This is a genomic window from Kitasatospora brasiliensis, from assembly GCF_032654805.1.
GTDB lineage: Bacteria > Actinomycetota > Actinomycetes > Streptomycetales > Streptomycetaceae > Kitasatospora > Kitasatospora brasiliensis.
Map to the genome: position 1 here is coordinate 961,083 of NZ_JAUOOW010000002.1, position 57,671 is coordinate 1,018,753.

General features: G+C 73.3%; 44 protein-coding genes. 27 read left to right on the forward strand and 17 right to left on the reverse strand.

What is annotated here, in order from left to right:
* The first annotated feature begins 715 nt into the window (after window positions 1-715).
* Together guaA and QWJ13_RS12275 are read left to right on the forward strand one after the other, a co-directional pair.
* Entirely contained in the window at window positions 716-2,311 is a 1,596-nt protein-coding gene (gene guaA / locus QWJ13_RS12270; RefSeq protein WP_316523690.1) for a glutamine-hydrolyzing GMP synthase, read from the forward strand.
* A gap of 214 nt (window positions 2,312-2,525) precedes the next feature.
* On the forward strand, window positions 2,526-3,572 hold the full coding sequence (locus tag QWJ13_RS12275) for a Rieske 2Fe-2S domain-containing protein (protein WP_316523692.1): 1,047 nt from the start codon (window positions 2,526-2,528) through the stop codon (window positions 3,570-3,572).
* A gap of 18 nt (window positions 3,573-3,590) precedes the next feature.
* Here QWJ13_RS12275 and QWJ13_RS12280 read toward each other — a convergent pair whose 3' ends face one another.
* Entirely contained in the window at window positions 3,591-3,800 is a 210-nt protein-coding gene (locus QWJ13_RS12280) for a hypothetical protein (protein ID WP_316523694.1), read from the reverse strand.
* Complete coding sequence (locus tag QWJ13_RS12285) at window positions 3,797-5,236, reverse strand: PspC domain-containing protein (RefSeq protein WP_316523697.1); 1,440 nt, start codon at window positions 5,234-5,236, stop codon at window positions 3,797-3,799. The genes QWJ13_RS12280 and QWJ13_RS12285 overlap by 4 nt, the downstream gene beginning before the upstream one ends.
* A gap of 262 nt (window positions 5,237-5,498) precedes the next feature.
* Here QWJ13_RS12285 and QWJ13_RS12290 point away from each other — a divergent pair, with 262 nt between their 5' ends.
* The 3 genes from QWJ13_RS12290 (at window position 5,499) to pcrA (ending at window position 10,214) form a co-directional block, all read left to right on the forward strand.
* Window positions 5,499-6,836 carry an ATP-binding protein gene (locus QWJ13_RS12290; protein WP_432277497.1) on the forward strand — a complete coding sequence of 446 codons (1,338 nt, stop codon included), beginning with the start codon at window positions 5,499-5,501 and terminating at the stop codon, window positions 6,834-6,836.
* Complete coding sequence (locus QWJ13_RS12295) at window positions 6,829-7,506, forward strand: LuxR C-terminal-related transcriptional regulator (protein ID WP_316523700.1); 678 nt, start codon at window positions 6,829-6,831, stop codon at window positions 7,504-7,506. Before QWJ13_RS12290 ends, QWJ13_RS12295 begins: the two co-directional genes overlap by 8 nt.
* 77 nt (window positions 7,507-7,583) lie before the next feature.
* On the forward strand, window positions 7,584-10,214 hold the full coding sequence (gene pcrA, locus QWJ13_RS12300) for a DNA helicase PcrA (protein WP_316523702.1): 2,631 nt from the start codon (window positions 7,584-7,586) through the stop codon (window positions 10,212-10,214).
* 18 nt (window positions 10,215-10,232) lie between these two features.
* Here the strand turns inward: pcrA and QWJ13_RS12305 are convergent, their stop codons facing one another.
* Window positions 10,233-11,057 (reverse strand): M23 family metallopeptidase, encoded by an 825-nt coding sequence (locus QWJ13_RS12305; protein WP_316523704.1) that lies wholly within the window; start codon window positions 11,055-11,057, stop codon window positions 10,233-10,235.
* Window positions 11,058-11,382: 325 nt separating this feature from the next.
* Here QWJ13_RS12305 and icmB point away from each other — a divergent pair, with 325 nt between their 5' ends.
* The gene (gene icmB, locus QWJ13_RS12310; protein ID WP_316523706.1) at window positions 11,383-11,787 is read left to right on the forward strand and encodes a coenzyme B12-dependent isobutyryl CoA mutase small subunit; all 405 of its coding nucleotides are present in this window, start codon (window positions 11,383-11,385) and stop codon (window positions 11,785-11,787) included.
* A gap of 61 nt (window positions 11,788-11,848) precedes the next feature.
* Here icmB and QWJ13_RS12315 read toward each other — a convergent pair whose 3' ends face one another.
* Together QWJ13_RS12315 and QWJ13_RS12320 are read right to left on the reverse strand one after the other, a co-directional pair.
* Window positions 11,849-13,447, reverse strand: coding sequence for a DUF5691 domain-containing protein (locus QWJ13_RS12315; protein WP_316523707.1), 1,599 nt, complete (start codon window positions 13,445-13,447; stop codon window positions 11,849-11,851).
* An 11-nt stretch (window positions 13,448-13,458) separates the two neighbouring features.
* On the reverse strand, window positions 13,459-14,757 hold the full coding sequence (locus tag QWJ13_RS12320; protein WP_316523708.1) for an SWIM zinc finger family protein: 1,299 nt from the start codon (window positions 14,755-14,757) through the stop codon (window positions 13,459-13,461).
* A gap of 165 nt (window positions 14,758-14,922) precedes the next feature.
* Between QWJ13_RS12320 and QWJ13_RS12325 the strand changes: the two genes are divergently transcribed.
* From QWJ13_RS12325 to sucD, 5 genes are all read left to right on the forward strand, one after another.
* Window positions 14,923-16,005: an ATP-binding protein gene (locus QWJ13_RS12325; protein WP_316523709.1), complete on the forward strand. Its 1,083-nt coding sequence runs from the start codon at window positions 14,923-14,925 to the stop codon at window positions 16,003-16,005.
* Window positions 16,002-18,332, forward strand: a complete 2,331-nt coding sequence (locus tag QWJ13_RS12330; RefSeq protein WP_316523711.1) for a DUF5682 family protein — start codon at window positions 16,002-16,004, stop codon at window positions 18,330-18,332. The genes QWJ13_RS12325 and QWJ13_RS12330 overlap by 4 nt, the downstream gene beginning before the upstream one ends.
* Window positions 18,333-18,366: 34 nt before the next feature.
* Entirely contained in the window at window positions 18,367-19,533 is a 1,167-nt protein-coding gene (locus QWJ13_RS12335; RefSeq protein WP_316523713.1) for a VWA domain-containing protein, read from the forward strand.
* Window positions 19,534-19,838: 305 nt separating this feature from the next.
* Window positions 19,839-21,011, forward strand: coding sequence for an ADP-forming succinate--CoA ligase subunit beta (gene sucC / locus QWJ13_RS12340; protein WP_316523715.1), 1,173 nt, complete (start codon window positions 19,839-19,841; stop codon window positions 21,009-21,011).
* Window positions 21,012-21,029: 18 nt separating this feature from the next.
* A complete protein-coding gene (sucD, locus tag QWJ13_RS12345; protein WP_316523717.1) occupies window positions 21,030-21,920 on the forward strand; it encodes a succinate--CoA ligase subunit alpha in 891 nt (296 codons plus the stop codon).
* 60 nt (window positions 21,921-21,980) lie between these two features.
* Here sucD and QWJ13_RS12350 read toward each other — a convergent pair whose 3' ends face one another.
* Window positions 21,981-24,353, reverse strand: coding sequence for a hypothetical protein (locus QWJ13_RS12350; RefSeq protein ID WP_316523719.1), 2,373 nt, complete (start codon window positions 24,351-24,353; stop codon window positions 21,981-21,983).
* Between the two features lie 132 nt (window positions 24,354-24,485).
* Between QWJ13_RS12350 and QWJ13_RS12355 the strand changes: the two genes are divergently transcribed.
* Window positions 24,486-25,973, forward strand: a complete 1,488-nt coding sequence (locus QWJ13_RS12355; RefSeq protein ID WP_316523720.1) for a cell division protein PerM — start codon at window positions 24,486-24,488, stop codon at window positions 25,971-25,973.
* A gap of 10 nt (window positions 25,974-25,983) precedes the next feature.
* Here QWJ13_RS12355 and QWJ13_RS12360 read toward each other — a convergent pair whose 3' ends face one another.
* Window positions 25,984-26,628 (reverse strand): hypothetical protein, encoded by a 645-nt coding sequence (locus QWJ13_RS12360; protein ID WP_316523722.1) that lies wholly within the window; start codon window positions 26,626-26,628, stop codon window positions 25,984-25,986.
* A 416-nt stretch (window positions 26,629-27,044) separates the two neighbouring features.
* Between QWJ13_RS12360 and purN the strand changes: the two genes are divergently transcribed.
* Both purN and purH read left to right on the forward strand, forming a co-directional pair.
* Window positions 27,045-27,704 carry a phosphoribosylglycinamide formyltransferase gene (gene purN, locus QWJ13_RS12365; RefSeq protein ID WP_316523723.1) on the forward strand — a complete coding sequence of 220 codons (660 nt, stop codon included), beginning with the start codon at window positions 27,045-27,047 and terminating at the stop codon, window positions 27,702-27,704.
* A complete protein-coding gene (gene purH / locus QWJ13_RS12370) occupies window positions 27,701-29,278 on the forward strand; it encodes a bifunctional phosphoribosylaminoimidazolecarboxamide formyltransferase/IMP cyclohydrolase (RefSeq protein WP_316523725.1) in 1,578 nt (525 codons plus the stop codon). Before purN ends, purH begins: the two co-directional genes overlap by 4 nt.
* Window positions 29,279-29,372: 94 nt before the next feature.
* Here purH and QWJ13_RS12375 read toward each other — a convergent pair whose 3' ends face one another.
* Window positions 29,373-30,011: a hypothetical protein gene (locus QWJ13_RS12375; protein ID WP_316523727.1), complete on the reverse strand. Its 639-nt coding sequence runs from the start codon at window positions 30,009-30,011 to the stop codon at window positions 29,373-29,375.
* Between the two features lie 498 nt (window positions 30,012-30,509).
* Between QWJ13_RS12375 and QWJ13_RS12380 the strand changes: the two genes are divergently transcribed.
* From QWJ13_RS12380 to QWJ13_RS12405, 6 genes are all read left to right on the forward strand, one after another.
* Entirely contained in the window at window positions 30,510-31,364 is an 855-nt protein-coding gene (locus QWJ13_RS12380; protein WP_316523728.1) for a bifunctional methylenetetrahydrofolate dehydrogenase/methenyltetrahydrofolate cyclohydrolase, read from the forward strand.
* 19 nt (window positions 31,365-31,383) lie between these two features.
* Complete coding sequence (locus tag QWJ13_RS12385; RefSeq protein WP_316523730.1) at window positions 31,384-31,809, forward strand: DUF3017 domain-containing protein; 426 nt, start codon at window positions 31,384-31,386, stop codon at window positions 31,807-31,809.
* Window positions 31,810-32,012: 203 nt separating this feature from the next.
* Window positions 32,013-33,005, forward strand: coding sequence for a malate dehydrogenase (locus tag QWJ13_RS12390; RefSeq protein WP_316523732.1), 993 nt, complete (start codon window positions 32,013-32,015; stop codon window positions 33,003-33,005).
* Between the two features lie 82 nt (window positions 33,006-33,087).
* Complete coding sequence (locus QWJ13_RS12395) at window positions 33,088-34,413, forward strand: hemolysin family protein (RefSeq protein WP_316523733.1); 1,326 nt, start codon at window positions 33,088-33,090, stop codon at window positions 34,411-34,413.
* A gap of 30 nt (window positions 34,414-34,443) precedes the next feature.
* On the forward strand, window positions 34,444-35,484 hold the full coding sequence (gene trpS / locus QWJ13_RS12400) for a tryptophan--tRNA ligase (RefSeq protein ID WP_316523735.1): 1,041 nt from the start codon (window positions 34,444-34,446) through the stop codon (window positions 35,482-35,484).
* Window positions 35,485-35,546: 62 nt separating this feature from the next.
* Window positions 35,547-36,035 carry a 2'-5' RNA ligase family protein gene (locus QWJ13_RS12405; protein WP_316523736.1) on the forward strand — a complete coding sequence of 163 codons (489 nt, stop codon included), beginning with the start codon at window positions 35,547-35,549 and terminating at the stop codon, window positions 36,033-36,035.
* Here the strand turns inward: QWJ13_RS12405 and QWJ13_RS12410 are convergent.
* Both QWJ13_RS12410 and QWJ13_RS12415 read right to left on the reverse strand, forming a co-directional pair.
* Window positions 36,020-38,548 (reverse strand): CDP-glycerol glycerophosphotransferase family protein, encoded by a 2,529-nt coding sequence (locus tag QWJ13_RS12410; protein ID WP_316523738.1) that lies wholly within the window; start codon window positions 38,546-38,548, stop codon window positions 36,020-36,022. The genes QWJ13_RS12405 and QWJ13_RS12410 overlap by 16 nt on opposite strands.
* 201 nt (window positions 38,549-38,749) lie before the next feature.
* Window positions 38,750-42,325, reverse strand: coding sequence for a bifunctional glycosyltransferase/CDP-glycerol:glycerophosphate glycerophosphotransferase (locus tag QWJ13_RS12415; RefSeq protein WP_316523740.1), 3,576 nt, complete (start codon window positions 42,323-42,325; stop codon window positions 38,750-38,752).
* Between the two features lie 136 nt (window positions 42,326-42,461).
* On the opposite strand from QWJ13_RS12415, the gene QWJ13_RS12420 reads away from it, so the two are divergent.
* Entirely contained in the window at window positions 42,462-43,460 is a 999-nt protein-coding gene (locus QWJ13_RS12420; protein ID WP_316523743.1) for a glycosyltransferase family 2 protein, read from the forward strand.
* Between the two features lie 47 nt (window positions 43,461-43,507).
* Window positions 43,508-44,449, forward strand: coding sequence for a YihY/virulence factor BrkB family protein (locus tag QWJ13_RS12425; protein ID WP_316523744.1), 942 nt, complete (start codon window positions 43,508-43,510; stop codon window positions 44,447-44,449).
* A 19-nt stretch (window positions 44,450-44,468) separates the two neighbouring features.
* On the opposite strand, the gene QWJ13_RS12430 is transcribed toward QWJ13_RS12425, so the two are convergent.
* A complete protein-coding gene (locus QWJ13_RS12430; protein ID WP_432277485.1) occupies window positions 44,469-45,650 on the reverse strand; it encodes a D-alanyl-D-alanine carboxypeptidase family protein in 1,182 nt (393 codons plus the stop codon).
* A gap of 136 nt (window positions 45,651-45,786) precedes the next feature.
* Here QWJ13_RS12430 and QWJ13_RS12435 point away from each other — a divergent pair, with 136 nt between their 5' ends.
* Entirely contained in the window at window positions 45,787-46,044 is a 258-nt protein-coding gene (locus QWJ13_RS12435; RefSeq protein WP_316523746.1) for an SCO4848 family membrane protein, read from the forward strand.
* A 94-nt stretch (window positions 46,045-46,138) separates the two neighbouring features.
* Window positions 46,139-47,743, forward strand: coding sequence for a hypothetical protein (locus QWJ13_RS12440; RefSeq protein ID WP_316523747.1), 1,605 nt, complete (start codon window positions 46,139-46,141; stop codon window positions 47,741-47,743).
* Between the two features lie 64 nt (window positions 47,744-47,807).
* Here QWJ13_RS12440 and QWJ13_RS12445 read toward each other — a convergent pair whose 3' ends face one another.
* The 6 genes from QWJ13_RS12445 to QWJ13_RS12470 form a co-directional block, all read right to left on the reverse strand.
* On the reverse strand, window positions 47,808-48,581 hold the full coding sequence (locus QWJ13_RS12445) for a succinate dehydrogenase iron-sulfur subunit (RefSeq protein WP_316523749.1): 774 nt from the start codon (window positions 48,579-48,581) through the stop codon (window positions 47,808-47,810).
* Window positions 48,581-50,323 (reverse strand): succinate dehydrogenase flavoprotein subunit, encoded by a 1,743-nt coding sequence (gene sdhA / locus QWJ13_RS12450; protein WP_316523751.1) that lies wholly within the window; start codon window positions 50,321-50,323, stop codon window positions 48,581-48,583. The genes QWJ13_RS12445 and sdhA overlap by 1 nt, the downstream gene beginning before the upstream one ends.
* A 38-nt stretch (window positions 50,324-50,361) precedes the next feature.
* The gene (sdhD, locus tag QWJ13_RS12455) at window positions 50,362-50,853 is read right to left on the reverse strand and encodes a succinate dehydrogenase, hydrophobic membrane anchor protein (protein ID WP_316523753.1); all 492 of its coding nucleotides are present in this window, start codon (window positions 50,851-50,853) and stop codon (window positions 50,362-50,364) included.
* An 8-nt stretch (window positions 50,854-50,861) separates the two neighbouring features.
* On the reverse strand, window positions 50,862-51,242 hold the full coding sequence (gene sdhC, locus QWJ13_RS12460; protein WP_316523755.1) for a succinate dehydrogenase, cytochrome b556 subunit: 381 nt from the start codon (window positions 51,240-51,242) through the stop codon (window positions 50,862-50,864).
* Between the two features lie 297 nt (window positions 51,243-51,539).
* The gene (locus QWJ13_RS12465) at window positions 51,540-52,025 is read right to left on the reverse strand and encodes a 2-oxo-4-hydroxy-4-carboxy-5-ureidoimidazoline decarboxylase (RefSeq protein WP_316523757.1); all 486 of its coding nucleotides are present in this window, start codon (window positions 52,023-52,025) and stop codon (window positions 51,540-51,542) included.
* Window positions 52,026-52,308: 283 nt separating this feature from the next.
* The gene (locus QWJ13_RS12470; RefSeq protein ID WP_316523759.1) at window positions 52,309-53,064 is read right to left on the reverse strand and encodes an SDR family NAD(P)-dependent oxidoreductase; all 756 of its coding nucleotides are present in this window, start codon (window positions 53,062-53,064) and stop codon (window positions 52,309-52,311) included.
* A 110-nt stretch (window positions 53,065-53,174) separates the two neighbouring features.
* Between QWJ13_RS12470 and QWJ13_RS12475 the strand changes: the two genes are divergently transcribed.
* The 3 genes from QWJ13_RS12475 to QWJ13_RS12485 all read left to right on the forward strand — a co-directional run bounded on the left by QWJ13_RS12475 (window position 53,175) and on the right by QWJ13_RS12485 (window position 57,510).
* The gene (locus QWJ13_RS12475; protein ID WP_316523761.1) at window positions 53,175-54,764 is read left to right on the forward strand and encodes an acyl-CoA mutase large subunit family protein; all 1,590 of its coding nucleotides are present in this window, start codon (window positions 53,175-53,177) and stop codon (window positions 54,762-54,764) included.
* A gap of 166 nt (window positions 54,765-54,930) precedes the next feature.
* Window positions 54,931-56,184 carry an amidohydrolase gene (locus tag QWJ13_RS12480; protein ID WP_316523763.1) on the forward strand — a complete coding sequence of 418 codons (1,254 nt, stop codon included), beginning with the start codon at window positions 54,931-54,933 and terminating at the stop codon, window positions 56,182-56,184.
* A gap of 267 nt (window positions 56,185-56,451) precedes the next feature.
* Window positions 56,452-57,510, forward strand: coding sequence for a BMP family lipoprotein (locus tag QWJ13_RS12485; protein WP_316523766.1), 1,059 nt, complete (start codon window positions 56,452-56,454; stop codon window positions 57,508-57,510).
* Window positions 57,511-57,671: the final 161 nt, after the last annotated feature.

Below are 57,671 nucleotides of genomic sequence, written 5' to 3' on the forward strand. Positions count from 1 at the left end.
GAAACCGCTGCCGTCTCCCTGCGGCACGGTTGCGGAGACAACGCCGCGGGACTCCTCGGTGGGCCGCGAGGCGCCGGGAGAACCGCGTACAACGAGCATCGTGCTGGACGAAGGGCTCGCTCTGCAACCGGTTCGGCGCAGTTGGGCCCAGAGCATGTGTCGTCGGGACCGCCACCGATGATCACGGTGTGTAGCGGTCTGAATGGTTGCGGCGCACGGGGACACGCGTAGCGGCACTCACGGGACGAGGGAGTGCGCCGGGGCGCGCACCGGATCGGACCGGGGGTGCGACGGCCGGCCCCGGGCGTCCCCGGGCCCCGGCCGTCCCACCTCTCGGCCCAGTCGCGGCCGGGTCGCTGTCCCCTGCTGTCCGGCCGCGGCACCCGCGCACGGTCCCACGGAGCCGGGCGCCCGGCGGGCCGGGCGGCGGCACCACGTGCGCCGGTGGACTGGGGTGGAACTCCACGCGTGGTCCTGCTGCCGTACGGCGGTGCCCCCGCGGGGACGGGCGGCGCGTCTGGCGGACGCGGCGCGGCCGTACGGTCGTGAGGAGCAACGAACCGCCGCCCCGCCCGGTCACGGTCCACCGGACGGGCAGACGAGTGAAACCGGACAGCCCGGTAGAATCGGTGTCCAGACACCCCACACCGTCCGCCGCCGCAGCCGGGGAGGCGGTCGTGCGGGACACCTCGTTACCGCTGCCGGAAGGCCGTCTGTGTCCTCTGCAATTCCCGTCCAGTCCGCGCCGGACAACGACCCCGTCCTGGTGGTCGACTTCGGCGCCCAGTACGCCCAGCTCATCGCCCGTCGGGTGCGTGAGGCGCGGGTCTACAGCGAGATCGTGCCGAGCAGCATGCCGGTCGCCGAGATGCTCGCCAAGAACCCGAAGGCGATCATCCTCTCCGGCGGCCCGTCGTCGGTCTACGAAGAGGGCGCGCCGCAGATCGACCGCGCGATCTTCGAGGCCGGCGTCCCGGTCTTCGGCATGTGCTACGGCTTCCAGCTGATGGCGACCAGCCTCGGCGGCACCGTCGACAACAACGGCGCCCGCGAGTACGGCCGCACCCCGCTGACCGTCTCCCGCACCGGCTCCACCCTGTTCGAGGGCGTCCCGGCGCAGCACTCGGTGTGGATGTCGCACGGCGACGCCTGCTCCGCCGCCCCGGAGGGCTTCACCGTCACCGCCTCCACCGACCTGGTGCCGGTCGCGGCCTTCGAGAACGACGAGGCCCGGCTGTACGGCGTCCAGTACCACCCCGAGGTGCTGCACTCCGACCACGGCCAGCAGGTCCTGGAGCACTTCCTCTACCGCGGCGCCGGCATCGCGCCGACCTGGACCACCGGCAGCGTCGTCGACGAGCAGGTCGCCCTGATCCGCGCCCAGGTCGGCAACAAGCGCGCGATCTGCGGCCTGTCCGGCGGTGTGGACTCCGCGGTCGCCGCCGCCCTGGTCAACAAGGCCATCGGCGACCAGCTGACCTGCGTCTACGTCGACCACGGCCTGATGCGCAAGGGCGAGACCGAGCAGGTCGAGAAGGACTTCGTGGCCGCCACCGGCGTCCAGCTGAAGGTCGTCGACGCCTCCGAGCGCTTCCTGAACGCGCTGAAGGGCGTCTCCGACCCCGAGCAGAAGCGCAAGATCATCGGCCGCGAGTTCATCCGGGTCTTCGAGCAGGCCCAGGCCGAGATCATCGCCGAGGCCGGCGAGCAGGGCGAGTCGGTCGACTTCCTGGTCCAGGGCACCCTGTACCCGGACGTGGTGGAGTCCGGCGGCGGCGAGGGCACCGCCAACATCAAGTCCCACCACAACGTCGGCGGCCTGCCGGAGGACCTCCAGTTCCAGCTGGTCGAGCCGCTGCGCAAGCTGTTCAAGGACGAGGTCCGGATGGTCGGCCAGGAGCTCGGCCTGCCGGAGGAGATCGTCCAGCGCCAGCCGTTCCCCGGCCCCGGCCTGGGCATCCGGATCGTCGGCGAGGTCACCAAGGAGCGGCTGGACCTGCTCCGCGACGCCGACGCGATCGCCCGCGAGGAGCTGACCGCGGCCGGTCTGGACCGCGAGATCTGGCAGTGCCCGGTCGTGCTGCTCGCCGACGTCCGCAGCGTGGGCGTGCAGGGCGACGGTCGCACCTACGGCCACCCGATCGTGCTGCGCCCGGTCTCGTCCGAGGACGCCATGACCGCCGACTGGTCGCGCCTGCCGTACGACGTGCTGGCGAAGATCTCCACCCGGATCACCAACGAGGTCCGCGACGTCAACCGTGTCGTCGTCGACGTCACCAGCAAGCCGCCGGGCACCATCGAGTGGGAGTAAGCACTCCCGTCGGTCGCCAGGGCACCAATGCGCCCTGAGACCGAAGCCTGAACGGTCGCGCCGTCGTTCCCGTACTGGAGGGAGCGACGGCGCGGCCGTTTTGCCGTGCGGGCGGCGCCCGCCCGGTGGACCTCCCACCGAATGCGGGTGGGAGCGGGCAGAATGCGGACCGGACCTGTCAGGGACTGGCAGGCGGCGAGGGAAGGTGTGAGGGATGTCGGAGGCCAGCAACCCGGTGCCGGCCGGCGGGGGAGCGGCCGGACGGGCCGAGCGGGCGGCGCAGCGGCGGGCGTTCGCGTCGAAGTACGCGCTGCTGCCCCTGCGGCTCTTCCTCGGCGTCACCTTCGTCTACGCCGCCCTGGACAAGCTCTCCGACGCGCACTACCTGGCCGGGGCGGGCGACCCGGCCTCCTTCGTCTCGCAGACCCAGGCCGCCAAGGCGGGCGGCAGCCCGATCTCCTTCCTGCTGGGCCCCGCCCTCGACCACCCCACCCTGTTCGCGCTCGCCATCGCCTTCGGCGAGCTGGCGGTGGGCCTGGGCACCCTGTTCGGCCTCTGGGGGCGGGTTGCCGCGCTCGGCGGCGCGCTGCTCAACCTCAGCCTCTGGCTGACCGTGAGCTGGAGCGTCTCGCCGTACTACCTCGGCAACGACCTGGTCTACCTGATGGCGTGGATCCCGCTGCTGCTGGTCGGCACGCCGTACCTCTCGGTGGACGGCTACCTGGCGCGCCGGGCCGAACGGGACCGGGTGCGCGGGCTGGGCGAGGAGCAGGTCAAGCGCCGGGCCCTGGTGGACGGCGGGATCGCGGCCGTGGCGATCGGCGGGGCCGGGCTGCTCACCGGCTCGCTGACCCGCACCTTCGGCCGGGACAAGTCGGCCGCGACGAAGGAGTCGGCCGCCCCGGTCCAGCCCGCCGCCCCGACGGCGGCCCCCACCCAGGCCGCGACGCCCGCCCCCACGGTGGCCGCCGCGAGCGTGCCGGTCGGCGGCTCGGCCCAGGTCAAGGACCCGGCCACCGGGGACACGATCCACATCGTGCAGCCCACGGCCGGCCAGTACTGCGCCTTCTCCGCGGTGTGCACCCACTCGGGCTGCGCCGTGGACGCGCCGAAGAACGGCAAGATGTACTGCCCCTGCCACGGCTCCCGGTTCGACGCGGCGACCGGCGCGGTGGTCAACGGGCCGGCCGTCAAGCCGCTGCCCAGGTACGCCGTCACCAAGGACGGGGACCGGCTGACCCTGGGCCCGCAGCAGAGCTGACGGCCCAGGGGGCGCCGGTCATTCCTCCCGGTCGGGCCGGCCGCGCCGGGCCACCGCCGCGACGGCGCCGATCAGGCCACCGACGCCGAGCACGATGAAGGCGACCGGGATGACGATCCGCCCGTTCACCGACTGGTCGTTGAGCGCCGCGACCAGGTAGACGACCGCGATCACGGTGAACAGCCCGCCCGCGATCAGCGAGAACAGGTCGAGCCGGTGCTTCCTCACTGCTGGACCACCTTGATGTTGCCGAGCCCGAGTCCGAGTTCGAGATTGAGGGTGCCCTTGGCCGGCTGCCCGTTGGCAGGGCCGATCAGGTAGTCGTGCCGCCCGGTGCCGTCGCGTTGCGCGCCGGGGACGGAGACGTTGCCGAGGCCGATCTTGGTCGTCACGTTCACCGTCACGTCGTCCGGCACGATGACGGTCATGTCGCCGGCGCCGAGGTCGACCCTGGTGGTGAGGACGGCCCCGGCCGGGTCGACCGCGGACAGGTCCAGCCGGATGTCCCCGGCGCCCAGGTTGTACCGGTCGCTCAGGTCGGCCGCCGAGGCGACGGTCCAGGTGCGGTTGCCGACGGCGTCGCCCACGGACTTCGGCGAGTGGCCGACGAAGGCCAGCACCAAGGTGAGCAGCAGACCGGTCGCCGCCAGCCGGCGGGCCCGGCCGAACTTCGCGCCGACCAGCAGCGTCAGGCCCACCACCAGCAGCGCGGCGGCCAGCGTCACCGTGCTCCGCACGGCGGTGGTGTGGTGGTCGGCGGAAGCGGCCCAGACCGCGGCGCCCGCGCCGATCGTCAGCAGGAAGCCGAAGAAGCCGAGCGCCGAGCGGTCCCGGGAGCGCCGTGCGGCGACGGGCTCGGGGCGGTGTCCGGGGCGCTCCTTGCGCAGCGGGTCGCCCTCCGGCAGGTCGGTGCGCTGCCACCAGGGCTGGGCCGGGCCGCCGACCGGGGGTACCGGGGTGCCGTACGGCGGGGTCGGGGCGGCCGAGGAGCTGCCGTACGGGTTGCGCTCGGGGTGGCGCGGGTCCCACAGGTAGCCGCCGGGGGCGGGGGCCGGGCCGTCGGCGGGGGCCTTCGCGGCGAACGGGGCGGCGCCGTGCCCGGCCGCCTGATCCTGCTCCGGCCGCGGCCAGCGGTACCCGCCGCCGGCGGTCGCGGTGTCCTCGGGCTCGGGGAAGTGCCGGTCGTACGGGCCGCCGCGGTGGCGCTCGCGACCCCGTCCGCGCCGGCGCTCCGGGTCGTAGCGCACCGCCAGGAAGACCAGGCCGCCGAGCAGCAGCAGCGGGAACATCTGGTCGCCGTCGCCCATCGAGGAGAAGAACACCCCGGTGCCGATCACGGTCAGCAGCACCGCGCCGACCGACTGGCCGGTCACCCGGCCGGTGAGCACCCGCTGGAGCTCGGTGTGCCCGCCGCTGCCCTTGGCCTCGCCGTCGGTCGGGACGATCAGCCAGGCCAGGCCGTACAGGAACAGCCCGAGGCCGCCGGAGAGGCAGAGCACCACCGTGACGACCCGGAAGACCACCGGGTCGATGTCCAGGTGCCGGCCGAGGCCGCCGCAGACACCGGCCACCACGCGGTGCTGCTCGGCCCGGGTCAGTGGCGGGCGGTCCGGTTCCGGCGGGGCGGCGGGCCCGGCCTCCTCGATGCGGGGGTCATCGGTCATGGGCACCATCCTTCCGGCAGGGGCGGGTGCGGCCCAACAGGGTCCACCCCGGTCCGTACCCTGACTTGTCCCTGATACCGGATGGGGACACACCCTGATGCGCCCGCGGGGGCGCGCGTGGAACCATCGGGGCGTGGCAGCCCCCGGTACCGATCCCCGAAACCTCACCCCCGACCCCGCCTCGTCGGCCGGTGCCGACCCCAGCGCGCCCGACGGCGGGAAGCCGCCCTACCGACGGCTCTACCGCAGCCCGCGGGGGCGGATGCTGGGCGGCGTCGCGCACGGCCTGGCGGTGCACCTCGGGCTGCCGGTGCGGTGGGTGCGGTTCGCCTTCGTGCTGCTGTTCTTCGCCCAGGGGACCGGCGCGCTGCTGTACGCCGCGTTCTGGTTCGTGGTGCCGATCGGCATCGGCGAGCCCTCGCAGCGCGGCGGCGCCCAGTGGGTGTACTTCAACGGGGCGTTCGTCCCGGCCTCGCCCGGCCTCCAGGGCGGGCTGCTGAGCAAGGGCGGCGGCCGGGCCGCCGGCTGGCTCGGCCGCACCCGCCGACTGCTCCAGCACACCCTCCAGGGCGAGCCGGTGACCGCCCCCGCCGAGGGCGAGGAGAGCGCGCCGGCCGCCACCGGCGGGCAGGGCGGCCTCGGCCAGCTCGCCGCCCTGGTGATGACGGTGATCGGCCTGATCGCCCTGCTGAACGTGCTCGGCCTGCAGACCGCCAAGCCGTACACCTGGCCGCTGCTGGCGATCGGCGTCGGCGTGGCGCTGGTCTGGCGGCAGGCCGACGACTCGCGCTGGCAGCGCTGGTTCGGCATCGAGGAGGGCGAGAAGCGGCGCGGCGCCTACACCCGGGTCGGCGCGGGCGTGCTGCTCGCGGTGGCCGGCACCATCGCGCTGCTCGCCATGCAGGGCAGCGGCTCCACGGTCAGTGCGGTGATCGAGGCCTCGCTGGCGGTGCTGGCCGGCGTGCTGGTGCTGCTCGGCCCGTACGGCCTGCGGCTCTGGCAGGACCTCGGGGCCGAGCGGACCGCCCGCATCCGCGCCCAGGAGCGGGCCGAGATCGCCGCGCACATCCACGACTCGGTGCTGCACACCCTGACCCTGATCCAGCGTCGGGCCGAGGACCCCAAGGAGGTGCTGCGGCTGGCCCGCTCCCAGGAGCGCGAGCTGCGGCTGTGGCTGTACCGCCCGGAGGCCGCCGCCGAGGCCGCGCCGGACACCATGGCGGAGTCCCTGCGCGCCGCCGTCGCCGAGGTCGAGGACCGGCACGGCGTGCCGGTCGAGCTGGTGATCGTCGGCGACTGCCCGATGGACGAGCGGATCGCGGCGCAGATGCAGGCCGCGAGGGAGGCGACCGTCAACGCGGCCAAGTACGGTGGCGGGGGACCGGTCCAGGTCTACGCCGAGGTCGAGGGGAGGACGGTGTCGGTGTTCGTGCGCGACCACGGGCCCGGTTTCGACCCCGACACGGTGCCCGAGGACCGGATGGGCGTACGGGAGTCGATCATCGGCCGGATGAAGCGCAACGGCGGCACCGCTCGGGTGCGGCCGGCGGCGGGCGGCGGTACCGAGGTCGAGCTGGAGATGGAGAGAACGAATGACTGAGGCAGCTCCGGAGCGCACGGCCAGGGTCGTGCTGGTGGACGACCACCGGATGTTCCGGACGGGGGTCAGGGCCGAGATCGGCCGCACCGAGGTGACCGGCATCGACGTGGTCGGCGAGGCCGACGACGTGGATTCGGCGGTCCGCGTGGTCGCCGAGACCAGGCCCGACGTGGTGCTGCTCGACGTCCACCTGCCCGGTGGCGGCGGCGTCGAGGTGCTGCGCCGCTCGGTCGGGGTGATGGGCGAGCAGGGGGGAGTGAAGTTCCTGGCGCTGTCGGTGTCGGACGCCGCCGAGGACGTGATCGGCGTCATCCGCGGCGGCGCGCGCGGCTACGTCACCAAGACCATCACCGGCACCGACCTGGTGAACGCGATCTTCCGGATCGCCGACGGCGACGCGGTGTTCTCGCCCCGGCTGGCCGGCTTCGTGCTGGACGCCTTCGCCGCCACCGACACCCCGCCGGTGGACGAGGACCTGGACCGGCTCACCCAGCGCGAGCGCGAGGTGCTGCGGCTGATCGCCCGCGGCTACGCGTACAAGGAGATCGCCAAGCAGCTGTTCATCTCGGTGAAGACGGTCGAGAGCCACGTCTCCGCCGTGCTGCGCAAGCTCCAGCTGAGCAACCGCCACGAGCTGACCCGCTGGGCCACCGCCCGCCGCCTGGTCTGATCGTCCTGCCGACGAGCCCGTCCGGTTCCCCGGGACCGGGCGGGCTTGTCGGCGGGTGGCCATAGACTCGATGTGCCATGAGTAGCCTCTTTGACGACCTTCCGCTCCCCGGTTTCGAGGCACCCGCCGCCGGGTCGAAGCAGCCCGCCCCCCTCAGCGAGGAGCCCCCGCCGTACGAGGACGAGGTCCCGTACGACGCGTACGAGGAGGCGATCCCGGACGGGCTGTTCCAGACCACGGCTTTCCACGAGCCGGGGGGCGCCGCCGAGACGGAGCGGGACGCCTGGTACCGCAACGGCGCCGCCCGGACGGTGGTGGACCCGGCACAGCTGCTGGAGGGGATGAACGACCCGCAGCGCGAGGCGGTGCTGCACGCGGGCTCCCCGCTGCTCATCGTGGCCGGCGCCGGCTCGGGCAAGACCAGGGTGCTGACCCACCGGATCGCCTACCTGCTGGGCGCCCGCGGGGTGCAGCCGGGCGAGATCCTGGCGATCACCTTCACCAACAAGGCCGCCGGCGAGATGCGCGAGCGCGTCGAGGCGCTGGTCGGCCCGCGCGCCCGGGCGATGTGGGTCTCCACGTTCCACAGCGCCTGCGTGCGCATCCTGCGCCGCGAGTCCAAGCAGCTGGGCTTCACCTCCAGCTTCTCGATCTACGACTCGGCCGACTCGCAGCGGCTGATGTCGCTGGTCTGCCGCGACCTCGACCTGGATCCGAAGCAGTTCCCGCCGAAGTCCTTCACGGCGAAGGTCAGCAACCTCAAGAACGAGCTGATCGACGAGGAGACCTTCGCCGACCAGGCCGCCAACCCGATGGAGAAGAAGCTCGCCGAGGCGTACGCGCTGTACCAGCGGCGGCTGCGCGAGGCCAACGCGCTGGACTTCGACGACATCATCATGACGACGGTGAACCTGCTCCAGGCCTTCCCCGACGTCGCCGAGCACTACCGGCGCCGGTTCCGGCACATCCTGGTCGACGAGTACCAGGACACCAACCACGCCCAGTACACGCTGGTGCGCGAGCTGACCGGCGGCTCGGTGGCCGACGCGCCCAAGCGCACCGTGGACGGCGAGCCGGTGAACCCGGCGGCCGGGCGGCTCGCCGAGGTGCCGCCGGCCGAGCTGTGCGTGGTCGGTGACGCGGACCAGTCGATCTACGCCTTCCGCGGCGCGACCATCCGCAACATCCTCCAGTTCGAGGAGGACTACCCGAACGCCACCACGATCCTGCTGGAGCAGAACTACCGCTCCACCCAGACGATCCTCAGCGCCGCCAACGCCGTCATCGAGCGCAACGCCAACCGCCGCGAGAAGAAGCTCTGGACGGCCGGGGACCACGGCGAGAAGGTGGTCGGCTACGTCGCGGACGACGAGCACGGCGAGGCCCAGTTCATCGCCGACGAGATCGACCGGCTCACCGACAAGGGCGAGGCCAAGCCCGGCGACGTCGCGATCTTCTACCGGACCAACGCCCAGTCCCGGGTGTTCGAGGAGGTGTTCATCCGGGTCGGCCTGCCGTACAAGGTGGTCGGCGGGGTGCGCTTCTACGAGCGCAAGGAGGTCCGGGACGTCCTGGCGTACCTGCGGGTGCTCTCCAACCCGGAGGACACCGTGCCGCTGCGCCGGATCCTCAACGTGCCCAAGCGCGGCATCGGCGAGCGCGCCGAGGCGATGATCGACGCGCTGGCCGCGCGGGAGCGGATCTCCTTCGCCCAGGCGCTGGTGCGGGTCGACGAGGCGTACGGGATGGCCGCGCGCTCGGCCAACGCCGTCAAGAAGTTCAACACCCTGATGGCCGGGCTGCGCCAGGTCGTCGAGTCGGGCGCGGGCCCGGCGGCGGTGCTGGAGGCCGTCCTGGAGGAGACCGGCTACCTGGCTGAGCTCCAGGCGTCCACCGACCCGCAGGACGAGACCCGGGTGGAGAACCTCCAGGAGCTCGCCTCCGTCGCCCTGGAGTACGAGCAGGACCCGGGCGAGCGGCCGGACGCCGGGGAGGAGGGCACCCCGCCGGTCGGCTCGCTGGCCGACTTCCTGGAGCGGGTCGCCCTGGTCGCCGACTCGGACCAGATCCCGGACGAGGACGCGGACGGGCAGGGCGTCATCACCATGATGACCCTGCACACCGCCAAGGGCCTGGAGTTCCCGGTGGTTTTCCTGACCGGCATGGAGGACGGGATCTTCCCGCACATGCGGGCGCTCAACCAGGTCAAGGAGCTGGAGGAGGAGCGCCGGCTCGCGTACGTCGGGCTCACCCGGGCCCGCGAGCGGCTCTACCTGACCCGCTCGGTGCTGCGCAGCGCCTGGGGGCAGCCGGCCTACAACCCGGCCTCGCGGTTCCTGGAGGAGATCCCGGAGGCGCTGGTGGAGTGGAAGCGCACGGGGGCGGCGCAGGCGCCGGTCCAGCGCGGCTACTCCTCGGGCTCGTCCTGGGGCAAGTCCTCGTCCGGGGGCGGGAGTTCGCGCTCCTCGTCCTCGTCGGCGGCATCGCCGAAGGCGGGCTGGGGCCAGTCGGCGCGGCGGGCCGGCAAGGCGGTGGAGCGGGACGTCGTCTCGCTCGCGGTCGGCGACCGGGTCACCCACGACACCTTCGGGCTGGGCACCGTGGTGGGCGTGACGGGCGTCGGCGACCGGGCGCAGGCCACCGTCGACTTCGGCACCGAGGGGCGCAAGCAGCTGCTGCTGCGCTACGCGCCGGTGGAGAAGCTCTGACGGAGGAGCCGTGATCCGCTAGCGCGGGTCCAGCCCGTTGGAGAGGAACCAGGGCAGCGGGTCGATCGGCCCGCTGCCCGGGGGCCGGATCTCGAAGTGCAGGTGCGGGCCGGTGCTGTTGCCGCTGCTGCCGACGAAGGCGATCAGGTCGCCCTGCTTCACCGGGCCCTTGCGGACCTTGTACGCCCGCAGGTGGCAGTACCAGGCCTCGGTGCCGTCGGGCATCTTGATGATCGTCATGTAGCCGTAGAACGGGTTCCACTGGGTGCGCAGGGTGCCGTCGGCCACCGCGTAGACCTCGGAGCCGCCGTTCACCGGGAAGTCGATGCCGGTGTGCTTGTTGGCCCAGTGGGTGCCGTCCGCGCCGAACAGTTCGCCCAGGCCGTGCTGGGCGACCGGCATGACCGCCTTGGGCTTGGCCGGTTCGGGCGTCGGCTCGGGGGTCGGTTCGGCGGTGGGGGCCGCTGCCGGGGCCTCGGTCGGGGCCTCGGTGGGCTGGGCGCCGGCCAGCGGCCGGCGGGCGTCGCCGCGCGAGGCCTGGGTCTGGCCGCCGGTCGCGACCGCCTGCGCGGCCTGGGCGGCCGCGCCGTCCGGGGCGGTGTCCGCCGCGGTCCGCGGCACCTGGCCGGCGGCCTGGGCGCGCTGCTGGTCGGCCGTCTCGCCCTGCACCGTGATCGCGGCCGCCGCGGCCACTCCGAGCGCGGCCACCGACGGCAGCGCGACCCGCAACAGCGCCGTCCGGGTGGCCGCCTTGGCGGCGTCGCGGCGCTGGGCGCGGGACTGCTCGCGGGCGGCGAGGCGCAGTTCCGCGCGAGTCGGACGGGTGGCTGCTTCGGGAGCCATCGGGGGCTGCCTCCTCGGTGGGCCTCGGACGTCGTCGGGCGAGGGAGAACAGCCGTGACTGTAACTCCAAGGCCGATCCCCCGGAAAACCCTCCGGATGTCAAGGGGTCGGTCGGGCGGTCTGTGCGGAGGTTGCGGGGAGGACGGGTATACCCGCTGGTAGCAAGGGCCGGAGCTGTGACTTTGCCCTCCTCTTGGGAGGTGGCACGGTCAGCCGTGCCGGGTGGCGCTAACCTCCCCTCAGGTTGGTTATTGACCGTTAACCGAGCCGTCGGCCCACCCGGTCCGGTCGGATGGTGGACGACGAGGTCCAGCAGGAGGCAGTGATGAGTGTGTCGGGGCCGATCCGTGTGGTGGTCGCCAAGCCGGGGCTCGACGGTCACGACCGTGGTGCCAAGGTCATCGCGCGCGCCCTGCGCGACGCCGGTATGGAGGTCATCTACACCGGACTGCACCAGACGCCCGAACAGGTCGTCGACACCGCGATCCAGGAGGACGCGGACGGCATCGGGCTGTCGATCCTCTCCGGTGCCCACATGACGCTGTGCGCGCGGGTGCTGGAGCTGCTGAAGGAGCGCGACGCGGCGGACATCAAGGTCTTCTGCGGGGGGATCATCCCGGACGAGGACATCGCCGAGCTCAAGGCGATGGGCGTCGCGGACATCTTCACCCCGGGCACGCCCACCCGGGACGTGGTCGCCTGGGTCGAGTCGAACCTGCGGGCCGGCTGACCCACGGGCACACCGAGCGGGCCGGTCCGTACGCACCTGGGACCGGCCCGCTCCGCCGTGCTCAGCCGGTGGGCTCCGCCAGCTCCGCGAGCATCGCCGCCCGGAAACGCAGGGTGCCGGCCAGCCGGGCGAAGGTCTCGGACCAGGCGGAGTCCGGGGTGGCCCCGGCGGCCAGCTCCTCCACCGCGGCGGCCGTCTCCGGGGCGAGCGCGCGCTCCGTCATCCCGAGCACCCCGCTGTGGCTCCACGGGTACGCCCCGGAGCGGGCCGCCCGGGCCAGGGCCGCCACCACGGCGGTGGACAGCGGCGGCGTCCACGGGGTGGCGCAGGCGCCGAGCAGCTGGAAGGCCTCGCCCAGCCCGTGCACCTCGATGAACGCGGCCGTCCAGGCGGCCCGCTCCTCGGGCGGGAGGACGGCCAGCAGCTTGGCCGGAGCGCCGGTGGCGCGCGGCGTCCGGCCCCGCGCGCCGCGGCCGGGCGGGGCCGGGGCCGGGCCGAGCAGCGCCCGCGCCCAGTCGGTGTCCTGCTGGCGGACGGCGGCCCGCGCCCAGGCCTCCCGCAGGTCGTCGGCCCAGCTGCTGCTGGTCTCGTCGATGCTGTCGCCGACCCGCAGGGCGAGCAGCTGCTCGGGCGTCAGCCCGGTGCTCTCCGGCCAGAGCGACAGCGGCGCCGCGGCCACCACCTCGCCGAACCACCAGGCCCGTTCGCCGCGCCCGGTGGGGGACTTGGGGGCGATCCCGTCCCGCTGCATCCGGGCGTCGCACTCGGCGGGCGGGGTGACCAGCAGATGGGTGCCGGCACCGGCCAGGCGTACGGCGGCCCGTGCGCGCTCGGCCATCCGGTGGGCCAGTGCGGAGCCGGGCAGGGTGGAGAGCAGCTCGGCGGCGGTGGTCCGGACGTTCTTGCTGCGGTCGCCGAGGGCGGCCTCCAGGAACGGTTCGTCGGCGGGGGAGAGGCCGTCCTGGAGGGCGTCCAGGAAGAGCAGGCGGTCCTCGGCGCGCTCGGTGGACCAGGTGCCGCGCAGCAGCTCCAGGCCGGCCGCGGGATCGCGGCGGCGCAGCTGGGTCAGATGGGTGACCCGCTCGGCGAACAGGCCCTCGTGCCAGAGCCGGTCGTCGGTGGGCTGCCGCGGTTCGTCGTCGGCGGTGGCGGTGCGCGGCACGAACCGCCAGTCGGGGTTGCGCTCGGCCAGCCAGCGGCCCAGCGGACCGGCCAGCGCCACGGCGTCGGGGCGCAGTTCGCTGCGGGCGCGGGCGGCGTCGAGCAGGCCGGGTATCAGCGCGGCGGGCGGGCGCAGGCCCCGCGCGCGGGCGGTGGCGAGCCACTGCGGGAGCAGCTCGGCCAGGTTGGCCAGGGTGCCGCTGCCGCCGCCCGTACGCCCCGAGAGCAGGACGGCCAGCCGTCGGGCGGCCGGCTCGGGCAGCTCCGGGCGGGTGTCCTCGGGCGCGGGTGGGCCGGGCGGCTCGGCCGTCGGTACGGGCAGCGCGCCGGCCCGGCGGCGGACGGCGGCCAGGGCGGCCAGCTCCAGCAGCGCGGTGGCCGGGTCGCCCCGGTCCACGGCGTCGGCGAGCGGCAGGGCGACGGCCGGGAGCGGGCGGCGGTCGGTGCCGAGCAGGGCGCTGGTGTGCAGGGTCTCCCACGGGTCCTGGGTGATCGTCATGCTGGGTGCTCCTAAGGATTGGTGAGGCCGACCGGGCGCTGCCCGGCGGGCCAGGCCGTGACCGGGTCGAAGCCCCGGTGGCCGAACTCGCCGAAGACGGTGAGCGGGCGGCCGGTGGAGACGGCGGCCAGCCGCCACAGCGCCGACTCCGGGACGGACGAGGTGCGGACGGGCACCGTGTGGTGGCCGTCCGTCAGGTACCAGCCGTCCGGGGTGCGGACCGGGACGACGTCGGCGAGCACGGTGGGCCGGCTCTCCAGCCAGGGGTCGTCGGCGAGGGCGGTGCCGTAGCCGGCCACCGCCTCGGCGACGGTCAGCCCGGCGGGCGGGTCGGCGGGGTCCGGCTCGGGGGCGCCGTAGCGCGCGCCGAGGGCGGCGCGCAGCGGGTGGGCGCCCGGGTAGTAGCCGACCTCGGCCTCCACCAGGCGGCCGGTGGGCAGGGCGAGGGCGGGGGCCTGGCCGGGGCGGCCGAAGTCGAGCAGCAGCGCCGGGCGGCCGGTCTTGGCGCCGTGCAGCCAGATCCGGCGGGTGGTGAGCCGCTCGTCCGAGCTGTCCCGGGAGCCGAGCACCAGCCAGCGGTCGCGGACGGTGGGGCCGGCCAGTACCTCGGCCTTCTCCAGGGTGTGGCCGACCCGGGCCTGGACGGTGGCGGCCAGCTCGGCCGGCAGCTCGCCGACCCGGGTGGCGGCGGTGGCGAGCAAGTGCAGCATCGCGTACTCCTCCAGCAGCCGCTCCTGCGGCAGTGTGTCCAACTCCCGTACCCGGGTGGCCAGTCCGGGGGCCTTGGCGTCGACCATCCGGGCGGCGACCTCCTCCCAGGGGCCGGCGGTGGACTGGTCGGCCAGGCCGTGCCGGACCCGGTCGGCGAGGCGCAGCCGCAGCTCGGCCGCGCCGGGCGCGATCTCGGCGCCGCGCTTCTCGGCCCGGCGCCGGACGGCCTCCGGGTCCGGCACCTTCTCCACGCGCTTCTCGGCGCGCTCCTGGCGGCCCTTGAGCCACTCGTCCACCCAGCCGGCGGGCTCGCCGGCCGGGACGGCCCCGTCGGAGCCGCTCCACAGCAGGAGGAGTCCGAGCGCGTGCTTGCACGGGAACTTCCGGCTGGGGCAGCTGCACTGGTAGGCGGGCGTGGCGAGTTCGATCGCGGTGCGGTACGGCGTGCGGCCGCTGCCCTTGCACTCGCCCCAGACCGCGGTGCCGTCGGTGCCGGTGCCGGACCACGGTGCGGGCGAGGAGAGCTTGCCCGCCGCCTTCTGCGACGCGGCGTCAGGTGCCAGGGACAGGACGTGTTCGGTGCTCCAGCGTTCCTCCATGCCGCCGACCGTAGGCGGCGGCACTGACAGCGGCTGACGTCCCGTCCGGCGCCGTCGGCCGTTGTCAGTGGCTCGGTGCAGTGTTGGTCCCACAGGTCCTGACTCCCCGATCACCCTTCCGCCCTGGGCACCCGTGTGCCCGGGGCCGACCCGAAGGAGCCCGAGATGACCGACGTTCTGCGGCAGCACGCCGAGGACGCCTTCGCCGGTGAACTGGCCGCCCTGGCCGCGCAGGACGACCGGCCGCGCCCCGAGCGCTGGAAGCTCTCGCCGTGGGCCGTGGCCACCTACCTGCTGGGCGGCGAGCTGCCGGACGGCACCCGGATCAGCCCCAAGTACATCGGCCCGCGCCGGATCGTCGAGGTCGCCGTGACGACCCTGGCGACGGATCGCGCGCTGCTGCTGCTCGGCGTGCCCGGCACCGCGAAGACCTGGGTGTCCGAGCACCTGGCCGCGGCGATCAGCGGCGACTCCACCCGGCTGGTGCAGGGCACCGCCGGCACCCCCGAGGAGGCCGTCCGGTACGGCTGGAACTACGCCCAGCTGCTCACCCACGGCCCCAGCCGGGACGCCCTGGTGCCCTCGCCGCTGATGCGGGCGATGGCCGACGGCACGATCGCCCGGGTCGAGGAGCTCACCCGCATCCCGGCCGACGTTCAGGACAGTCTGATCACCATCCTGTCCGAGAAGACGCTCCCGATCCCGGAGCTGGGCGCCGAGACCCAGGCGGTGCGCGGCTTCAACGTGATCGCCACCGCCAACGACCGCGACCGCGGCGTCAACGAGCTGTCCAGCGCGCTGCGCCGCCGCTTCAACACCGTGGTGCTGCCGCTGCCGGGCTCGCTGGACGAGGAGGTCGACATCGTCACCCGCCGGGTCAACCAGCTCGGCCGCTCCCTGGAACTGCCCGAACTGCCCGGCGGCGCCGAGGAGATCAGGCGGGTGGTCACTGTCTTCCGCGAGCTGCGGGCCGGCATCACGGTGGACGGCCGGACGAAGGTCAAGACCCCGAGCGGCACCCTCTCCACCGCCGAGGCGATCTCGGTGGTGACCAACGGACTCGCCCTGGCCACCCACTTCGGCGACGGCGTGCTGCGCGCCGGGGACGTGACGACCGGCATCCTCGGCGCGGTCGTCCGCGACCCGGTGGCCGACAAGGCCGTGTGGCGCGAGTACGTCGAAGGGGTGGTGCGCGAGCGCGACGGCTGGAAGGACTTCTACCGCGCCGCCCGCGAGGTGACCGCGTGACGTCCGAGGTGGCCCTGCTGGGCATCCGCCACCACGGCCCCGGCTCCGCCCGGGCGGTGGCCGCCGCGCTGGCGCAGTGGCAGCCGGACGCGGTGCTGGTCGAGGGCCCGCCGGAGGCCGACGCCATCGTCCACCTGGCCGCCGAGAAGGACCTCGTCCCGCCGGTGGCCCTGCTCGCCCACGCGGTGGACGACCCGGCGAAGGCCGCCTTCTGGCCGTACGCCGAGTTCTCCCCGGAGTGGGTGGCGATCCGGCACGCGGTGGAGCACGACCTGCCGGTGCGCTTCATCGACCTGCCCGCCGCGTACGGCTTCGCCCCGGCCCCGGAGAAGACGGAGGCCGAGGAGGAGTCCGTCGAGCCGGTCGCCGACCCGCTGGCGCTGCTCGCCGAGGCGGCCGGGCACGACGACGCCGAGCGCTGGTGGGAGGACGTGGTCGAGCACCGCGCGCCCGGCACCGACGCGCTGGCGCCGTTCGAAGCCGTCGCCGAGGCGATGGGCGCCCTGCGCGCCGAGGGCCTCGGCGAGTCCCGCCGGGACAGGCTGCGCGAGGCGTACATGCGCCAGCAGATCCGCGCCGCCCGCCGCGCCGGGCACTGCCGGATCGCCGTGGTCTGCGGGGCCTTCCACGTCCCCGCGCTGGAGGCGATGCCCACCGTCGCCCACGACCGGGCGCTGCTCGCCGGGCTGCCGAAGAAGGTGCGCACCGACATCACCTGGGTGCCGTGGACGCACCGCCGGCTCTCCCAGGCCACCGGCTACGGCGCCGGCGTGCAGTCCCCCGGCTGGTACCACCACCTGTTCACCACCGACGGGGACCCGGTGCCGCGCTGGCTCACCCGGGCCGCCGAGCTGCTGCGCGCCGAGGACCACCCGGTCTCCTCCGCGCACGTGATCGAGGCGGTCCGGCTCGCCGAGACCCTCGCCGTGCTGCGCGGCCGCCCGCTCGCCGGGCTGACCGAGACCCTGGACGCCGTGCGCGCGGTGCTCTGCGACGGCTCGGACATCGCCCTGGAGCTGGTCCGGGACCGCCTGGTGGTCGGTGACGAGCTCGGCGAGGTCCCGGACACCGCGCCGGCGGTGCCGCTCCAGCGCGACCTGACCCGGTCGCAGCGCTCGCTGCGGCTCAAGCCCGAGGCCGCGCCCAAGGACCTCGATCTCGACCTGCGCAAGGAGAACGACGCGGCCCGCTCCCGGCTGCTGCACCGGCTGCGGCTGCTGGGCGTGGACTGGGGCGTGCCCGCGCGCTCCTCGGTGAACTCCACCGGGACGTTCCGGGAGAGCTGGCGGCTGTGCTGGCAGCCCGAGTTCGCCGTCCGGATCGCCGAGGCCGCCCAGTGGGGCACCACCGTCGAGGAGGCGGCCACCGCCAAGGCCGTCGGCACCGCCCGCGCCGCCGAGGAGCTCGCCGAGCTGACCGGCCTGGTGGAGACCTGCCTGCTGGCCGGGCTGTCCGGCGCGCTGCCCGCCGTGATGCGGGTGCTCGCCGACTGCGCGGCCCTGGACACCGACGTCGCCCACCTGGCCGGCGCCCTGCCCGCACTCGTCCGCGCGCTGCGCTACGGCGACGTGCGCGGCACCGACCACGGCGCGCTCGCCGAGGCGGCCGCCGGCCTGGCCGAGCGGATCTGCGTCGGCCTGCCGCCCGCCTGCGTCGGTCTGGACGCCCAGGGCGCGGCGGAGATGCGCGGGCGCCTCGACGAGGTGCACGGCGCGATCGCCCTGCTGGCCGCCGACACCGCCCCCGCCCCGGCCGGCGACCCCGACGGCGGTGAGCCGGCCGACCTGGCCGGCCTGGCCGACCGCTGGGCCGCCGCGCTGCGCTCGCTGGCCCGCCGCGATCCGGCCGGCGGACCGGCCACCGGCGCCCCCGGACTGCTGCGCGGCCGGGCCGTACGGCTGCTGCTGGACGACGGCCGGCTCGACTCCGAGGAGGCGGGCCGACGGCTGCGGCTGGTGCTCTCCGTCGCCAACGCCCCGGCGGACGCGGCCGGCTGGGTGGAGGGCTTCCTGACCGGCGGCGGCGCCCTGCTGCTGCACGACCCCCGGCTGCTCGCCCTGCTCGACGAGTGGCTGACCGGGGTGAGCGGCGAGGCCTTCACCGACGTCCTGCCGCTGCTGCGCCGCACCTTCGCCGCGCTGGAGGCGGGCGTGCGCACCACCATCGGCAGCCGGGTCGCGGCCGGCCCGCTCGGTGAGCCCCCGGCGGCCCCGGCCCCGGCGGGCGAACTGGACCGCGCCCGCGCCGACGCCACCGTCCCGGTGCTGGCCCTGCTGCTCGGCGTCCGCCCGACGATCCCCCGGCAGGCCGCCGGACGGGACACCTGACACCCGCCGTACCCCAACCCCTGAGGAGGACGAGATGGCAGCGCCCACGACCGACGAACGGCTGCGCCGCTGGCGGCTGGTGCTCGGCGGCGAGGCCGACGGCACCGGCCACACCCTGCGCGGCCGCGACGCCGCGATGGACGGCGCCCTCGCCGCGCTCTACCGCGGCGCCCCCGACGAGGGCGCCCGGGCGGGCCGCGGCACCCGCCGCAGCGCCGGGCTGGGCGGCTCGGCCCCGCAGGTGGCCCGCTGGCTGGGCGACATCCGCGAGTACTTCCCGTCCACCGTCGTCCAGCTGATGCAGCAGGACGCGATCACCCGGCTCGGCCTGGAGCGGCTGCTGCTGGAGCCGGAGATGCTGGAGGCCGTCGAGCCGGACGTGCACCTGGTCGGCACCCTGCTCTCGCTCAAGCACGCGCTGCCCGAGACCACCCGGGAGACCGCCCGGGCGGTGGTCGGCAAGGTGGTCGCCGACCTGGAGCGCCGGCTCGCCGACCGCACCCGGGCCACCCTCGGCGGCGCCCTCGACCGCAGCGCCAAGGTCAACCGCCCCCGCCACCGGGACATCGACTGGGACCGCACGATCCGGGCCAACCTGAAGAACTACCTGCCCGAGCACGGCACCGTCGTCCCGGAGCGGCTGGTCGGCTACGCCCGCGCCCAGCGCGCCGTGAAGAAGGACGTCATCCTCTGCGTCGACCAGTCCGGCTCGATGGCGCCCTCGGTCGTCCACTCCGCCGTCTTCGGCGCGGTGCTCTCCTCGATGCGCACCCTGGACACCCGGCTGGTCGTCTTCGACACCTCGGTGGTCGACCTCACCGAGCAGCTCACCGACCCGGTCGACGTGCTGTTCGCCACCCAGCTTGGCGGCGGCACCGACATCAACCGGGCGCTCGCCTACTGCCAGTCGAAGATCACCCGGCCCGCCGAGACGATCGTCGTCCTGATCAGCGACCTGTACGAGGGCGGCATCCGGGACGGCATGCTCAAGCGGGTCGCCGCGATGAAGGCGGCCGGCGTCCAGTTCATCGCCCTGCTCGCGCTCTCCGACGAAGGTGCGCCCGCGTACGACCACGCCCACGCCGCCGCCCTGGCCTCGCTCGGCGCACCCGCCTTCGCCTGCACCCCGGACGCCTTCCCGGAGATCATGGCGGCGGCCATCGAGAAGCGGCCGATCCCGCTGCCCGACCAGGGAGTGTGACGGCTTCACCCGGACGAGCTAATCCGTCCCGATCGATGTCCTCGGGCGTCCGGCACGCCGCGCCAGGCCGTCTGTGATGGTTCTCACCCAAGACGGGCGGGCCCCGAGGCGGAACAGGCCCGTCCCACGGGGATAACCTGCCAGACGGACGTGACGCGCGTGTTGATTGACGTGTGCGCCCGTGGCTGTGTGGGCCGCAAGGCCGTATCTCTGCGTACCCGCACCGCCCCGACGACCCGCAGCGAAGATCCTGCCGTGGCACGCTCGTAGAGACACAATCCGCGACCACGAACAAGGACAAACACGTGGACCTGTTCGAGTACCAGGCGAGGGACCTCTTCGCCAAGCACGGCGTGCCCGTGCTTGACGGCGATGTCATCGAGACCGCCGCAGACGCTGCCGCCATCGCGGAGCGCTTCGGCGGCCGCGCCGTCGTCAAGGCTCAGGTGAAGGTGGGCGGCCGAGGCAAGGCCGGCGGCGTCAAGCTCGCCGCCGACCCGGCGGACGCCGTCGCCAAGGCCGAGCAGATCCTCGGCATGGACATCAAGGGCCACACCGTCAACAAGGTGATGCTGGCCCAGACCGCGGACATCAAGGACGAGTACTACGTCTCGTTCCTGCTGGACCGCACCAACCGCACCTTCCTGGCCATGGCCAGCGTCGAGGGCGGCGTGGAGATCGAGGTCGTCGCCGAGCAGAACCCCGACGCGCTCGCCAAGATCCCGGTCGACGCCAACGAGGGCTGCACCCCGGAGAAGGCCGCCGAGATCGTCGCCGCGGCGAAGTTCCCGGCCGAGATCGCCGACCAGGTCGCCGACGTCCTCCAGAAGCTGTGGACCGTCTTCATCAAGGAAGACGCCCTCCTCGTCGAGGTCAACCCGCTGATCAAGTCCGGTGACGGCAAGATCATCGCGCTCGACGGCAAGGTCTCCCTGGACGACAACGCCGAGTTCCGCCAGCCCGAGCACGAGGCCCTGGAGGACAAGGCCGCGGCCAACCCGCTGGAGGCCGCCGCCAAGGCCAAGGGCCTGAACTACGTCAAGCTCGACGGCCAGGTCGGCATCATCGGCAACGGCGCGGGCCTCGTCATGAGCACCCTCGACGTGGTCGCCTACGCCGGTGAGAACCACGGTGGCGTCAAGCCCGCCAACTTCCTCGACATCGGCGGCGGCGCGTCCGCCGAGGTCATGGCGAACGGCCTGGAGATCATCCTGGGCGACCCGGACGTCAAGTCGGTCTTCGTCAACGTCTTCGGTGGCATCACCGCGTGCGACGCGGTCGCCAACGGCATCGTGCAGGCCCTGGAGCTCCTGAAGAGCAAGGGCGAGAACGTCTCCAAGCCGCTGGTCGTCCGCCTGGACGGCAACAACGCGGAGCTGGGTCGCAAGATCCTCGACGACGCCAACCACCCGCTGGTCCAGCGCGTGGACACCATGGACGGCGCCGCTGACCGCGCCGCCGAGCTGGCCAACAAGTAAGGAAGGGGACTTAACACCATGGCTATCTTCCTTACCAAGGACAGCAAGGTCATCGTCCAGGGCATGACCGGCGCCGAGGGCATGAAGCACACCCGCCGCATGCTCGCCTCCGGCACCCAGATCGTCGGCGGTGTCAACCCGCGCAAGGCCGGCACCACGGTCGACATCGACGGCACCGAGATCCCGGTCTTCGGCACCGTCGCCGAGGCGATGGAGAAGACGGGCGCCGACGTCTCCGTCCTCTTCGTGCCGCCGGCCTTCACCAAGGCCGCCGTCGTCGAGGCCATCGACGCCGAGATCCCGCTGGCCGTCGTCATCACCGAGGGCGTCCCGGTGCACGACACCGCCGCCTTCTGGGCGCACGCCGGTGCCAAGGGCAACAAGACCCGCATCATCGGCCCGAACTGCCCCGGCCTGATCAGCCCCGGACAGTCGAACGCCGGCATCATCCCGGCCGACATCACCAAGGCCGGCAAGATCGGCCTGGTCTCGAAGTCCGGCACCCTGACCTACCAGCTCATGTACGAGCTGCGGGACATCGGCTTCACCTCGGCCGTCGGCATCGGTGGCGACCCGGTCATCGGCACCACCCACATCGACGCTCTCAAGGCCTTCCAGGAGGACCCGGAGACCGAGCTCATCGTCATGATCGGTGAGATCGGTGGCGACGCCGAGGAGCGTGCCGCGGCCTTCATCGCCGAGCACGTCACCAAGCCGGTCGTCGGCTACGTCGCGGGCTTCACCGCCCCCGAGGGCAAGACCATGGGCCACGCCGGCGCCATCGTCTCCGGCTCCTCGGGCACCGCCCAGGCGAAGAAGGAGGCCCTGGAGGCCGCCGGTGTCAAGGTCGGCAAGACGCCGTCCGAGACCGCCCGCCTGGCCCGCGAGATCTTCGCCGCCCAGGCCTGATCCCGCACCGCGCGTGACGAGCGCCCCCGCCCCTTCCGGGCGGGGGCGCTCGCCGTTTCCTCAGCGCGCCCCCGGATCGGCGGCGCAGGGCCGCGGCAGCCAGCGCGGGCAGGCCACCGTGCCCTGCGGCGGGGGAGCGGCGCCCCGGGCCGCGGCCGGCAGCTCCCAGCGCGCGGCCGCCTCGTGGCGCGGCTCCACCAGCACGGCCGCCAGGCCCGGCGCCGGGCTGCACCAGATGCTGGTGATGCTGCCGTTCGGCGGCCCGGCCGGCAGCAGCGGCAGGCCCGGTTCCGCCGCCTCCGCCTCGGTGACGCCGGCGACGGCGACGGGCAGCGGCAGGGGGGCGGGCAACGGCGCGGGGAGGCCGGCGGGCACGCACAGCGTGGGCGCCGGAGGCTCCTGCGAACGGAACAGCTGCGCCGGCCGCAGCCCCGCCAGGGTCGCCAGTGCCGCCCCGGCCACCGCCACCGTCAGCAGCGCCGCCGCGCCCGTCAGACTCGCCGTCCAGAGCCGGTGCCGGGCCCGCAGCAGCATCACCGGCGTCCGGTGCGGCTCCGGACACCCGCGCACCGCCGCCCGGTGCAGCAGCTCGCTCAGCCCGTCCGCGAAGCCCGGCGCCGCCGGATCCGGCCCGACCAGGTCCGGCACCCACTGCGCCAGCGCCGTCCGGGCGCTCCACACCCGCCCCTCCGCCGCCGTCCGCGTGGACTCCACCTCCACCGCGACCGCCACGGCCGGCAGCCCCAGCCCGTCGTGCAGCACCAGCGCCCGGCGCTGCGGCCGGGGCAGCCGCTTGAGCGCCCTCAGCAGCGCCCGGTCGCGGTCGGTCAGCCGGTCGTGGTCCGGCAGCACCGCCTGGGACTCGTCGGCCGGCCGCACCCTGATCCGCCGGTGCGGCAGCGCCCACCCGTGCACCCGGCGGGGCCCGCCCCGGTGCCACGGGGACAGCGCCAGCTCGCAGGCGCGCACCCGCACCCAGCCTTCCGGGCTCCCCGAGGCCACCACCTCGGCCCAGCCCCGCCGCGCCTCCCCGAACGCCCGCCGTACGCAGTGCACGGCGCGGTGCCGGCAGGCGGTCAGCAGGAACACCTGCTGCACCAACCGGGTGTGCGCCGCCTCGTACAGCTCCTCGAAGCTCATCACCGGGACCTCCGCATCGAGGTCCTCGCCCGCCCCGGAGCACGCGGCGGCGGCGAGCGCCGCCCGCCCGGGGCCGACCGCCGGGGCGGAGGGCCCGCGACGGGCGGCGGGCTCCTGGGAGGAGGGGGCCTGCTCTGCAGGGGGCCGCGGCGTGCCGTCGTGCTCGGCGGGTTCCCGGGCGCGGGCCGCGTGCGTGGCCGGGCCGTTCCGCTCGGCCGGGGCCTTCCGCGTGTCGTCGCGTACGGCCTGCTCTCGGTCATGGGCGGCGGATGCGGGCTCGGCGGGCTTCTGGGCGTGGAGCGCGGGCTCGTCCTGCCCGGCTCGCTCCTGAGCGCCCGCCGCGGGCGAGGCGGAGGCGCTGCGCTCGGCCCGGGCCTCGCGCGTGTCGTCCTGGCCGACGGGCGCGCACTTCTCCGGTCCGGACCCGGGCGCGCCGTTCCTCCGGGCGGCCGACGTCGTGCCGCTTCGAGAGGCAGCGGAGTCCTGACGCGGCTTCCCGGCCGGAGCCGAGGGGCTTGTGCCGCCGTTCGTGCCCCGCGCCGGCCGGGCTGCCGGAGCCGTGGGCGCTGTGCGGTCGCTCGTGTCCCGCGCCGGCCGCGCATCCCGGCCGGGGGCTGCCGGGGTGCCGTTGCCCGTGCCGCGGTCTTTGACCTGAGCCAGCCACGCCGGTTGCACGAGCTCGTCCGGGGCGGCCGGAGCCCCGGGTGCCGCGCCGCTGTCCTTGCCCCGCCCCGCCTGCGCGCGCTTGCCCTCGGCCGTGGACCCCCGCTGGGTGCCGCCGGTGGTCGTCGGGGCGGGCTCCCCGGTCCGCGTGCGGGCGCGCCGCCGCTTTCGGGGCGCGCTTTCGCCCGGAGCCGTGCCCGTGCCCGAGCCCGTGCGGGTGGCTGTGGCTGTGCCCGAGCCCGCGCCGGAACCCGTGCCCGCGCCGGAACCCGTGCCCGCGCCCGGTGCCGTACCCGGGTCCACGGCCGGGCCGGGTGCCGCGTCCCCGTCCCCGCCCGGCCCGGCCCCCGCCGGGGGCGGCAGCGCCCCGGCGAGGAGAGCGAGGGCTTCCGCCTCGGTGCGGGCGCCGAGCTTGCGCAGGGCGCGCTGGAGGCGGCCGCGGGCGGTGGTGGGGGTGATCCCGAGGGCGCTGGCGGTGTGGGGGAGGGAGTGCCCGGCCGCGAGGTGGGCCAGGGTCTGGGCCTCACCGGGGGTCAGTTTCCGCAGCAGGTGGCTCGCGTCGGTGCCGGCGCGGGCGGGTTTGCGGTGGCGCTCCGGGGTGGGGGAGTCTGCGGTGGGCGGCGTGGTCATCAGACGCTCCGGGCCGGGGCGCCGGCGGCTTGAGGGCAGGGTCTGAAAATGCGCATAAGCCAATAATCTGGGACACGGCGGCGGTTTGGCGCTTCACGGAGCATGGCGAGTCGCCTTGGCACCATGTGGCCCATGACGCAGCTGATGGGCCGTCCGATCCTGGAGTCTCCCGGCGAACTGGGCGGACGCCCCGCGCTGGCCGACGTGTTGGCGGGGGTGCGGACGGCTCTGGTCGGTCTGACGGCGGTCGGGGTGCCGGTGCTCGGGCTCTGGGTGATGACGCCGTACGCGGACGACGGCGCGCCCGCTGTCACCCGGTTGGCGGGCGTGCTCTGGCTGCTCGGGCACGGCGCGCCGGTGCTGCGCGGGGCGTCGGACGCTCCGCTGAGCGTCACTCCGCTGCTGCTCGGCGTCCTGGCCGTGGCGCGGCTCTACCGGGCGGGCGCCGGGGTGGCGGCGCGGCGCGGGCTGCGTTCGCGCTGGGGCGGCCCGGTGGCGGTGTGGGCGGGGTACTGCGCGGTGGCCGTCGGGGTGACGCTGCACTGCGCGGGGAGCGGGACGTTCCGCAGCCGGGTGCTGCCGGATCTCCTGGTGGTGGCGCTGGTGGCGGGCCTGGCGACGGCGGCCGGAGCCCGCTCGGTCACCCTCCTCGACGGGCCGTTCGACTCCCCGCTGGACCGCCTGCCGCCGCCGTACCGCCCGGCGGACGGCGCGCCGGTGGTCCGGGTGGCCGCGCTGGCGGCCGGGGCCGGACTGATCGCGGCCGGCGCCCTGCTGACGGCCTGTTCGGCGGTGCTGGCCGCGGTGACCGGCGGTGGGCGCGGGACGGCCCTGCTGGGGAGCGGGCCCGCCGCCGTGCTGGGGCTGCTGCTGCTCGCGGTGGTGCTGCTGCCGAACGCCGTGCTGTGGGGCGCGGCGTACGCGCTGGGCCCGGGTTTCACGGTGGGCGGCGGGACGGCGGTGTCGCCGGCCGGTACGGCGCTGGGCCGGGTGCCGGAGTTCCCGTTGTTCGCCCTGCTGCCGGCGGACGGGCCGGGCGGCTGGCGGCTCGCGGTGACGGTTCTGCCGCTGCTGGCCGGGGTGGTGCCGGCGGTGCTGCTGGGCCGCGCGGCGACGGGCCTGCGCGGGTTGGCCTCCGGGCGGCGGTCCGAGCCGTGGCCGCCGGCCGCGACGGCGGTGGCCGCCCTGGCGGCGGCGCTGTCGGTCGGGGCCGGGGCGGCGCTGCTGGGCTGGCTCTCCGGCGGGGCGCTGGCGGGGGACCGGCTGGCCTGGGTGGGGCCGGTGCCCTGGTGGACGGGCCTGGCGGCGGCGGGCTGGGTCGCGCTGGTCGCCGTGCCGGGCGCCCTGCTGGTGCGCTACCGCGCGCTGGCACCGGCGCGCGCCGGGGGCGTGCGCACCTGGCGCGGGTACACGAGGTTCGCGTACCTCCAGCTCGCGCACGCCCGGCTCGCACAATGGACGCGCCGGAGCGCGCTGGAACTGCGCGCCGGTACGTACGCCCTTGTGCTGCGGCTCTCCCCACCGCTGCCCCGACCGCGCGTCAGGAACGCCGAGGGGCCGGGCGATGAGGGGCCGGGCCCCGAGGAGCCGGGCCGCGACGACCGGGGCCCGGAGGACTGACCCGGACGGGCTACTCGGCGTTCCCGGTGAAGTCCACGTACCACTGCGGCGCGTACCGGTCGCAGTTCTGGGCGCCGACGGAGGTCAGCGAGTCCTGGACGCAGGTGACGTACTCGCGGTAGTGGTACCCGAGGCCGATCACCGAGGTGGCGACCACGATGGTCATCGCGCCGGTCAGGATGCCGGCGAGCGCGGCCGGGGTGAGCGGGTTCGGCGCCGGGGCGACTGGGTGCGGGCCGCCGCCCGGCCCCGCGACCGCGGCGGCGGCCGGGGCGGACTGGCGGGTCCGCAGCGCGCCGACGCCCCAGACGATGCCGAGCGCCCCGATCAGCAGGGCGAGCCAGTGGAAGCCCGCGAACAGGCAGACCAGCGCGAACGGCCCGGCCAGGGCGGCGTTGCGGGCCTTGCGGTGGGCCGGGTTGGCGGGGTCGAGCCGGGGCGGCTGCGGGGCCGGCGGCCGCTGGCCGGGGCGACCGTCGCCGCCGGGGCCCCACGGCGACGGACCCTGCGGACCCTGGGGGCGGCCACCGCCCTGCCCGGAGCCGTCCTGGCCCCCGCCGCCCCAGGGGCTGCGCGGCTGCCACGGCTGGTCCGGGGCATCCGCCGGCGGCGGCGCGAAGGGGTTGCGCTCGCCGGTGTCGTCGCCGCTGCTCATGGGTTCAGCCATTCCTTCTCGGTCGGGGCTCGTTCGGAGGCTCTCGCGTCGGAGGCGTCTCCCGCGCCCCCAATGATCCCGCAGCCTGATTCCGGGGCTGCCCGCCGGTCCGCCGCCGGTCCCTTCCGAGGACTCGGGCGGGTCGGTGCGGCCGGGAGCAACTCCGGTGCGACGGGCCTGCGACGGGCCGGAGGAGATCCCCGTCTCAACTACGCGCGTAGCGCCGCCGGGAGGGTGTGGAGGCCCTCCGACCAGCCGTTATCGTGGTGACGGTCAGCAGCCCACAGAGGTTCCCCGGGGCCCGCGTCGCGGCGGGTTCGCCCGGTGTCACCCCTCGCTCGACCTGCCGTTCGTAGTGGCCCCACCGCCGGTGGACGTACCAGCGCACGGCGCCCGACGCTACGGAGAAACGCGCAGTGGCCGCCGCCCCCGCCCAGCACTTCCCGCCCCGTACGCCCGGACCGGCCCGCCTGGTGGTGCTGGTCTCCGGCTCCGGCACCAATCTGCAAGCGCTGATCGACGCCGTGGCCGACCCGGCGTACGGCGCCGAGATCCTGGCCGTCGGCGCGGACCGGGACGGGATCGTCGGCCTGGAGCGCGCCGAGCGGGCCGGTCTGCCGACCTTCGTCCACCGGGTGAAGGACCATCAGGACCGGGCCGCCTGGGACCGCGCGCTGACCGCCGCCGTCGCCGAGTACCAGCCGGACCTGGTGGTCACGGCCGGTTTCATGAAGATCCTCGGCCCCGAGTTCATCACCGCCTTCGCCGGGCGGATCGTCAACACCCACCCCGCACTGCTGCCCGCCTTCCCCGGCGCCCACGGCGTCACCGACGCGCTCGCGTACGGGGTGAAGGTCACCGGCTGCACCGTCCACCTGGTCGACTCCGGCGTGGACACCGGGCCGATCATCGCGCAGGGCGTCGTCGAGGTCGTCGACGCCGACCACGCCGATGGCGGCGAAGCGCTGCACGAGCGCATCAAGACTGTCGAGCGCAAGCTGCTCGTCGACGTCGTGGGCCGGCTGGCCCGCGAGGGTCACCGCATCGAGGACCGAAAGGTATGGATTCCGGCATGAGTGCCAGCTCCACCACCACGCCCGTTTCGGAGAACGTTCGTCCGATCCGTCGCGCGCTGATCAGCGTGTACGACAAGACCGGTCTGGAGGAGCTGGCCCAGGGCCTGCACGCCGCCGGGGTCGCCATCGTCTCCACCGGCTCCACCGCCGGCCGGATCGCCGCCGCCGGCGTCCCGGTGACCGAGGTCTCCGAGCTGACCGGCTTCCCGGAGTGCCTGGACGGGCGCGTGAAGACGCTGCACCCCCGCGTGCACGCCGGCGTGCTGGCCGACCTGCGGCTGGAGTCGCACCGCGCGCAGCTGGCCGAGCTGGGCGTCGAGCCCTTCGACCTGGTCGTGGTGAACCTCTACCCGTTCAAGGCCACCGTCGCCTCCGGCGCCACCCCGGACGAGTGCGTCGAGCAGATCGACATCGGCGGCCCGAGCATGGTCCGCGCCGCCGCCAAGAACCACCCCTCGGTGGCCGTGGTGGTCGACCCGGCCCGCTACGAGGACGTGCTGACGGCCGTCCGGGAGGGCGGCTTCGACCTGGCCACCCGCAAGCGCCTGGCCGGTGCCGCGTTCGCCCACACCGCCGCCTACGACGTGGCCGTCGCCTCCTGGTTCGAGGCCGGCTACGCCCCCAGCGACGAGCGTTTCCCGGAGTTCCTGGGCTCGACCTGGGAGCGGCAGAACGTGCTGCGCTACGGCGAGAACCCGCACCAGGGCGCCGCGCTGTACAGCGACGGCACCGGCGGCCTGGCCGGCGCCGAGCAGCTGCACGGCAAGGAGATGTCGTACAACAACTACGTCGACACCGACGCCGCCCGCCGCGCCGCCTACGACCACGCCGAGCCGGCCGTCGCGATCATCAAGCACGCCAACCCGTGCGGCATCGCGACCGGCGCCGACGTCGCCGAGGCGCACCGCAAGGCGCACGAGTGCGACCCGGTCTCCGCGTACGGCGGCGTGATCGCCGTCAACCGCCCGGTCACCGTCGCGCTGGCCGAGCAGATCGCCCCGATCTTCACCGAGGTCGTGGTGGCCCCCGGCTACGAGGAGGGCGCCCTGGAGGTGCTCACCAAGAAGAAGAACCTGCGGGTGCTGCTCGCCCCCGAGGCCCCGGCCAACCGCCAGGAGGTGCGCCCGATCTCCGGCGGCGTGCTGCTCCAGGACGCCGACCGGGTGCACGCCGAGGGCGACGACCCGGCGAACTGGACCCTGGCCACCGGCGAGGCGCTGACCGCCGACGAGCTGGCCGAGCTGGCCTTCGCCTGGCGCGCCTGCCGGGCCGTCAAGTCCAACGCGATCCTGCTGGCCAAGGACGGCGCCTCGGTCGGCGTCGGCATGGGCCAGGTCAACCGGGTGGACTCCTGCAAGCTCGCGGTCGAGCGGGCCGGTGAGCGCGCCAAGGGCGCCTTCGCGGCCTCGGACGCCTTCTTCCCGTTCGCGGACGGCCCGGCGATCCTGATCGCGGCCGGCGTCAAGGCGATCGTCCAGCCGGGCGGCTCGATCCGCGACGAGGAGGTCATCGCGGCGGCCGCCGAGGCCAGCGTGACCATGTACTTCACCGGCGCGCGGCACTTCTTCCACTGAGCCCGGTTGCACTGGTGATGTGACGAGATGACAGAGCGGCCCGGCCCCCTCCGAGGAGGGAGCCGGGCCGCTCTGCCGTCGGTCCGTCGACCGGTCAGTACTTCGGCCGGTTGAACCAGGTGACGGCGTCCTTGGTGCACACGCCGGTGATCCAGATGACGCTGATGCCTATCCACAGCAGGGAGACGACGAGGTTCGCCGCCTGGCCCGTCGTCGCGGCGAACGAGCTGACCAGGCCGAGCAGGCCGATCAGGCCGCCGATCACGCCGTAGACGATGGTGGTGACCCGGACGCTGTTGCCGCCCTTGCCGAACTTCACCCCGAGGGTGATGGACAGCGCGGCGGCCAGCGCGGCCACGACGCCGACGACGGCCAGGACACCGGCGGCGGCGTCGCCGATCGCGAGCAGGCCCTCGTCGGTCGACTTGCTCTGGGACATGGCGCCCTTGGTGGCCATGGCCCCGAGCAGGCAGAACAGCGCGCCCAGCACCTGGGTGCCGCCGACGATGAACAGCAGCACCCGGGCGGTCACCATCAGGCCCGGCATGGACTGCGGCACGCCCATCGGCTGGTAGCCGTACTGCCCGTAGCCCGGGGCCGGCTGCCCGTAGGCCGGGGCCTGCTGCGGGTACCCGTACGCGGCCTGCGGCGGCGGGGCCTGCTGCGGGTAGCCGTAGCCCGGCGCGGCCGGCGGCTGGCCGTACGGGTTGTTCGGGTCGGGCGGGTAACTCATGGATGCCTCCGGGCAGTTACGGGGACGCGGGGACGGGACGCTGACGGCCCGGTGCCGGTCGGTGAGTCGGGTCACCGGCCGGAAGGGCACGCTAGCGGAGCGGGGTGACAGCCCGGCGGCGGTGACGGGCGCCGCGGTTCGGCAGAGCGGTGGGCGTCAGGGGTGCGAGGCAGCCGACGGGTGCGGCGCGGGCGCGCGGTCGGACTGCTCGTACTGCTGTGGTCGGCTCACTGGCTCTTTCCCCCGGTTACGCCCCGCCGCGGGTCCGTCGGCCCGTCACGGGGCCGGTACGCGGCGGGAATGCCCGCATATCGTCATCCGGACGGCGGCGCGATGTCCAGCCGGTCGGTGCGCCGGGCCGGGACTGTGGCGCAACCGCAACGTGGGGCGGACCTTCGTACCCGTACGTTCACCCGCGCGTTCACCCGTCCGCCCACCCGGACGCCGCGGTCCGAGCCCTCGGTACGGCGACCCCCGGCGATCCGGGAGAATGGGGTCATGACTGCCCAGATTCTCGATGGCAAGGCCACCGCCGCCGCGATCAAGTCCGAACTCGCCGCCCGCGTGGCGGCCCTCAAGGCGAAGGGCGTCACGCCCGGCCTCGGCACCGTCCTGGTCGGCGACGACCCGGGCAGCCGCTGGTACGTGAACGGCAAGCACAAGGACTGCGCCGAGGTCGGCATCGCCTCGATCCAGCGCGAGCTGCCCGCCACCGCCACCCAGGAGGACGTCGAGAACGTCGTCCGCGAGCTCAACGCCGACCCGTCCTGCACCGGCTACATCGTCCAGCTGCCGCTGCCCAAGGGCCTGGACCAGAACCCGGTCCTGGAGCTGATGGACCCGGACAAGGACGCGGACGGCCTGCACCCGACCTCGCTCGGCCGCCTGGCCCTGGGCATCGACGGCCCGCTGCCGTGCACCCCGCTGGGCATCGTCGAGCTGCTGCGCCGCCACGACGTCGAGATCGACGGCGCCGAGGTGGTCGTGGTCGGCCGCGGCATCACCGTCGGCCGCTCGATCGGCCTGCTGCTGACCCGCCGCAGCGAGAACGCCACCGTCACCCTGTGCCACACCGGCACCCGGGACCTCGGCGCGCACCTGCGCAAGGCCGACATCATCGTGGCCGCCGCCGGCGTGCCGCACCTGGTCAAGCCGGAGGACGTCAAGCCGGGCGCGGCGGTGCTGGACGTGGGCGTCAGCCGCAGCGAGGGCAAGATCGTCGGCGACGTGCACCCGGGCGTGGCCGAGGTGGCCGGCTGGATCTCCCCGAACCCCGGCGGCGTGGGCCCGATGACCCGCGCGATGCTGCTCAACAACATCGTCGAGGCGGCCGAGCGCCGCGCCGGCATCTGACACCCCAGGGACGGCGAGCATGACTGAACCGCGCCCGGCGGGGGCCGGCCGCAAGCCGGTCAAGACCACCGGCACCCTGCCGCCCGAGGGCTCGGCCGCGGCCCTCGGACGCGATCACGCCCTGCCCGTACGGCAGTGGCCGATAACGCTCGTCCTGCTGGTGGTCGGCGCCGGCCTCGCGGTCACCTGGTTCGCCGACTTCAAGGACGGCTTCAAGTACGGGCTGCTGATCCTCGGCTGCGGCGTGCTGCTCGGCGCGGTGCTGCGGCTGACGCTGCCCGAGGTCGGGATGCTGGCGGTGCGCAGCCGTTTCACCGACGTCATCGTGCTGACCTTCCTGGGGGCCTCGATCGTGCTGCTGACCCTGGTGGCGCAGCCGAACCCGTGGGTGCAGATCCCGCTGCTGGACAACATCGGCCAGCTGATGGGTCGGCCCAAACACTGATCCGCAGGCCTGTGACGGCCCCCGCCTGGCAACCGCTGGCGGGGGCCGTGCTGTGTCTGTGACGCATCAGCCAGGACCGGACCCGCGGCGTAGGCTTCCCTTTGCGATAACCTGACGCCGGTCTCTCGATGTCGAGAGATCATCCTCGGCTCCAGTGCGCCGGTGTGCCTGGGGCACCTGGCGATTTGCTGGAGAAGGTAGAAATGACTCGCACCCCCGTCAACGTCACCATCACCGGAGCGGCCGGCCAGATCGGCTACGCGCTGCTCTTCCGCATCGCCTCGGGCCACCTGCTCGGTGCCGACGTGCCGGTGAACCTGCGCCTCCTGGAGATCCCGCAGGGCCTCAAGGCCGCCGAGGGCACCGCCATGGAGCTCGTCGACTGCGCCTTCCCGCTGCTGCGCGACATCACCATCACCGACAAGCCGGCCGAGGCCTTCGACGGCGCCAACGTCGCGCTGCTGGTCGGCGCCCGTCCGCGCACCGCGGGCATGGAGCGCGGTGACCTGCTCCAGGCCAACGGCGGCATCTTCGGCCCGCAGGGCAAGGCCATCAACGACCACGCCGCGGACGACATCAAGGTCCTGGTCGTCGGCAACCCGGCCAACACCAACGCCCTGATCGCCCAGCGCAACGCCCCGGACGTCCCGGCCGAGCGCTTCACCGCGATGACCCGCCTGGACCACAACCGCGCCCTCGGCCAGCTGTCCGCCAAGACCGGCTCCCTGGTCTCGGACATCAAGCGCGTCACCATCTGGGGCAACCACTCCGCCACCCAGTACCCGGACATCTTCCAGGCCGAGGTCGCCGGCAAGCCGGCCTTCGAGGCCGTCGGCAGCGACCTGGCCTGGCTGGAGAACGACTTCATCCCGACCGTCGCCAAGCGCGGCGCGGCCATCATCGACGCCCGCGGCGCCTCCTCGGCCGCCTCGGCCGCCAACGCCGCCATCGACCACGTGTACACCTGGGTCAACGGCACCGCCGAGGGCGACTGGACCTCCATGGGTGTCGTCTCCGACGGCTCCTACGGCGTTCCGGAGGGCCTGATCTCCTCCTTCCCCGTCACCACCAAGGACGGCAAGTTCGAGATCGTCCAGGGCCTGGAGATCTCCGACTTCTCGCGCGCCCGCATCGACGCCTCGGTCAAGGAGCTGACCGAGGAGCGCGACGCGGTCCAGGAGCTGGGCCTCATCTGAGCCCCGCCCCGCACGGCTGTACGACGGCCCGCCGCTTCCCTCACCCGGAAGCGGCGGGCCGTCGCCAATACACTGGCCAGCTGTGAACGAAACACTCGGGGACGCCGCGCTCGTCCTCGTCTTCATCCTGCTGGGCGGGTTGTTCAACGTCGCCGAGATCTCGCTGATCTCGCTGCGCGAGGGCCAGATCCGGACGTTGGAGGGGCACGGCACCCGGCGCGCGGCGCGGGCCGCGCACCTGGCCGCCGACCCGAACCGCTTCCTGGCCGCCGTCCAGGTCGGGGTGACCTGCATGGGCTTCCTGTCCGCGGCCTTCGGCGCGGACACCCTGGCCGGCAAGGTCGCCCCGCTGTTCGTCCGGGCCGGGCTCTCCGAGGGCGTGGCGGACGCGGTGGCACTGGTCGGCCTCACCCTGGTGATCAGCTACGCCTCGCTGGTGTTGGGCGAGCTGACCCCGAAGCGGATCGGCCTCCAGCGCGCCGAGTCCATCGCGGTGGTCGCCGCCCCGGTGGTGGACGTGATGTCGGTGGTGCTGCGCCCGGTGATCTGGCTGCTCGGCCACTCCACCAATCTGATGGTCCGACTGCTCGGCGGCGACCCGACCGCCGGCCGCGGCTCGATGAGCTCCGAGGAACTGCGCGGCCTGGTCGCCGCCAACACCGAACTCGGCAGCGACGAACGGGCGTTGATCGCCGACGTGTTCTCCGCCGGGGAGCGCCAGCTGCGCGAGGTGATGGTCCCGCGCACCGAGGTGACCTTCCTGGACGCCGAGCGCCCGCTGGCCGCCGTCCGGCAGCAGGCCGACACCTCGCCGCACTCGCGCTACCCGGTGGTCGAGGGCAGCGCCGACGCGGTGGTCGGCTTCGTCCACGTCCGCGACCTGTACGGCGCCCGCGGCGAGCACGCCGCCAAGGTCCGCGACCTGGCCCGCCCGGTCAAGCTGCTGCCCGGCACCAAGCTGGTGCTGGAGGCGATGGGCGAGATGCGCCGCGAGGGCCACCACCTGGCCATCGTGGTGGACGAGTACGGCGGCACCGCCGGGATCGTCACCCTGGAGGACCTGGTCGAGGAGGTGATCGGCGAGATCCGGGACGAGTACGACCGCCCGGAGGCCGCCCCCACCCGCCGGCTGGCCGGCGGCGGCATGGAGCTGGACGGCCTGCTCAACCTCGGCGACTTCACCGAGGAGACCGGCGTCACCCTGCCCGAGGGCCCGTACGAGACGGTGGCGGGCTGCCTGGTCGCCGCGCTCGGCCGGCTGCCCCGGGACGGCGACCAGGTGCGCGTCCCGGTCGAGGGCGGCGGCGGGGTGCTGCTGACGGTGGCCAAGGTCGAGGGCCGGCGGATCGCCCGGGTGGGGGTGAGTGCGGTCACACTGGCCGAGCCTGCGGGGGCGGAGGTTTCCTGAGCGAGCGGTGGAACTGGAAGAATGGCCCGCATGGTCAACGCAGCGGTCACTGGTCCGGCAAAGGACCGTCCCCGGGTTCTCTCCGGCATCCAGCCCACTTCCGGCTCGTTCCACCTCGGCAACTACCTGGGCGCGGTGCGCCAGTGGGTCGACCTCCAGAAGGAGAACGACGCCTTCTACATGGTGGTCGACCTGCACGCCATCACGGTCACCCAGGACCCGAAGGAGCTGCGGCAGAACACCCGGGTCTCCGCGGCCCAGCTGCTCGGCGCGGGCCTGGACCCGGAGCGCTGCACGCTGTTCATCCAGTCGCACATGGCCGAGCACGCGCAGCTCGGCTGGGTGATGAACTGCCTCACCGGCTTCGGCGAGGCCTCCCGGATGACCCAGTTCAAGGACAAGTCCGCCCGGTACGGCGCCGAGAGCACCACTGTCGGCCTGTTCACCTACCCGGTCCTGATGGTCGCCGACGTCCTGCTCTACCAGGCCGACGCCGTCCCGGTCGGTGAGGACCAGCGCCAGCACCTGGAGCTCACCCGCGACCTCGCGGAGCGGTTCAACAGCCGTTTCGGGTCGACCTTCACGGTCCCGAAGCCGTACATCCTCAAGGAGACGGCGAAGATCATGGACCTCCAGGACCCGGGGGTGAAGATGAGCAAGTCCGCGTCTTCGCCCAAGGGCCTGGTGAGCCTGATGGACGATCCGAAGGTGAGCGCCAAGAAGTTCAAGAGCGCCGTCACCGACACCGGCACCGTCGTCTCCTACGACGAGCAGGAGAAGGCCGGCGTCTCCAACCTGCTGCGCATCCACTCGGCGCTCAGCGGCCAGTCGATCGACCAGCTGGTCGAGCACTTCGAGGGCAAGATGTACGGCGCCCTGAAGACCGAGCTGGCCGAGCTGTTCACCGACTGGGTCACCCCCTTCCAGGAGCGCACCCGGATGTTCCTGGACGACCCGGCCGAGCTGGACCGGGTGCTGGCGAACGGCGCCGAGAAGGCCCGCGAGGTGGCGTCCCGGACGCTGGAGTCGGTGTACGACCGGATCGGCTTCCTCCCGGCCGCCAAGCGGTGAATCCCCTCACGCACCTGCCCGATGGTGGCGACCTCCCGGAGGTCGTCACCATCGGCGTGTCCGTGAGCGTCCCGGACCCGTACGGCACGGCGATCCAGGACGCCCGGGCCGGGCACGGCGATCCGCTGGCCCGGTCGATACCCACCCACGTCACCCTGCTGCCGCCGACCGAGGTGCCCGCCGAGGCGCTGCCGAAGATCGAGGAGCACCTGGCGGCGGTGGCGGCCGCGCACCGGCCGTTCCGGATGCTGCTGAGCGGCAGCGGGACGTTCCGCCCGGTCTCCCCGGTGGTGTTCGTCCGGCTGGAGGAGGGCGCGCGGGAGTGCCGGCTGCTGGAGGCGGACGTCCGCTCCGGCCCGCTGGCCCGCGAGCTGGCCTTCCCGTACCACCCGCACGTGACGGTCGCCCACGGCCTGCCGGAGGACGTGCTGGACCAGGCGTACGAGCAGGCGCGCGACTTCCGGGCGTCCTTCCCGGTGCCGGGCTTCGGCCTCTCCCGGTTCGACGAGGACGAGGTCTGGCGGCCCTGGCGGAGCTACTCCTTCGGCTGAGGGCGCCCCTCGGCCCGCCCGAGTCCGAGCATCCGGTCGACCACCCGGCGGGCCGCACCGCCGTCGTCCAGCACGCAGTGCTCGGCCCGAAAGCGCCGGTAGCGCTCGGCGTAGCCCGGCGGCAGCGCGGCGCCGCTGTCGGCGAGTTCGCGCAGCGCGCCGAGCAGGGCGGCCGAGGTCGGCACCAGCGGGCCGGGGGCGTTCGGCTCGAAGTCGAAGTAGAAGCCGCGCAGGGTGTCGCGGTAGTGCTCCAGGTCGTAGGTGAAGAAGTACATCGGGCGGCCGGTGATGGCGAAGTCGAACATGATTGACGAGTAGTCGGTCACCAGGACGTCCGCGACCAGCAGCAGGTCCTGGGGGTCGGGGTAGTCCCCGCAGTCGTACAGGAAGCCGTCGCCGGCGCCGGGCAGCGGCTCGCGCACGTGCGCGTGCGGGCGGACCAGCAGCACGTGGTCCGTACCGAGCAGTCGCCGGGCGTGGTCGAGGTCGAGCCGCAGGTCGAGCCGGAAGCCGTCGCCGTCGCCGCGCCGCTGGTCCTCGCGCCAGGTCGGGGCGTACAGCACGATCCGTCGGCCCTCGGGGATGCCGAGCCGGCGGCGGACGGCGGCGGCGGTGCGCGGATCCGGGCGGGCGAGCACGTCGTTGCGCGGGTAGCCGGACTCCAGCAGCTCGCCGCGGTAGTGGAAGGCCCGGCGCAGGATCGGGGTGGCGAACGGGCTGGGGGAGAGCAGCAGGCTCCACTGGGCGGTCTCCCGGTCGAGCGCCGCCAGGTAGCCGCTGTCGGCCAGCCAGGGGTTCTCCACGTCGTGGGCGATCCGCTTCAGCAGCGAGCCGTGCCAGGTCTGCACGACCACCTGGCCGGGGCGGCGCTCCAGGAAGTCCGGGAAGTGGGTGTTGCCGACCAGGTACCGGCAGGTGGCCAGCGCGCGGTACCACTCCGGGCTCCAGATCCGCACCGGGACGACCCCGGGCGGCACCTCGGCCTGAGCGTCGTCGATCACCCACAGGTGCGTCAACTCTGTTCCCCGGCGCGCCAGTTCGGCGTGCACGGCGCGGGGGGAGTCGGCGTAGCCGCGGCCGCCGAACACGTCGTACAGCACCGCCTCGCGCAGCGGCTCGCGGCGGGCGGCCGGGTAGCGCTCGGTGCGCTGGCGGGCCTGGGTCCAAGCGCTGCGCTCGGTGGCGGTGAGCACCGGGGTGGAGTCCACCACCAGGGTGTCGTGCCAACGGCGTTCCAGCAGGATCCGCTTGCCGCCGGCGGTGGTGGCGGCGGGCACGGCGGGCAGCGCGGCGGGGGCGGCGAGCAGTGGGCGGCCGGGCCCGGGGCGGCCGGCCGGCTCCAGCGCGGCCTCCCAGAGGCCCTTGCGCAGCGGCAGCGCGGCGCCGTCCACCCCGGTGCGGGTGGCCGGTACCCGGGCCAGGAAGCGGCCGTCCGCGCCGGTGGCGACCGGGGTGCGGACCTCGCCCGCGGTGCCCGAGTGCCGCAGCACCAGCTCCAGCCCGTCCGCGGCCGGGGCCGGGCAGTGGCCGGACAGCTCGAAGCCGCCGTCCCGTACGGCGATCCGGTCGACCAGGCCGGCCGCGGGCTGGACGCAGAACTGGAGCCGGCCGTCGGCGAGGTGCTTGAGGTAGAGCACCCGGTCCGCGGCGCCGGGCAGCGGGTGCTGGCCGGTCACCGGGCCGCCGCGCTCGTCGAGGCAGAGCTGCTCGGTGCCGCCGTCGGGGCGCAGCAGCTCGGCGTCCCAGTGCTCCAGGGCGCCGCCGCCGCGCCCGTCGGCGGTGAACGGCCGGTACGGCAGCCGGACGGTGAAGGTGTTGCCGGTACGGGCGAGCGGCCGCTCGGTCACCGCGTCGCTCTGCCGGTGGCGCAGCCGCAGCACGGTGCCGCCGGGGCAGGCGGCGGCGAGGCCGCTCAGCTCCAGGCCGTCGGGGTCCGGGGCGGCGCGGGTGATCCGGACGGCCGGGCGCTCCAGCCGCAGCCGCAGCCGGCCGTCCGCGAAGAACGGCTGGAGCCGGACGTCGGGGGCCACCCAGCGGGCCGGCGGGTACTCGCCGGAGCCGCACCAGTGCGGGGCGAGGGCACCGTACTGGCGGCGCAGCCGGGTGGGGCGCGGGCGGGTGAAGAGCGTGGCCTCGATCCGCCAGTCGCCGAGCAGCCAGTGGCCGCCGCGGCGCAGCCGGGCGGGGGCCATCAGCGCGGTGAAGCCGGACCAGTCGTGATTGTGCTCGGGCTGGGCGCTGTCGTCGGTGACCTCGGGCAGTCGGCGGGGCCGGGAGCGCAGGTGCAGCGGCGGCTCGGCGTCGTCCTCGTGGCGCAGGGTCAGCCAGGTCCAGGCGGAGCCGGGGCGGGCGGTGTCCCGGCCGTGCGGGCGGGCGAAGCCGGTGAGCTCCAGGCCGCGGCGGTGCCAGCGGGCGCGCAGCAGCCCGAAGTCGACGTCCTCGTCGGCGGCGGGGTGGCGGGTGGCCGTCGGGGGAGCGGCGTGCGGCAGGACCAGCCGGGTGAGCACGGGCATGGCGGTGAGGGCCTTTCGAGGGAAAGTCACATCCCAGCCGGAAACGCCGCCCTGGTCAATTGCACGCCTTTTCGAAATACCCGGGGGAATTCATTTCCGGGAACGCCGGTGCGGAACCGGATCCGGCGTTCTACGAATGTCGTCGCCGGATGCGGAAAGGCGCCCGACACCACTGGTGTCGGGCGCCTTTCCGGGCACGTACTAGCCCTCGACGCGCAGCATCGCGTCGACCACCCGGCCGGCGGCCTTGCCGTCGTCCAGATCGCAGTACGCCTCGCGGAACGCGGAGTACTTGTCCGCGTACTCGGTCGCGACCTCGTCCACCCGGCCGAGCGCGGAGACCAGCTCCTCGGAGGTGGCCAGCAGCGGGCCGGGCGCCTCGGCCTCGAAGTTCAGGCTGAAGCCGCGCAGGTTGTCCCGGTAGTGCTCCAGGTCGTGGGTGAAGAACAGCATCGGCTTGCCGGTGGACGCGAAGTCGAACACGCTCGCCGAGTAGTCGGTCACCAGCACGTCGGCGATCAGCAGCAGCTCCGCCATGTCGGGGTAGCTGCCGACGTCCCAGATGTAGCCGTTGCCGGCGCCCGGGATCTGGCCGCACATCATCTCGTGCCGGCGCACCAGCAGCACCTGGTCGTCACCGAGCGCGGCCTTGGCCGCCGCCAGGTCGATCCGCAGGTCGATCTGGTAGCCGCCCTGCGGCCGGCGCCGGTCCTCGCGCCAGGTCGGCGCGTAGAGCACGACCTTCTTGCCCTCGGGCAGGCCGAGCCGTTCCCGGACCTGCTCGGCGGTCTTCTCCCGGTCGGTCGCGAACAGCAGGTCGTTGCGGGGCGAACCGCTCTCCAGGATCTCGCCCTTGAAGTCGAAGGCGCGCCGCAGCACCGGGGCCGACCAGCGGTTGCCGGCCACCAGCAGGTTCCAGTTCGGGACTTCCCGGGCCAGGCTCTTGAGGTACCTGGAGTCGGTGAACCACACCTTCTCGAAGTCGAAGCCGATCTGCTTCAGCGGGGTGCCGTGCCAGGTCTGGACGACCACCTGGCCGGGGCGGCGGACGAAGAAGTCGGGCAGGTGGGTGCTGGTCACGACGTACTTGGCGGTGGCCAGCGCCTCGACCCACTCCGGGCTCGAAAGCCGGACCGGGGCCGCGGTCTGCGGCAGCTCGGCCTGCATGTCGTCGCTGCCCCACAGGTGCTCCAGCGGCAGGCCGCGGCGGACCAGCTCCTCGTGGACGGCCCGCGGGGAGTCCGCGTACGTGCTGCGGGCGCCCACGTGGTACAGCACCGTGTCGCGCAGCGGCAGCCGGCGGGCGGCCGGGTAGTCCACGCTCCGGAGTCGGCGCTGGCGGAAGCCGGCCCGCTCCTCGGGCAGCAGCCCCGCGTGCGACTCCAGCGACAGCCCGTCATGGTTGCGGCGCTCCAGCGTGATCCGCTTGCCGCGGGACTCCACCTCGATCGGCAGCGTGTCGAAGCAGTCCGGGGTGACCAGCGCGCAGGAGTCCGGCAGCTCCTCCACCGGCACGCCGACCGGGCGGAAGGCGACCGTCCAGGTGCCCTTGGCGAGCGGCACCCGGCCGGCGAAGGAGGCCGTCGGCACGGCGGGCAGCGCGGTGCGGAACCGGCCGTCCGCGATCTCCACCGGGTAGACGTGCTCCTCCTCGCGCCAGTGGTGACGGACCACCAGCTCCCAGCGGTGCGCGCCGGGCAGCGGGAACGAGCCGCTCAGCAGGAAGCCGTCGGCACCGCGCGCGGAGACCTCGTCCACCAGCGGCTGGAGCACCTGGTCGGTGAACTGGAGGTACCCGCCGGGGGAGGGCTTGGAGTAGAGCGCCCGGCGCTCGGCGACCGGGGCCTGGGGGTTCAGCGCCAGGTGCAGCCGCTCGGGCGCGTTGCGGTCGTCCCAGGCCAGCGGGACGGTGCTGCCGTCGGCGAGCAGCAGCGCGCTGTCCCAGCGGTCGCGGCTGCGCTCGGCGGACGTCGGGTCCAGCTCGGCCCAGGCCTCGCGGACGGCGGTCAGCTCGGCGACCGGGAAGGAAGCGGCGAACGGCTGGAGCGAGCCGACCGGCGCGCCCAGCTCCAGCGGGAAGGACAGCTCGCGGTCCGACTCCAGGTGGGTGAGCCGCAGCCGGGCGCCGGCGAAGTCCTGGCCGGAGCGGGCCGCGCCCGAGACCTCCACCCGGTCGCCCTGCGCGGCCAGGCCGGTCACCCGGGCCTTGACCGTCTCCACCCGCAGGTAGACGAACTTGTCCCGCACCCACGGCACGATCCGCACGTCCGGCTCGACCCAGTGCGAGGGCAGGAACTGCGCGGAGTCGCTCCAGCCGGCCGAGATCCGGCCCTTGTACACCCCGCCCTTGCCCGCGCCGGCCACCAGGACGCGCCAGTTGCCGTCCTTCCACTGGCCGCGGTGCCGCAGCTTCTTCGGGTCGACGGCGACGGAGAAGCCGGACCAGTCGCAGCTGTACAGGTCGTGCGCGCAGCTCGCGGTGGCCTCGGGGCTGTACGTCGTCTTCATCGGCACCGCGATGACCCGGCGGCCCTTGGTCTCGCGCAGCACCAGGGTGCGGACCATGTCGTGCTTGCCGGCCGCGCCCAGCTGCTCCGGGTACGCGTGCCCGGTCAGCTGGAGCTTCCCGCCCTCCCAGGAGCTGCGGTACAGCCGGCTGCGGATCACCAGAGAGTTGTCCAGCTTGAGCACCCCGGCGGGCACGCTCTTGCGCCCGCCGCGCAGGAACGGGTAGTCGGCGTACGGGCGCAGCAGGCCGCGGGCCTGGACGCCGCCGCCGCTCTCGCTCTCGTACTTGATCTGCTCGACCAGCTCGTCCATCCGGTCGGACAGGGTCAGGTAGTACTTCAGCCGCAGCGGCGCGCGCAGCTTGCCGACCTGCTCGGAGCCGATCGCCCGGAGCAGCCGGCTGACGTGCTGGAGGTAGGCGTCCCGGTACTCCTTGTCGCCGTCCACGATCGACCAGAAGAACATCGGGATCTCCTCGACGAGGGTGTTCTCGTCGTAGGAGCGCAGGTACTCGGCGAAGCGCGGCTCGGTCTGCTTCAGCAGCCAGGCGCGGACCAGCTCGACCGAGGCGACCCGGTCGATCAGGCCCTTGGGGTTGGTGCGCATCTGGGTGATCGACATCTCGCCGACCTCCCGCTCGCGCCAGTGGTAGATCGGCTCGGAGAGCACGTCCACGCTCTTGGCCAGGTAGTGGTGCGGCACGCTGACCGGCGCGTCCTCGTACAGGATGCCCTCGGGGTAGAGCAGGCCGGCCGCGTCGAAGAACGAGCGGCGGTACACCTTGTTCCACGCGGTGCGGTCGGTGACCAGCGCCGGGATCTCGGTGATGTGGGTCTTGAGCCTGGTCTCCTTGAACGGCTTCACGTGGCCGCCGGACTGGTAGTAGCCCACGGCGCGGAAGCGCAGCACGTTGCCGGTGCAGAAGTCCGAGCCGGTCTCGTCCAGCGTGTTGATCATCAGCTCGTACGCACTCGGCGGCATCGAGTCGTCGCTGTCCACGAAGCACAGGAACTCGGAGTCCGGGTCGATGTGCCGGATGCCCGTGTTGCGGGCCGCGCCGAGGCCCTTGTTCACCTGGCGGACCAGCCGGAACCGGGAGTCCTTGGCCGCGTACGCCTCGGCGAGCGCCGCGCTGCCGTCCTTCGAACCGTCGTCGACCATGACGCACTCGAAGTCCGTGAAGGTCTGGGCGGCGATCGAGTCGAGGCATTCCACGAGGTAGCGCTCGACGTTGTAGATCGGGACGACGATGGAGAGGCGGGGAGCCATCGGCTACGCGGGCCTTTCTCTGGGGAGCGTGACAGCCCCGTCGCGGGTCTGACCGCACGTGGATCGGTGCGTACGTTTCGCGCACCGATCCTACCTCCGGGGCCCGCTCCTTCCCCTGGCCACTACGCTGGCCCCCGTGCCCCGCTTCAGCGTGATCGTCCCCGTGTACCAGGTCCAGGACTACCTCGCCGAGTGCCTCGAATCGGTGCTCGGCCAGGACGGCCCGGACTTCGAACTGATCGCCGTGGACGACCGCTCCCCGGACCGCTGCGGCGCGATGCTGGACGAGGCCGCCGCCGCCGATTCCCGGGTCCGGGTGCTGCACCTGCCGGAGAACGTCGGCCTCGGCCGGGCCCGCAACGCCGGCCTGGAGGTCGCCTCCGGGGACTACGTGGTCTTCCTCGACAGCGACGACACCCTCACCCCCGGTCTGCTGAAGGCCGTCGACGAACGGCTCGCCGCCACCGACGACCCGGACGTCCTGGTCTACGACTACGCCCGCACCTACGCCGACGGCCGGATCACCCGGGCCGCCTCCGCGCACGTCTTCGGCGCCGCCTCCCCGGACGTCTTCGACCTCGCCGCCCGCCCCGACCTGCTCGACCTGCTCCAGGTCGTCTGGAACAAGGCCTACCGCCGCGGCTTCGTCACCGAGCAGCGGCTGGTCTTCCCGGCCGGCTACTACGAGGACACCCCCTGGACGTACCCGGCGCTGCTCGCCGCCGCCCGGATCACCCTGCTCGACCGGGTCGGCGTGCACTACCGCCAGCGCCAGGAGGGCGGCAACATCCTGGCCACCGCCAGCCGCAAGCACTTCGACGTGTTCGCCCAGTACGACCTGGTCTTCGCCTTCCTCGACCGCCGCCCCGACCTGGACCGCTGGCGCCCGGTCGTCTACGGCCGGATGCTGCACCACCTCAACACCGTGGTCTCCAAGCCCGGCCGGGTGCCGCCCGGCGACCGCCGCGAGTACTTCCGCCGGGCCGCCGCGCACTGCGCCCGGCTGCGCCCGGCCGGCTACCGCCCGCCGGCCGGCGTGGACGGCGTGCGCACCGAACTGCTGAGCCACGGCCGCTACGGCGCCTACCAGGCCGTCCGCGCCCTGGCCAAGGCCCGCCGACTCGTCAAGCGGTGAAGCATGTCTGACACCCGTTCGGGGGATGGACCGGTATAACCGGTCAGGTGGACTTCCTGACCCGCCTGCCGGTCGTCGGCCCGCTCGTGGCCCGGGTGCTGCGCAGCCGCCCGTACCGGGTGTACGAGTACTTCTCCGCCGCCCGGGGCAACCGGCTGGCGGGCGCCGTCACCTTCTTCGGCTTCCTCGCCCTGTTCCCGCTGCTCACGGTGGGCCTGGCGATCGCCGCCGCGGCGCTGAGCGACAGCCGGGTGCACGACCTCCAGGGGCACATCGCCGACCAGCTGCCGGGGCTCGCGGACGCGGTCAACCTGCCCGCCCTGGTGTCCAACGCGGGCGCGGTCGGGCTGGTCGGCGGGGCGATGCTGCTGGTCTCCGGCCTCGGCTGGGTGGACACCATGCGCACCTCGATCCGGGACCTGTGGCAGCTGCCCCACGACGAGGGCAACCCGGTGCTGCGCAAGGCCTGGGACGTGGCGGTGCTGGCCGGCCTCGGCCTGGTGTCGCTGTTCTCGCTGGCCGCCTCCGCCGTCGGGACGACGCTGGCCGGCCGGGTCGCCGACGCGATCGGCCTGAACAGCGGCTACCTGCTGACCGCGGTCGGCGTGCTGATCGCCATAGCGTGCGACATGCTGCTCTTCGCCTACCTGCTGGCGCCCTTCCCCGGGATCACCGACCAGCGCCGCCGGGACCTCGTGCAGGGCGCGCTGATCGGCTCGGTCGGCTTCGAGCTGCTGAAGCTGCTGCTCGCCTCCTACCTGGGCTCGGTCGCCGGCCGGAGCGTGTACGGGGCGTTCGCCACCCCGGTGGCGCTGCTGCTGTGGATCAACTTCGTCTCCCGGCTGCTGATGTACTGCGTGGCCTGGACGGCGACGGCGGACCCGGCGGCCGCGGTGGAGCGGACCAGGGCGCACGGGCGGGCGCTGCTGGAGTCGGCCGACAACGCGGAGGCGGAGGCCGGCTGTGTGAAGGTCCGGCCCCTCCGCTGAGGCCGGACCCCACGGTGGATCAGTCGGCGGAGCGCCGCCGCAGCAGCACCAGCGCGCCGTACCCCGCCGCGCCGCCGGCCAGCACCACGAGCGACCAGCCGCCGAGGCCGATCCCGCCGTCCTCGGCGGCCCCGCCCGCGGCGGCCGGGGACGCCGCGGTGGAGGGGTGCGGCGGCGGCGCGGGCGAGGCCTCGGCCGGGCCGGTCGGCTCGGCGCCGGCCGGCGGGATCTCGTCGACCAGCCGGCCGACCGGCTGCACCTTGCCGGCCGCGGCGAAGCCCCAGTCCAGCAGCTCGGCCGTCTCGTCGTACACCTTCTGGTAGCTCGCCGGGTGCATCACCGTGACCAGCAGGGTGCGCCCGCCGCGCTCGGCGGCGCCGACGAAGGTCGAGCCGGCGTTGGTGGTGGTGCCGTTCTTCACGCCGATCAGGCCCGGGTACTTGCCCAGCAGCCGGTCGGTGTTGGCGATCCCGAAGCTGCTGCGCCGGCCGTTCTTGTCGACGGCGCCCGGGAACATCGCGTCCCGGGTGGCGCAGTACATCCGGAAGTCCGCGTTGCGCAGGCCGGCCCGGGCGAACAGCGACAGGTCGTACGCCGAGGAGACCTGGCCGTCCATGTCGTAGCCGTCCGGGGAGATCACCCTGGTGTCCCTGGCCTGGAGCGCGTCGGCGCGGGCCTGCATCTCGGCGACGGTCCGCTGGACGCCGCCGTTCATGTGCGCCAGGACGTGCACCGCGTCGTTGCCGGAGCTCAGGAACACCCCGCGCCACAGGTCCTCGACCCGGTAGTCCAGGTTCTCCTTGATGCCGACCAGGCTGCTGCCGGGGCCGATCCCCTGGATCTCCTCGTCGGCCACCCGGTGCACGCTGTCGCGGTCGAACTTGGGCAGCACGGTGTCCGCGAAGAGGATCTTCAGGGTGCTCGCCGGGGGCAGTCCGAGGTGCGGGTTGCTGGCCGCCAGCACGTCGCCGGACTCCGCGTCGGAGACCATCCAGGACTGGCCGGTGAGGTCGGTGGGCAGCGACGGGGCGCCCGGCATCGGGGCGACCTGCACCCCGGGGAGGCCGAGCCGCTCGCCGCCGACCGCGGCCGACGGCGGCGGCTGCTGAGGGGTCGCGCCCGCCGGGGCGGCGAGCAGTACCGGTAAGGCCGCGGTGGCCGCGGCGCACAGCCGCGCGAACGTATGACGGGGTGTGGGCACCAGCTGACCGTACCCACTCCCGGGCTCCGGCGCCCGCCCCTGGCGGCCGGTCCTCCGCAGGAGGGGCCCGCCCTACGCCGATCGGCGGCCCGCGCATACTGGGGAGGCACACCGCCTTCACATGCCGAGGACCCCCATGAAGCTCAGCCGCCGCACTTCCTGGTTCCTGACCGCCTTCGGGGTCTGGAGTCTGATCATCTGGTCAACCTTCGTCAAGAACCTGTGGAAGGACTCCGGCGGCCAGGCCTTCACCAACGGCGACCACTCCCAGCCCACCGCCTTCTTCTGGATCCACCTGCTGCTGGCCGTCACCTCCTTCCTCCTCGGCATCGCCGTCGGCAGCATCGGCGTGCGCGGCCTGCGCGCCACCCGCCGCACCCCGGCCACCGACTGAAAATCCCGTTGCCGCCGCCGGTCCCCACTGGCAAGATCCTCACCGCTCGTGCACATATCGAACAGATTCACGACATGAGGGTGGGGATTTCCCGATGAAGCGCACACACGCGCGCAGGCTGGGGGGAGCGGCCGCGGCGACGGTCGCCGCGGGCCTGCTGGCGGTGCCGACGGCGGCCGTGGCCGACACCGCGCCGGCCGTCCTGGGCGTCGAGCAGGGCGGCAAGGCCTGCGGCCCGACGACCGTTCCGTTCTGGAGCGGACGGACCATGGACGGCCCGCAGCTGGTCGCCAAGGTCACCGGCACCGGCGCCCGGTTCAGCGTCCTGGACGAGACCACGGGCGCCCAGGACCCGGTGTACACCCGCGAGGCCCAGTCCTACGGTCAGCAGCGGGTGAGCGTCAACGTTCCCGGCCTGGTGGACGGTCACCGCTACTCCTGGCACGCCTGGGCCCTCCAGGGCACCCAGCTCTCCGACCCGTCGGCGGACTGCCACTTCGCCGTGGACACCACGGGCCCGACCGTCGCGCTCTCCTCGACCGACTTCCCGGAGAACGGCCCGGCCAAGAAGTACGCGGGCCAGTTCGGCACCTTCGTCCTCTCCGGAACGGACCCGGCGCCGCCCGGTGGCGAGGCCTCCGGCACCGCCTGCTTCCGGGTCGGCTTCGGCATGCCGGGCTACAGCGGCTGCGACGCGTCCGGCGCGGTCAAGCCGGGGGCCGACGGCACGGCGAAGGTCAGCCTGAAGGTGCCGTACTGGGGCTCCAACACCCTCTACTTCCAGGCGATCGACAACGCCGGCAACGTCACCTCCGGGACCTACTCGTTCTTCGCCCCCTCGAACCCGAACCCGCCGAAGACCCTCGGCGACGTCGACGGGGACGGCGTCGCGGACCTCCTGCTGCCCGACGCCCAGGGCAACCTCCAGTACATCAGCGCGGACGCGTCCGACACCACGCCCCACACGACGATCCCGGCGGGGGCCTCGCCGGACCACAACGGCTGGACGTCGTACCGGATCGCCCACCGCGGCTGGTCGCCCCTGCACGCGCCGTCCGCGGACGACCTGTTCGTCCACCAGCCCGGTTCGGGCAACCTCCGCCTGCACCGGAACTTCGAATTCGGCGCCATCAACCAGGCCATGGTCAGCGTCGATCGTTCGATCGACTGCGTGGACGAGACGGGCGCGGACGCGGAGTGCCCCGCGGACTACGCCGAGGACTGGTCGAAGGCGGACCAGATCGTCGCCCTGGGCCCGGCGGCCGGCGGCTTCGACCCGGCGCTGGTGACGGTCGAGGACGGCAACCTCTGGCTGCACTCCGGAGGCGAGTTCGTCTTCGGCCAGCAGAAGGTCCGCAAGCTCACCGCCTCCGGCGGCTGGGGCGGCTACGACCTGGTCGCCCCCGGCCCGGACGCGGCCGGGAACCTCGCCCTCTGGGCCCGTGACCGGGCCACCGGCGAGCTGCACGCGTACCCGGTCCCGAAGCTGGCCGACGGCACCTTCGACTACTCCGCCCTCGCCGACCCCTCGGCGAACGTGGTGGCCACCGGCCTCACCGTCGACGCCTACCCGACGCTCGACAGCGTGGGCGACGCCGACGGCGACGGCCTGCCCGACCTGTGGGCGGTGACGGCCGACCGGCACCTGCTGCGGTACCACGGCTGGAGCACCCCGACCGACCTCGGCGCCCTGCGCTGAAACGGCCGAAGGCCCCCGTCCGATCCGGAGATCGGGCGGGGGCCTTCGGGCTGTCAGGCGGGGATCAGAAGCGGCGGGTGACCAGCGCCCGCTTCACTTCCTGGATCGCCTTGGTGACCTCGATGCCACGCGGGCAGGCCTCGGAGCAGTTGAAGGTGGTGCGGCAGCGCCACACGCCCTCACGGTCGTTCAGGATCTCCAGGCGCTGCTCGGCACCCTCGTCACGCGAGTCGAAGATGAAGCGGTGCGCGTTGACGATGGCGGCCGGGCCGAAGTACTGGCCGTCGTTCCAGAACACCGGGCAGGACGACGTGCACGCGGCGCACAGGATGCACTTGGTGGTGTCGTCGAAGCGCTCGCGGTCCTCGGCGGACTGGAGGCGCTCCCGGGTCGGCTCGTTCCCCTTGGTGATGAGGAACGGCATGACGTCCTTGTACGCCTGGAAGAACGGGTCCATGTCCACGACCAGGTCCTTGAGGACCGTCAGGCCCTTGATGGCCTCGATCGTGATCGGCTTCTCCGGGTCGACGTCCTTGATCAGGGTCTTGCACGCCAGCCGGTTGCGGCCGTTGATCCGCATGGCGTCGGAGCCGCAGATGCCGTGGGCGCAGGAACGGCGGTAGGTGAGGGTGCCGTCCTGCTCCCACTTGATCTTGTTGAGCGCGTCCAGGACGCGCTCCTTCGGGTCCATCGTCAGCTGGTAGTCGACCCACACCGGGTCCGGGTGCTCCTCCGGGTTGAACCGGCGGATCCGGAAGGTGACGGTGATCGGCTGGACGGCACCGGCTTCGACGGCGTCCAGAGCGGCCGAGTGCTTCTCCACGGTCGGAGTGCTCATCAGTACTTACGCTCCATCGGCTGGTAGCGGGTCGTGACGACCGGCTTGTAGTCGAGGCGGATGGAGGTGCTGCCGTCGGCGGCGACCTCCTGGTACGCCATGGTGTGCTGCATGAACTTCACGTCGTCACGGGTCGGGAAGTCCTCGCGGTAGTGGCCGCCGCGGGACTCCTCACGGGCCAGCGCGGAGACGGCCAGCACCTCGGCCAGGTCGAGCAGGTTGCCCAGCTCGACGGCCTCCAGCAGGTCCGTGTTGTACCGGAAGCCCTTGTCCTGGATGGAGATGTTCTTGTAGCGCTCCTTCAGCGCGGCGATGTCCTCGACCGCCTGCTTCAGGGTGGCTCCGGTGCGGTACACCATCGCGTTGGTGTCCATCGTCTCCTGGAGCTCCTTGCGGATCTGCCCCACGGACTCGGTGCCGGTGCCCTCGCGCAGGCCGTCGACCAGGGCCTGGACCTTCTCGGCCGGGTTCTCGGGCAGCTCGACGAAGTCGTTCGCGTTGGCGAAGTCGGCGGCGGCGATGCCCGCGCGACGGCCGAACACGTTGATGTCCAGCAGCGAGTTGGTGCCCAGGCGGTTGGCGCCGTGCACGGACACGCAGGCGACCTCGCCGGCCGCGTACAGGCCCGGGACGACGTCGGTGTTGTTGCGCAGGACCTCACCCTCGACGTTGGTCGGGATGCCGCCCATGGCGTAGTGCGCGGTGGGCTGGATCGGGATCGGGTCCGTGTAGGGCTCGATGCCGAGGTAGGTGCGCGCGAACTCGGTGATGTCCGGCAGCTTGGCGTCCAGCTGCTCCGGCGGCAGGTGGGTCAGGTCCAGGTAGACGTGGTCGCCCTCGGGACCGCAGCCGCGGCCCTCGCGGATCTCGGTGTAGATCGCGCGGGAGCAGACGTCACGGGACGCGAGGTCCTTCATGACCGGGGCGTAGCGCTCCATGAAGCGCTCGCCGTCCTTGTTGCGCAGGATGCCGCCCTCGCCGCGGGCGCCCTCGGTGAGCAGGATGCCCATGCGCCAGATGCCCGTCGGGTGGAACTGGAAGAACTCCATGTCCTCCAGCGGCAGGCCGCGGCGGTAGACCAGGGCCTGGCCGTCACCGGTGAGGGTGTGGGCGTTGGAGGAGACCTTGAAGAACTTGCCGGTGCCGCCGGAGGCGAACACGACCGACTTGGCCTGGAAGACGTGGATCTCGCCGGTGGCCAGCTCGTAGGCGACGACGCCGGCCGTCTTGCCCTCGTTGATCAGCAGGTCGAGGACGTAGAACTCGTTGAAGAACTCGACGCCGTGCTTGACGCAGTTCTGGAACAGCGTCTGGAGGATCATGTGACCGGTGCGGTCGGCCGCGTAGCACGAACGGCGGACCGGGGCCTCGCCGTGGTTGCGGGAGTGGCCGCCGAAGCGGCGCTGGTCGATCCGGCCCTGCTCGGTGCGGGAGAAGGGCAGACCCATCTTCTCCAGGTCGAGGACGGCGTCGATGGCCTCCTTGCACATGATCTCGGCGGCGTCCTGGTCGACCAGGTAGTCACCACCCTTGACCGTGTCGAAGGTGTGCCACTCCCAGTTGTCCTCTTCGACGTTGGCCAGCGCGGCGCACATGCCGCCCTGGGCCGCGCCGGTGTGGGACCGGGTCGGGTAGAGCTTGGTCAGGACGGCGGTGCGGCTGCGCTGCGTCGACTCGATGGCCGCGCGCATGCCGGCGCCGCCGGCGCCGACGATGACGGTGTCGTACTGGTGAATCTGCATGGGGGGTTAACTCGCCTCTGGCCTCTGCCGATTTCCGATTAGATGTTCGGGTCGAAGGTGAAGATCACCAGGGTGCCGAGCAGCACGGTGAAGACCGTGGCGGTACCCATGAGGCCCTTCAGCCAGAGCCGGGTCGAGTCCTTCTCGGCGTAGTCGTTGATGACCTGCCGCATGCCGTTGGCGCCGTGCAGCATGGCGAGCCAGAGCATCAGGAGGTCCCAGCCCTGCCAGAACGGCGAGGCCCAGCGGCCGGCCACGAAGGCGAAGCCGATCTTGGAGACGCCGCCGTCGAGCACCAGCATGATCAGCAGGTGGCCGAGGATCAGCACGACCAGGACGATGCCGGACAGGCGCATGAAGAGCCAGGCCAGCATCTCAAAGTTGGTGCGGGTGCGGCGCGGGGTCTTCTTGGTCCGCTTGCGCGGAGGCTCGATGACGAACGCGTCGGCCGGGTTGCCGGTGCCCAGTCCCTTGCCGGTGTGTGCCTGCTTGGAAGGGACGACGATGGCGTCGGAGATTTCCGTGGACATGTCTCGGCTCACTTCCCGAACCAGGAGATCAGCGTGTGCTGGAGGATCCCGTAGAAGGAACCGGCCATCAGGACGACCCAGACTCCGACGACGGTCCAGAGCATCTGCTTCTGGTACTTCGGGCCCTTGGCCCAGAAGTCCACCGCCACGACCCGCAGGCCGTTCAGGGCGTGGAACAGGATGGCGGCCACCAGGCCGTACTCCATCAGGTTCACGAGGGGAGTCTTGTACGTCTGGATGACGGTGTCGTAGGACTCCGGCGACACTCGCACGAGGGCGGTGTCCAGGACGTGGGCGAACAGGAAGAAGAAGATGAGGACGCCGGTGACTCGATGAGCCACCCAGCTCCACATGCCTTCCCGGCCGCGGTACAGCGTTCCAGCCGGCACGGAAAAACCCTCCGGAAGCGATTGGGGGCTCGGCCGGCTTCGGTGTCGGTCAGCCCGGCCGGGTATGGTCCACCGGCCGCCAGCATCCTATCGACGCCTCGTCCTGAACCGCCTCCGGGGGCCCCAGGTGTGATCAATCAGGCACTTCTGGCCTAGTTGGGCGGGAACCAACGCGGCCGTCGGCACGATGAGTGACCGCTTCGTCGCGCTGGGTTCACCCGGTCGGGGGAACCGGAGGCGGTCGCACCCGCGGACGCCCGCCCGGCGAGGGGGCGCGCCCGCGGGTGCGACCGTGGTTCAGTGCGCCGCGGCCTCCGAACGGGGGGCGACCAGGTGCTCCAGACGGGTGAGAGCGATCCGGCGGAGCTCGTCGGCCGAGATCAGCCGCTCCTCGTCCGGGTCGTTGGCGAGCCGGGTGCGGATGGAGGAGAGCACGGTGTCGAGCATCTCCTCCGGGGCGACCCGCTCCAGGCAGACCACGAAGACGTGGCCGAACCGGGCCTCGTAGGCGGCGTGCGCCGCCCGCAGCGCGGTGTGCGCGGCCTGGCTGCCGGGAGCCCGCATGCCGAGCAGCGGCTGCGGCATCCAGCTCTCGTCGGCCAGGGCCTCGGCGAGGTCGGCCGGGCGGAGGTCGTAGGAGGCCTCGCTGGCGGCGGCCAGCAGGGACTCGATGTCGGGGTAGGGCCGGTGGGCGGTGAGCCGCAGGGCCCAGCGGTGGCTGCCGCAGCAGGCCAGCAGGGCCTCCTCGGCGGCGCCGGCGTCTGCTTCGTTGAAGCGGTGCAACCCGAGGAGGGTCGGCTCTGTTCTGGCGTCGAGCCGCTGTGACGGGATGTCGCTGGCCAGCGGGTCCTCCTCCTGAGGGCGGGAAGGTGCCGGTGAAGTGGGGTGGATGGCGTAGCTGGAGTATGGGGTGGCGAAGGGGCGCTCGGGCGCCGGTCCGTCAGCGCCTCCAAGGTAGTTGAGCGCTCATCAGTTGGGGAGGGCACGCGCCGAATTCATCCGGACGAGCTATCAAGTCGTGACGTTGACGTTTCGGTGTCAGCGCCCTCCCCGCCACCGGCCCGGATCAGGCGCGGTGGACCTTGTGGTTGGCGGCCTGGGCCCGGGGGCGGACCACCAGCAGGTCGATGTTCACGTGCGAGGGCCGGGTGACCGCCCACGCGACGGTGTCCGCGATGTCCTCCGAGGTGAGCGGCTCGGCCACGCCCGCGTACACCGCGGCGGCCTTCTCCTCGTCGCCGCGGAACCGGGTGACGGCGAAGCCCTCGGACTTCACCATGCCGGGCGCGATCTCGATCACCCGGATGGGCTCCCCGCACAGCTCCAGCCGCAGCGTGGCCGCGATGGTGTGGGCGGCGTGCTTGGCGGCGACGTACCCGCCGCCGCCCTCGTACGCGGCCAGCGCGGCGGTCGAGGAGAGCACCAGCACCGTGCCGTCGCCGGTGGCCCGCAGGGCCGGCAGCAGCGCCTGGGTCACGTGCAGCACGCCGAGCACGTTCACCTCGTACATGGCCCGCCAGTCGGCCGGGTCGCCCTGCTCGACGGTCTCGGCGCCGATCGCCCCGCCGGCGTTGTTCACCAGGACGTCCACCCGGCCGACCGCGGCCGCGAAGGCGTCCACGGCGGCCCGGTCGGTGACGTCCAGGGTGGCGGCCCGCGCCGAACCGCCCGCGGCGGCGATCTCCTTCGCCAGCGCCTCGACGCGCTCGGTGCGGCGGGCGGTCAGCACCACCTCGAAGCCCTCGGCGGCCAGCCGGCGGGCGGTCGCCGCGCCGATTCCGCTGCTGGCGCCGGTGACCACGGCCACCTTCTGCTCGGTCATCGCTACTCCCTGGGGCTCGTCGGTCGTTCACCCGATCATCTCAACCGCGTCGCCGCCCCGGCGGGCCGGTCGGACCCTGGACTACGACGACCCCCAGCGGAGGGACCCCCATGGCCGCCGAGCCGCGCCGCGCCGAGTCGGGCTTCGAGATCGAGCCGCTGTACGGACCGGAGTCCCTGGCCGGCCGGGACGTCGGCGCCCGGCTGGGCCGGCCGGGGGAGTACCCGTACACCCGGGGCGTGTACCCGACGATGTACACCGGCCGGCCCTGGACGATGCGCCAGTACGCGGGCTTCGGCACCGCCGCCGAGTCCAACGCCCGTTACCGGCAGCTGATCGCGGGCGGCGGCACCGGCCTCTCGGTCGCCTTCGACCTGCCCACCCAGATGGGCTACGACTCGGACGCCCCGCTCGCCGCCGGGGAGGTCGGCAAGGTGGGCGTGGCCGTGGACAGCGTCGAGGACATGGCGGCGCTGTTCGACGGCATCCCGCTCGACGCGGTCTCCACCTCGATGACCATCAACGCGCCCGCCGCCCTGCTCCTGCTCCTCTACCAATTGGTCGGCGAGGCCCAGGGGGTGGCGCCCGCGGCGCTCACCGGCACGGTCCAGAACGACGTGCTGAAGGAGTACATCGCCCGCGGCACCTACATCTTCCCGCCGCAGCCCTCGCTGCGGCTGACCGCCGACGTCTTCCGCTACTGCCGGGCCGAGATCCCGCGCTGGAACACCATCTCCATCTCCGGCTACCACATGGCCGAGGCCGGGGCCGATCCCGCGCAGGAGATCGCCTTCACGCTGGCCAACGGCATCGCCTACGTCCGCACCGCGCTCGCCGCCGGGATGGCCGTGGACGACTTCGCGCCCCGGCTCTCCTTCTTCTTCGTGGCCCGCACGACGCTGCTGGAGGAAGTGGCCAAGTTCCGTGCCGCGCGCCGGATCTGGGCCGCGATCATGCGGGACGGCTTCGGCGCCCGGGACCCCCGCTCGCAGATGCTGCGCTTCCACACCCAGACCGCGGGGGTGCAACTCACCGCCCAGCAGCCCGAGGTGAACCTGGCCCGGGTCACCGTGCAGGCGCTCGCCGCGGTGTTCGGCGGCACCCAGTCGCTGCACACCAACAGCTTCGACGAGGCGATCGCGCTGCCCACCGAGAAGGCCGCCCGACTCGCCCTGCGCACCCAGCAGGTGCTCGCGTACGAGACCGATGTGACCGCCACCGTCGACCCGTTCGCGGGCTCCTACGCCGTCGAGTCGCTCACCGACGAGGTGGAGGCCGCCGCGCGGGCGCTGCTGGACCGGATCGAGGAGTTGGGCGGCGCGGTGGCCGCGATCGAACAGGGCTACCAGAAGGGCGAGATCGAGCGCACCGCCTACCGGCTCCAGCGGGAGACCGACTCCGGCGAGCGGACCGTGGTCGGCGTCAACCGCTTCCGGTCGGACGCGGAGGAGCCGTACCGGCCGCTGCGGGTGGATCCGGCGATCGAGGAGCGGCAGGCTCGGCGCCTGGGGCGGCTGCGGGCCGAGCGTTCCGGCGGCGCCGTCGACCGGGCGCTGGACGCGTTGCGCCGTGCGGCGGAGGGGAGTTCGGTCGTGCTCTACCCGATGAAGGAGGCGCTGGCCGCCCGGGCCACCGTCGGCGAGGTCTGCGACGCGCTGCGCGAGGTGTGGGGGACGTACACGCCGAGCGAGCGCTTCTGACCGGTCGTCGCGATCGGCGCATGGAGTCGCCATTCTGCCAGGAGCTGTGCCATCTCGCAGCCAAAACTGAGGCTTATACCCATCTACTCGGCCAACATGCACCCATCCGGGGATTTCTTTTCGGAAAGTCGGGCCAAATCCCCCCAACAGGCCTACGATTGGCGAGATGAACCGTCCTGAGCCCGCTCAGTCGGGCGCCACTCTCGCCCCCGCCCGCCCCGCCGCCGATCTCCGTGAGCGGGTCCGCGCGCTGGAGCCCGAGCTGATCGCCTTCCGCCGTGATCTGCACCGGCACCCGGAGCTGGGCCGCCAGGAGTTCCGCACCACCGGGCTGCTGCGCGACCGGCTGATGGCGGCGGGCCTCGAACCGCGGGTGCTGCCCGGCGGCACCGGAATGCTCGTCGACATCGTGCCGCCCGGCACCACCCCGGGCACCGAGTTCCTGGCCTTCCGCGCCGACATCGACGCGCTGCCGATCGACGACGCCAAGACCGATGTGCCGTACCGCTCCTCCGTCCCCGGCCGGGCCCACGCCTGCGGGCACGACGTGCACACCTCGGTGCTGCTCGGCACCGGCCTGGTGCTGGCCGAGGCCGCCCGCGGCGGCGAACTGCGCCGCCCCGTCCGGCTGGTGTTCCAGCCGGCCGAGGAGGTCATGCCGGGCGGCGCGCTGGACGTGATCAAGGCCGGCGGGATGGAGGGCGTCGGGCGGATCTTCGCGGTGCACTGCGACCCGAAGGTGGAGGTCGGCCGGATCGCCCTGCGGGTCGGCGCGATCACCTCGGCCTGCGACCGCCTGGTGCTCCACCTGGACGGCCCCGGCGGGCACACCGCCCGTCCGCACCTGACCACCGATCTGGTCACCGCGGTCGCCAAGATGGCCGCCGACCTCCCGGGCACGCTGGCCCGCCGGATGGACCCGCGCTGGGGCGTCAGCCTGGTCTGGGGCCGGATCGCCTCCGGGTCCGCGCCCAACGTCATCCCGCAGCACGCCGAACTGGAGGGCACCGTCCGCTGCCTGGAGCTGGACGGCTGGCGCCAGGCGCCGGACCTGCTACACGAGCTGATCGCCAAGCTGGCCGAGACCTACCGGGCCAAGTGGACGCTGGACTACCACCGCGGGGTGCCGCCGGTGGTCAACGAGGCGGTCTCGGTGGCCCTGTTGGACGAGGCGATGCACGCCCGGTTCGCCGGTGACGGCGCCGTGGTGGTGGAGGGCACCGAGCAGAGCCTCGGCGGCGAGGACTTCTCCTGGTACCTGGAGCACGCCCCGGGCGCCCTGGCCCGGCTCGGCGTCCGCGAGCCCGGCGACGCCACCGTCCGGGACCTGCACCAGGGCCGGTTCGACGTGGACGAGCGGGCGATCGGCGTCGGCGTGGAGCTGTTCTCGGCGCTGGCCCTGGAGTCGGACGACAACTGACCGGCAAGTGCCGCCGCCGGTGGGCGCCATAGGGCGCCAATCGGACAAAAAGGGGGGGACCCGGGGGTTCCGGATCGGTTTCGTAAACTGGCCGAACCGACCCCCGGATCACCGTCCGCGCATGGGATAGAGCCCTCGGAAGAACATCAGACCACGGTTTGATAACAACCCCGAAGCTCTGTCACCCCGTAACACAACCGTGTTCTACGCGCGTTACGGTGACGTGCGACCACGCCAAACGGTTGGCGTGTAGAAGGAGATATCCCCTTGCGCCGTTCAATGAAGCTCGCCGCGGTTGTGCTCTCGGGTTCCCTGGGCATGGCCTCGCTCGCCGCTTGCGGCGCAAAGAGCACCGACTCCTCCTCCGCCGGTTCGGGCGACGGCTCGCTCAAGGTCGGTATGGCCTACGACATCGGTGGCCGTGGCGACCAGTCGTTCAACGACTCCGCCGCCCGTGGTCTGGACAAGGCCAAGTCCGAGCTGGGTGTCTCCGTCACCGAGGCCGAGGCCAAGCAGGGCGAGGCCGAGGCCGACAAGGAGACCCGCCTCAAGAACCTGATCGACGCGGGCTACAAGACGATCGTCGCGGTCGGCTTCGTCTACCAGCCGGCCGTCAACAAGGTCGCCAAGGACAACCCGAACGTCAAGTTCGCGATCATCGACTCGAACGACAAGGACCAGCCGTCCAACGTCACCTCGCTGCTCTTCGCCGAGCAGGAGGGTTCGTACCTGGCCGGTGTCGCCGCCGCGAACAAGTCGAAGGCCAAGCACGTCGGCTTCATCGGTGGCGTCGAGTCCGAGCTGATCAAGAAGTTCGAGGCCGGTTACACCGCGGGCGTGAAGTCCGTCGACCCGAACATCACGATCGAGACCACCTACCTCTCGACCCCGCCCGACTTCACCGGCTTCGCCGCGCCCGACAAGGGCAAGGAGGCCGCCCAGGGCCAGCTCGACAAGGGCGCGGACGTCATCTACACCGCCGCCGGCTCCTCCGGCAACGGCGCCATCGAGGCCGTCGCCAACAAGCAGGGCGCCCTGGCCATCGGTGTCGACTCCGACCAGGCCAACCAGCCGGCCCTGGCGAAGTACAAGAACAGCATCATGACCTCGATGGTCAAGAACGTCGACACCGCGGTCTTCTCGTACGTCGACTCGGTCAAGAAGGGTCAGAACCCGACCGGCATCAAGATGTTCGACCTGAAGGCCGACGGCGTCTCGCTCGCCACCACCGGCGGCAAGATCGACGACATCCAGGACAAGCTGAAGGCCGCCGCCGACGCGATCAAGACCGGCGCCACCACCGTTCCGACCGCGCCGACCAAGTAAGGCCGCGCGTCCCCGGACGCCGCAGCGCCTGCCGCCTGCCCGGCAGCGCGACGCACCAGCACGATTCACGGGAGGGGCCCGGCAGGGTGCGCTGAACGCGTACCCCCGGGCCCCGTTCCGTCTCCACGTTCACCCTTGGCCCTCCGTGCGCAACGACGCGC

Excerpts from the sequence above, each read along its gene's own strand:
- sdhD (WP_316523753.1), bottom strand. The coding sequence starts at position 50,853 with ATGTCCACGGAAATCTCCGACGCCATCGTCGTCCCTTCCAAGCAGGCA.
- QWJ13_RS12305 (WP_316523704.1), bottom strand. The coding sequence starts at position 11,057 with ATGGCTCCCGAAGCAGCCACCCGTCCGACTCGCGCGGAACTGCGCCTC.
- QWJ13_RS12380 (WP_316523728.1), top strand. The coding sequence starts at position 30,510 with ATGACTGCCCAGATTCTCGATGGCAAGGCCACCGCCGCCGCGATCAAG.
- QWJ13_RS12355 (WP_316523720.1), top strand. The coding sequence starts at position 24,486 with ATGACGCAGCTGATGGGCCGTCCGATCCTGGAGTCTCCCGGCGAACTG.
- QWJ13_RS12435 (WP_316523746.1), top strand. The coding sequence starts at position 45,787 with ATGAAGCTCAGCCGCCGCACTTCCTGGTTCCTGACCGCCTTCGGGGTC.
- QWJ13_RS12335 (WP_316523713.1), top strand. The coding sequence starts at position 18,367 with ATGGCAGCGCCCACGACCGACGAACGGCTGCGCCGCTGGCGGCTGGTG.
- QWJ13_RS12375 (WP_316523727.1), bottom strand. The coding sequence starts at position 30,011 with ATGAGTTACCCGCCCGACCCGAACAACCCGTACGGCCAGCCGCCGGCC.
- QWJ13_RS12350 (WP_316523719.1), bottom strand. The coding sequence starts at position 24,353 with ATGACCACGCCGCCCACCGCAGACTCCCCCACCCCGGAGCGCCACCGC.
- QWJ13_RS12410 (WP_316523738.1), bottom strand. The coding sequence starts at position 38,548 with ATGCCCGTGCTCACCCGGCTGGTCCTGCCGCACGCCGCTCCCCCGACG.
- purH (WP_316523725.1), top strand. The coding sequence starts at position 27,701 with ATGAGTGCCAGCTCCACCACCACGCCCGTTTCGGAGAACGTTCGTCCG.
- icmB (WP_316523706.1), top strand. The coding sequence starts at position 11,383 with ATGAGTGTGTCGGGGCCGATCCGTGTGGTGGTCGCCAAGCCGGGGCTC.
- QWJ13_RS12385 (WP_316523730.1), top strand. The coding sequence starts at position 31,384 with ATGACTGAACCGCGCCCGGCGGGGGCCGGCCGCAAGCCGGTCAAGACC.
- QWJ13_RS12320 (WP_316523708.1), bottom strand. The coding sequence starts at position 14,757 with ATGGAGGAACGCTGGAGCACCGAACACGTCCTGTCCCTGGCACCTGAC.
- QWJ13_RS12445 (WP_316523749.1), bottom strand. The coding sequence starts at position 48,581 with ATGAGCACTCCGACCGTGGAGAAGCACTCGGCCGCTCTGGACGCCGTC.
- sucD (WP_316523717.1), top strand. The coding sequence starts at position 21,030 with ATGGCTATCTTCCTTACCAAGGACAGCAAGGTCATCGTCCAGGGCATG.
- QWJ13_RS12390 (WP_316523732.1), top strand. The coding sequence starts at position 32,013 with ATGACTCGCACCCCCGTCAACGTCACCATCACCGGAGCGGCCGGCCAG.
- QWJ13_RS12475 (WP_316523761.1), top strand. The coding sequence starts at position 53,175 with ATGGCCGCCGAGCCGCGCCGCGCCGAGTCGGGCTTCGAGATCGAGCCG.
- QWJ13_RS12295 (WP_316523700.1), top strand. The coding sequence starts at position 6,829 with ATGACTGAGGCAGCTCCGGAGCGCACGGCCAGGGTCGTGCTGGTGGAC.
- QWJ13_RS12440 (WP_316523747.1), top strand. The coding sequence starts at position 46,139 with ATGAAGCGCACACACGCGCGCAGGCTGGGGGGAGCGGCCGCGGCGACG.
- QWJ13_RS12315 (WP_316523707.1), bottom strand. The coding sequence starts at position 13,447 with ATGACGATCACCCAGGACCCGTGGGAGACCCTGCACACCAGCGCCCTG.
- pcrA (WP_316523702.1), top strand. The coding sequence starts at position 7,584 with ATGAGTAGCCTCTTTGACGACCTTCCGCTCCCCGGTTTCGAGGCACCC.
- sdhA (WP_316523751.1), bottom strand. The coding sequence starts at position 50,323 with ATGCAGATTCACCAGTACGACACCGTCATCGTCGGCGCCGGCGGCGCC.
- trpS (WP_316523735.1), top strand. The coding sequence starts at position 34,444 with ATGGTCAACGCAGCGGTCACTGGTCCGGCAAAGGACCGTCCCCGGGTT.
- QWJ13_RS12360 (WP_316523722.1), bottom strand. The coding sequence starts at position 26,628 with ATGAGCAGCGGCGACGACACCGGCGAGCGCAACCCCTTCGCGCCGCCG.
- QWJ13_RS12285 (WP_316523697.1), bottom strand. The coding sequence starts at position 5,236 with ATGACCGATGACCCCCGCATCGAGGAGGCCGGGCCCGCCGCCCCGCCG.
- QWJ13_RS12325 (WP_316523709.1), top strand. The coding sequence starts at position 14,923 with ATGACCGACGTTCTGCGGCAGCACGCCGAGGACGCCTTCGCCGGTGAA.
- QWJ13_RS12290 (WP_432277497.1), top strand. The coding sequence starts at position 5,499 with ATGCTGGGCGGCGTCGCGCACGGCCTGGCGGTGCACCTCGGGCTGCCG.
- QWJ13_RS12480 (WP_316523763.1), top strand. The coding sequence starts at position 54,931 with ATGAACCGTCCTGAGCCCGCTCAGTCGGGCGCCACTCTCGCCCCCGCC.
- QWJ13_RS12275 (WP_316523692.1), top strand. The coding sequence starts at position 2,526 with ATGTCGGAGGCCAGCAACCCGGTGCCGGCCGGCGGGGGAGCGGCCGGA.
- QWJ13_RS12415 (WP_316523740.1), bottom strand. The coding sequence starts at position 42,325 with ATGGCTCCCCGCCTCTCCATCGTCGTCCCGATCTACAACGTCGAGCGC.
- QWJ13_RS12470 (WP_316523759.1), bottom strand. The coding sequence starts at position 53,064 with ATGACCGAGCAGAAGGTGGCCGTGGTCACCGGCGCCAGCAGCGGAATC.